We start from the raw sequence: 57,284 nt of genomic DNA on the forward strand, positions 1-57,284 counted from the left end.
GCAACTGCAAATTATCCAAAGCCCGATTCACCGCCAGCTCCCCGAGCATGATCAACTGCGAAATCCCCAACAACGCCCGCCGCTGCGACGCCGGCAACAGACTGGCGACGTTCTGCGCAAGGGTCTGGGCCGAAGCGAGCGTTTCACTGGCATCGATCAGCAGTTCTTCGTTTTTGTTGTCCGCAGTCACGGCATACATCCCACGGTGTTTACGCGGCGGCGGCGTGGAACCGGGCTGACAGAGGTAATGGTCGAGCGCACGGTCGGCGGCTTCGTGGAGTTTTTTGGAGTTGCTGGATTCGTAGGGGGATGTGGGGTTGGATTCGGGTGGGTTGGGGGTTGGTTTGATCATGATGAAGCTCCATTTTTATACCTGGTGGAACCACCAAAACCTGTCGCTAAACAGATAAGGGTGGCAGCTGTACGCGGGTTAGCGAACCGAGAGGTATAAGACCCGGCAGACCCGAAGGTCTCCCACGCACAGCCGCCATATCGTCATCGCAAATGTCTGCGACAACTGGAGCGTCGTTGAACTTATACCTGGTCGGGTCGCTAAACCCGGTCGCTGGGTTGGCAGCGACACGTAGACGATATAGACCAGGTGAAAAGCCCACAAGCCGGCGGATTCTGGCGTAGCTGTAGGCAAAGGCGCAAGGAGGTGTAGCCTGGGAGAGTGTTTGGAGATGTCTTTTTAAACATTGGTGTTTATCGAGATCTCATAACGTTTTTCGCCTCAGACGGATTCGTCCCTCATCCCGTTTGTTAAGCTGTTTTCTTAGCGGCGAAGCATGGCCGCTTTCGGCCAAAAGCGGTCGTCGTATCCCGCGGTTATGGCAGGCATTGCACCAACCGCCTGTTTTTGCAGCTGTTGTGGCGATATCGGAGGGATTAGAGTGAGAGGCGTCGAAGCCACTGCTGAGATAACTCACTGATGGAGCGATTATTTCGCAGCCTGAAACCTGAGTTGATTCCATCAACGGGGTACACGACAAGTCATGAAGCTCAGCAAGGCCTTAGGTAATATTTGATGCATCGCTGCAACTTGATCAGACTGCATCAGCTTAACCATGACCTGCCGCTGACAGTGGCCGAAGAAAACTTAACCCACTGCCTGGGATGCGTTGACCTATAAATGCAGAACCTAGCCAACCAGAATACGTCGAGCCAAAGCTTATGATGATTTCGTTTGCCTCCCCCGAATTCTACTTGAATAAAATTGAAGACACACTGCTCAATCCACATGACTTGCAAAAGGCGGGGGTAGCAATTTTCAGCTTCTTTAGCGGAAGTGATTACATCACAGGCCAGCAAGTAACCGTGGACTCTCGGCATTTTGAAATAATATTTAGAGACAAAATGCTAAGCGCTTGGTGCCAAAGAAACCCTAGGGCTACCTTAAAGTGGATTGAGATCATGTACTCTTACTTCAGAAGTATGTCTGCAATTCCCGATATAGCCTCATGCGTATGGCCTTGGGCACGAAGTATTGTCGATATTTATAGGGAATTTGAGTTGGAAGCCTTTATGGCTTCATGTCAGTTAGCATCATGGGATTTTTTCTACGGCAAGGAGCATCACCCCTCTTATTTGGAGTACATGAAAAGCCTTCCACTGAAAAATAAGCATGCGAAGCGATGCAGGCATTTATTCAACACGACCGCTATAAATCTTGGGCATCAAGACTATCTGGAAAATGCTAAACAGGCATTTAAGGATAGAAAGAATTTTGCCGGGGCAAATACAGCAATGGCGATAATAAATTACTATTGCCACGTAGAGCCACGAGATGATGTTCTTGACGAATTGATAGCATTCTTGGCGGGCCGCCAGATGCGTGACTACGTATCTAATGGAAATCTCGACTTCTTAAAACCTCTGATCGGCCAGCTGCACAAAAATAACAAATACGAGTCCTTGTTGAAACTGCTCAGAAGCCTCAAGAAAAATAGCAGTGCATCACCACCGCAATATTCGCATGGCTTTATAATTAGCAATAGCAAGAAGTTATCTATACTGTCTACATCGGGAAAGGATGAATTTGAAAACGAAGACAATTATGAAAGCTACAAGAAACTCATAAGAGTTAGCAACAGATCTACGAATACCGCAATAAGCTTGCTGGGTGAACTCGACGAGGATATTACATATTATGATGAAAAGCGTAGAGGCGCCCCACCTATAGATGACGACCTTAAGTGTCTTGAGCTGACCGTCATTGAACACTTTCGACTACACGACTCATTGTATGGCGAGCTAAACACTATAACCTTAGTCCCCTCCCATAACTTCCCAATACAATCTGCGCTATTTAGTCTTGGAAAAACAGCCCCTATCATCTCAGCAAGTCTTGAAGATATAATTGACGATCCAGATGTGAAGAGTTTCATTTTCTTCCTATCCAGCAGCACCTCAACGTGCAATATTGAGCGAGAGTTCATTGCAAGGGAATTTGGCGAAGATCAAGAAGTGATAATAGACCCCAGCCCTGAACTATTTTTCCAGAAGCTTGGATCTAATAGGCATGACGTTATCTATATTTCCGCGCATGGGGAATATAATCATTGGGGCGAGAGTAATGCGGATGAAATTTATTTCAGCGAGACATCAAGGATAAATGTCGAACTGCTAAAGACCTGTAAGCCGCAAATTGGTCACAAGCGAAATGTCATATTAAACATCTGCGACGGCGCCACCGTAACCATTAGCTGTAATCCATACAGCAGAGGTATGGCCGCTGCCTTGGCGAAAGGCAATCAAACAACAATTTCCCACTTATGGCCGGTTAGCCCTGTTTACGCGTGTGCATTCGGAGCCTTAATCCTCCACTTCATAAAGTCGCATACCGCAATTGAAGCGGCGCGATTAACATTCAACACATTGAACAGTGACCTTGATCAGGTTATCAAAGACATGATCGCGATCTCTCAGTCTTTTAGCGCTTTGGAAGATTATCTTAATGGAAAAAACTTTAATATTCGCGAATTTAAAAACATTGGAAGCGTTGCGGTTTACTCCTAAAGCAGACTAGATATACCCGAGCCTCGAGCCGGAACAAAAGTGACAGCTAAATTTTCCGCAGAGTGTGCGTTTTCTATCAGACAGATCACGAGCAGCAGCGGCCGGTTGATAGAGCTTACGCTGGACATCGAGTTCCCAGATAAGGCAGCGTGCGCTCAGTCGCAGTATTGTCGCTGCAATTTGAAGCTGACCACTCGCGCCTTTCATATCGATGACTAACAAGGTGGTATATATAATGGCCTAACTGTCCGTTTCTGGTCGTTTTCTGACTCTCGCAAAGGGCAGTCATCGGCCAAAACCGGACTAGCGCGGCTAGTAATGAGCGGCCTGACTTTTTGACTCCGTGAACTCTAGGAAACTAGGGGCAATGCATTATGCCCTCACTAAAATTCGCTGCAGGGGATGGTTGATCGCAATCAACGCCTCGATAACACCCTTGAAAACCACATCCAGTGCCAAACCGTGCCCTTGACTTAGGGACGCCGTGTCGAATCCTTGATCTTGTAGCCTGACCATGACTTCAGCTCCCGAACTATCGTGGGCGTAGGCATTCCGGAGGTCGCTAGCTACGAATAGCATTGCAATTCTAGAGTTTCTATTATTCCACCCTTCGGGCTCATCTTCGTTTGAAAACGCATCCAGAGGATCTTCTTGGGCATCCAATAGAGTCAGGACATTCACAAGGGCTTCCAGCAGTTTGAGGCTCTTCAACTTCACCAGTTTATCTCTCGGCACTCCCGCCGCTTGGAGAAGCTTTCGGAGAAAGTCGTCGGGTATCCTTTGGTACACCTCGTGGATGGACTTACAGCGAGAAAGGAACTCTCGCTGGGTCATTTCAAGAGGGGCGACGTGTGCCAGTCTCGCTAAGTACGGGTAGCTCCACCACCCTTCATTCTTGACTTGGTCATCTGAAAGACCAACGATATCTTGAGCGGCTTTGACGATGCCAACACTTCCAGCCAGCACCGACAAGTTTCTACCCAACGCTAACAACTGGTGAGCAAATCGGTCGGTCAGGGAGACGACATGCTCCTCAGCTTTGTCGAAGGTCTCGGCAACCTCAGGTAAAACAGCGTTGGAATGCGCATGGAGTAATTCACGCGTGGGCACACCGGAATAAAGCTCTCGTATTGGAACTCTGATGAGATTTCTGCCCACTCTCAAGCAGCCAGAAAATGCCCATTGTCCGGAGTATGACGGGTTGTTGTACCAAACCTTCGCTTGCCCCGCGGGCGTGCTGTCATAAAGAGTGTTTTGCTCGTACTTCTCCAGAAATCGATCACTTAGGTAAACAGCTTCCCCGAACATGTCATTTCGAACCGTATGAGCCGTGACTGGTTTTTCAATACCTGGCCAAGAAAGATTTTCCGCACTAGGTGTGCGGCACAATTGACAAGAAACTGCTTCAACAGTTGCCCAGATTTGAAGGAGATATCCGTTCCCCTCCTCGTCCTTTCGAAGATCACCGTTGAACCATTTATCTTCGTCGCCAAGAATAAGAACCTTTTGATCCCCAACCAGACCTTTCAGGAATGCCGAGTCAGGTAGCATTGCCTGGTAGTAAAACTGCCTGACTCCACGAGCACCTCTTAACCAAAGGTACTTTCGTAAATACTCGTTGGACATCGTCCACCGGACGTTTCGTGATGCTTTGAAGTAGAACTGGCTGGATATTTCGCCTTCTGCAACAGCAAACTCAGGCAGCTTTGGGTCATCGTAAATAATGCGCTGCTGTTCATTACCGATACAACGCGGGGTCAGTCCCAACGCCATCCAAACCTTTTCTGCAAGGTTATAGGTGTAAAAAAGCCCGCTTCCCCAAGATGCGACGATGTAGTCATAGCCGTTGATGCCGGGAGTGAAAATCTTGCGGGTACCTTTTTCACCGAGCTCAGGCACCGAGTAAGCGACCAGACCTTGCTCGGTGTAGAGCACTGGAGAAGGAGCGACATCATCGGGCACCACCGCCATTGCCATAAGGACAATTTCGCTGGCTGGGCCGTACAGATCGTGCTCGGTGAAGCTGCCTACGTCGACCTTGAGGGATGGTTGAATGCCAATTGGCTCAAGAAGCGCCCTCAAGCGGGCAGGCAGAAATTCGGCTGAAATTGGGAAATCTTTTAGGTAGTCCAGCATTCTTGGTCTCCGTTGCGGCCGTGGAACGTAATGTACGTCATCCATGCACCTCTCCTCGTTTCGAGCAGGGAGACTACCTCGGAAAAATATCAAGCTGCCACTATAGATATCTAGATCAGATATGGTGTTGCGTTAAGTGCTCTCCTCCGCCTGGTTGGTGCCGGTCGGCGCCGGCCGCCTCTGGGTGACCGCTTTCGGCCCATGCTGCAGTTCGTGCGGGGAAAAATCAATTAGTGGACTTTCAATAGGTCTAAGGCTTAGGGAATAGAAAGAGATGGCAGGTACCGGACAGTCTGCCGTTGGGGATATCTTTGGACTCCAGCGATGCTGAAGTAAAGATGTTCATCCATTCAGAAATTTCTCAAGGAACACTTACTTTCTTTAATTGCACACGTGATAGAGTGTTTTTCCAAAAACATTTCCAGTCCTTTCCGTGCGAGCGACATATTGATGTTTGGGCCGATGGTGATTTCCTTGATCCATGAGTGTTGGATAGGGTATTCAAAATAGGGGATTATTACGCCTGCTCTAGTTCGAAAGCTTATATCATGGTTCTTTTCTAAATTTGATTGAATGACCAGCCTAGTTTCTTGTTCGTCGTAAAATTCTTTAGGCTTCACAGCGCAACCATGAAAAAATAGCTCATTAGCTAGTTGTGTCATGGCTCTTTCGATGGTGACAACTTCAGCATCGGGAGAGTTGAAAATTCTTTCATGTAGCAGGATTTTATTTATTTTTGTTTCGTGATAGTCCACCTCCTCCAGCCGGCACACTATTTTCTTATCACGCTCAATATTTCCGTCCACCAGTACTTTTTGCGAGTCAAATTCTATAGAGTAGCCTGCGTTTTTAGGGCAGTAGGACATCCACTGGCGTAAATTATCGCCAGCTTTTGAGAATGAAATTATATATGTATTTCTTTTTGTTAAATTATCTTGAACGAACTCTGGAATCCTACCATAGAGTTCCCTGATTGCGCTCTGGAGTGGCTCATTAGAAATTTCGAAAGTGCTTATCTGTGCGCATTTTCTTCGAATTAGCTCGATTCCTGCCAGCATCTCTTGAGAATCGTTCAAAAAGCCTATGTCGGTAGCCCATAGCGCTTGCCTCTGTATTATACCGGTTAGGCCGTTAACGTCTGTGTAATGGTGAAGATCCATTTATGCCTTTGTCTCGCAAGCGTAGCGATTATTGGGTCAGGCATAATGCCATCATGCAGGACTATTTTCTATAGCAAAGCCGAAACTGCATAGGAGGTTTGTTTAATACAGTGGCTGTTCCACCTGGATGGCCGTTGCGCCGGGATTTGATGAGTCAATTTTTTGCGACTTTTCCATTTTTACTGATCGGCAGCTTTTGGCCGTTTGCTGTCAGTCACGACAGGCAGCAGTCGGCCAAAAGCCGTCATCGAGTGTCTGCAAACTCAGAGCCGATTTACCCCATCTGAAAAGGTGAAACTCTCAACCTGCGCGTTATATCTGCAATTACCTGTGGCAAGCCCTCTGTGAGACTCATGTTCTCCATCGCCCTTTGATGCAAGTGCTGCAATAGAAGAGTATTGCGTTGGGCTCGCTGAAGTTCGAGTCTCACTTCATCCATGTCGGGCACTACGCTGCCATAACGAGCCTGTCGTGCAATGATGTGCCGCCAATGGTCAGCCGATTCATCTTTGACCCCTGAAAACACGTACACGGCCGCAGCGGCGACGGCGTCCGCAATCTGAATGCCGTGTGCTTCATGTGATGCAGCAAATTCTATTGGGCCGGACAGGTTGAACGTGATCGGATGTTGCTCTCCCCCCATTTCAGAGAAACTCTTTGTCGTATTGCCCACCATTGAGGTGAACATCTCCTGGTTGTGTTGGAGAGGTTTAGAGTGATCGCAGACTGCTGTGATTATCTCATGCTCGACTCCCCAATTAGCCAAGAGGGTATATAAAGCGGAGTTGGTCAGATCAAGCACCCATTTGCCCGTCTCACCGTTCGCTAATGATGCCAATTCACTTCGAATATCTTGGTGACGCTTTTGGGCAAACTCACGGATCAACCTGATAGTCTCGGAGTGCTCCGCAACCGCTGACGACGAGAAAATAGTTTCGAGATTTTGCCCGCTGCCGTCCCTCATCAGCGCTTCAAACTCAGCGAAGAGCTCATCCGCACCCGCACCGCGGGTGATGAACTCCATATACAGCACGTTCGCTATGAAGCGATGGAAACCAATCCCATAGAAAAGAGAGTTGATATCGGAATAACAAGGCTCAAAAATGTACTCGTGAAATTTTGCGGCCAAGGCAAACTTTTTGTCGGAAACTGAGACTTTAATTCGACCATCGAAAGCATCAAGCACCTCCGTGATTGCTTTCCTGCCTTTCGCAAACTTCACAAGATTGGCACCTTTTAGCTCGCCCCCTTGGATGTTGTATTTCTTAATAATCCTCTCCACAGTCGTTTTCGCCTCATCATCATCTGTAGCAACCGAGGCGTAGGCGAAGTAATTCTGTCTTGGGTGCAGCAGATTGTTACCTGTAAATCCGGACTCATCGAAATATATTTTTTGTGACATCCCACATTCCTTGTAGTGATATAAATTGGCGTTCGGCACATTAATGCCCCTATTGGGTTAAGAGGACGCTGGTGGACGCCTAATTCTGATCTGAATATCGCAACAAAGGCGGAGAAAAGCCACCAATTTGCCATCGGATATTCCGCCGACTGCTTTTGGCCGTTTGCTGCCGATTGCACTCTTCGCTTCCGACCAATCGCGCACACCTAATCCAGATTTTGAGATTCTCCTGATGCCGCTGCCAGTATCGCGACATATGTGCCTTCCTCTGGGACATAGGAAACAAATTTTTCACTGTTTTGTTTTTGCACCCAAAGGCGTCCACAGTTCTGGCACTCGTAGGCAGTCGACATTCGTTGAATGTAGAGGCTGAATATCCGGTCTTGCAATTTGTCAGCAGCGCTCAACGAGGGTGAAAACTGGCCCAATGCATCGGCGATCGCAGCTTTGTCTCCGGACTCCGCCGACTCGACCAGAGGCTTGAGTTCACGGTGCACCTCATCCCAAAATTCATTTTCTACCTCGTCGCGAAGCAGGCTCGCCTTGTAGGGCAAGCTGTCGGTCTGATCGGTAATCACATGGCCACACCTGCAACCCAGTTTGCTCATTTTCGGTCATCAACCTGATGTTTGATCGCTCATTAAATGGCGGACAGCTCTTCGTAACAACTCCTAATTGATCGTCCGCTCCTGGCCGAAAGCAGCCGTTAACGACCATGCGGTTTTGACAATAGGTCATCTCGACAACTCTCGTCTTTTCCAGATCATTTCGTTGAAATGCGCTTGAATCGCCGCCCCATCCAAACTGCAAACGACAGCTTCAATCTCAAAAATCACGGCCTCACCAACCTAGGCAACACCACCCCATCCCCCAACCTCTCCACCCCCAACCGCACCCTCTCCCCCCCCTGCTCAACCACAACCCCATCCCCCTCAACCGCCACCAACTTCACCCCAACCCCAACCCGCTCCCCCGCCAAAAAGCTCCTCGGCGGTCCATCATTCAAACTCAATATCGCCACCGCCCCGCGACTCCCCGCCATCACCCCGCTCACCTTGATATCCACCGGCGCGGTCTGGTTGGAGAACCACTGCAACGCCGGGCTATCACTCCTTGCTGCCAGCAACTGCGGGGCCGCTGCCGGTGTGTGCGATTCGGCGGTGGTCAGCAACAGCGACGACCATGTCGCGACGCCGACCAGTGCGGCGAGCAGCGCGAGTGCCTGGACCATTTGCGGTGGGGAAAAGCGTGTGGTGAGTCTCATGGGGTGAATCTCCTTTTTGTCCCTGTTGCCAGCCTACGCGGCAATTCTCTCCGTTTTATTTCACACGCCTTACATGTTGGCGGTGCATCTTGGCTGTTCGGGACATGGCGGGACGCGAAGGAGCGTGCGATCGATGGACGCGGGCAAGCAACGGGGTTTTACGCTGATCGAGTTGATGGTGGTGCTGGTGATCATCGGCATTGCCAGTGCGGCGATCAGTTTGAGTATCAAGCCTGATCCTGCGCAGTTGCTGCGCAAGGATGCCGAGCGCGTGGCGCAGTTGCTGCAGGTCGCGCAGGCGGAGGCGCGTGCGGATGGGCGGCCGATTGTTTGGGTGAGTGATGCCAAGGGGTTTCGGTTTAGTCGGCGTAGCGACAGTGGTCGGGGGTTTGAGCATTTCAAGGATGACGCGCAGTTGCGCCCGCGTGCCTGGCAGAGTCCGAAGGTCGAGGTGCGTGTGGAGCCGAAGCAGCGGGTTGTGCTGAATGCTGAGTGGATCAATCCGCCGTTGCAGGTGACGCTGTCCGATGGCTTGAGTCGGTTGAGTGTGCTGCGTGATGGCTCGGGTCGGATCAGTCTGCAATGAGGGCTCAACAGGGGTTTACGCTGATCGAGGTGATGGTCGCGATTTTGTTGATGGCGGTGGTCAGTCTGATTGCCTGGCGTGGGCTGGACAGTGTGACGCGGGCGGATCGGCATTTGCAGGCCAGCAGTGAGCAGAGCGACGGGTTGTTGCGGGTGTTGAATCAGTTGCAGCGCGATGTGGATATGCGCGCGGGGGTTGAGTTGACTGAGCCGCGCAAGGTTGGTGTGGATGATGAGCCGCCTGCTGCCCCGCCTGCGATTACCGTGCGCAGCAGTGACAACAAGGGGTTTCGGTTGGATGTGATTCGCACGGCGGCGGATCAGCCGGGGGCGTTGCAGCGGGTGCGCTGGTGGTTGAAGGGCGACACGCTGTATCGGGCGGTGGCTGAGGCGCGCAGTCGGTATCCGTTGCCGGCGCCTGGGGCTGGGGTGGCGGTGTTGCAGGATGTGCGGGATTTGCAGGTGCGGGTTTGGGAAGTGGATAAGGGTTGGCGGCAGTTGAGTGGGAATCGGCGGGAGGATCCGTTGGGGTTGGAGATTCGATTGAGCCGGGGAACGCCGCAGGGGGTGGAGGTTTATCGGCAGGTGATTGGGCCGTTGCAGTGATGCTTTTTTGTAGGAATGAGCCTGTTCGCGATTGCGGTGGGTCAGTTGTTGGAGAGGTTGGATGGTGTGGCGCTATCGCGAGCAGGCTCACTCCTACAATTGGATTGGGTTGGGTCAGTTTGGGATTGGTTGGATGTGCGGGCGCTATCGCTGGCGAGCCAGCTCCCACAGGGATTGGGGTTGGGCCGTGGGAGATGGGTTGGTTGGTGGATAGCTATCGCGAGCAGGCTCACTCCTACAATTGGATTGGGTTGGGTCAGTTTGGGGTTGGTTGGCTTTGAGGGCGCTATCGCTGGCGAGCCAGCTCCCACAGGGATTGGGTTGGGCAGTGGGGAGATGGGTTGGATGTGCGGGCGTTATCGCTGGCTGGCCAGCTCCCAAAGGGATTGGGGTTGGGCAGTGGGAGATGGGTTGGTTGGTCGGTAGCTATCGCGAGCAGGCTTACTCCTACAATTGGATTGGGTTGGGTCAGTTTGGGATTGGTTGGATGTGCGGGCGGTATCGCTGGCAAGCCAGCTCCCACAGGGATTGGGTTTGGGCAGTGGGAGATGGGTTGGCTGGTGGATGGCTATCGCGAGCAGGCTCACTCCTACAATTGGATTGGGTTGGGTCAGTTTGGGATTGGTTGGATGTGCGGGCGTTATCGCTGGCGAGCCAGCTCCCACAGGGATTGGGGTGTGGGTGGGGATGGTTAGCTGAGGACGACGACGCCGCCTGGGAGTTCGGTGCATTTGATGCCGTAGGCGTCGCGGATCAGCAGGGCGACGCCGGCGAGTTGGTTGAGGTTGAAGCGGGCCTGGACGCGGCGTTGGCCGAGGTCGCGGTTGAGCAGCAGGAGCATGCCGGGGCGGTAGCGGTTGATTTCGTCGATCATCTGGCTGAGGGTGGCGCCGTTGAAGACCAGGACTTGTTGGCGCCAGTTCATCACGGCGGCGGTGTCGACGGTTTGGACGCTGCCGATTTGGCGGGCGTCGTAGGTGACTTGCTGGCCGGGTTCGAGGCGCAGGCTGCGGCCGTCTACGTCGACTTCGACCGCGCCGTCGAGGCAGGTCACGCAGACTTGTTGATCGGTGTTGCGCAGGTTGAAGCGGGCCTGACTTGCGCGTAACCACCCGCCTCCGGCCTGCATCGCCAGCGGCAATCGGGCGGTTTGTACTTCGACTTCGCCGCTGACCAGTTCGAAACCCTGCACGCCTTCGGCAACAGTGCGCTGGTTGATGCGGGTCTGGGTGTTGAGTTCCAGGCTCACGCCTTGCGCCGGTTCGACGCGGCGTTGCTGGCCGACTTCGGTGATGTAGTCGGCGCCGAGCCCTTCGAAGCCGCCGGGGATGGTGCCACGCACCAGCAGGAAGGCGGCTGATGCGGCGATGGCGCCGCCGAGGAAGGCGCGTCGACCGAACCCGCGCGGTGCCTGCACGCCTTGCGCGGCGGGTTGCAGGTTGTGCCACAACACTTTGGCCTGCTCGAACGCCTGAGCATGTTCGGCGCTCAGTGCACACCATTCGCGCAGGGCGCGGGCGTCGGCGACGGTGGCACGGCCGGAGGTCAGCAGGATCAGCCAGTCGTGGGCTTCGCTGTGCAGATTGTCGGCCGCCGAGGGTTCGGCAGGGGTCAGTCGAAAGATGTTCAAACGCGCAGATTCTCAACCAATTGATCGGGCTCTATTCAGAAGACGGTTTTCCGGCCCCGCGACCGAACCGTTGAAACACTTTTCTTTCCAGTTTCGCTGCGCAGTAGCCCAACGCGGCTTTGATTTCCTTCTCGACCATGCGCGTGGAGATGCCGAAACGCTCGGAGATTTCCAGGTGCGGCGCCTCTTCCAGGCGTGCGGCGATGAAGATCCGTCGGCGTCGCGCGGGCAATTCGTAAAGGGCGCTGAGCAGTGACTGGATTTCCTTTTGCCCGCCGACCACCCGCGACGGATCGAGCGATTCGTCGCCGATCTGCAGCAGCTCTTCGACTTCCTCGCCGGTGAGCAGGCGCGCGTCGGCCTGACGCCGGTCGGCGGCGATGTTCAGAGCCATGCGATAGAGGTAGGCATTGGGCCGCAGGACGTTCGGCGGCGTCTCCATGCGGTCGACGCGCAGCCAGGTTTCGTGCAGCACGTCGTTGGCCAGGTCCTCCGAGCCGAGACGTCGGCGCAGACGTCCGCGAAAGTCCTCATAGGACGTCAGAAACAGCTGCGCCAGCGACCCTTGTCCGGTGTCTTTCATCCCCCGGAAACTCCTTCCCATGTGGTGCATTCCATGCGTTTCCCTGAAGACTCCGGTAACAACAGCAACGTGACCGGCTGACGCAAGGCACTGGGCGTCGGCCGGTCGATCCTGAATTGGCGAAAGCTTTCCACCAGCGCGTTGTCGCGCCGTACATCGCCGGTCGAAGTGACCAACCGGTTGTGTTGCACCACGCCGTCGCGCCCGACCCAGACCTGCAACAGCGCGCGGTAACTGCCCGGCCGGGTCAGCGGCGAGCGACACAGATTGCGCTCGACCGCGGCCTGCACCGCCGTGGCGTAACTGCGGCTGACGGCGATGCTTTCCGCCGACTGCTTTGGCGGCGGCTCCGGCACGTCTTCGACCTGCGCCACTTGCAGGGTAAACGCGTCGGCGCGGGCATACCGCGCCATCAAGCCACTGCCGCCGAGCAGTCGACGCAAGGCATCGGCGGCGGTGTATTCACCGTCCACCGCCAACGAGCGGCGGCCGCGACTCAACTGACTGTCGACCAGCACCGCGACGCCGGTGGCGTGGCTGTACTGGTCCAAGGCATGCGCGAGGTCCTGCGCCGGAATGTGCAGCGTCATGCGCACGTCCGCCGGCGTCGGTTGCGCGCCGACCGGGCTCGCCGCGCAGCCAAGCAACCACCCCAGACAGATCCGGCGCACAATAATCGTTGAACGCTGAAAACCGCCTCGGGAAGTGCCTCGCTGCACGGCTGACGAATCCTTGAAAATCGTCATCCTGAGGGCTGTTTATGAATCTGGTGTGACGGCCGGTGCAAAAAAACCATCACGGGAATTACGCAAGGCTTGCACTAGACTCAAGGCATCGCGCGGCCGCATTGGCCGGCCAGGAGGCGAGCATGAAAACACTGTGGCGAATTACTCTCGGCGGGCTGTTGCTGACCGCCGTGTCTGGCGCTTATGCAGAGGAACCGCTGGGTTGCGTGGAGGTGTCGGTCGGCGGCTATAATGCGCCGAACTACGATTGCCTGAGCCAGCAAATGGGCAACAATCCCGAAGGCGCAGCGGCGGCGCAGAAGAATCTGGAAGCGCTGAATGTGCCGGTGCACAAACGAGCGCCGAATCAGGTCGGCCTGGCGACACCAGCCGCGACCAGCACGCGAATGGGCAATACCTTCGGCACATCGGTGAAACCGCAACGCCCACCGCAATAACCCCACCCGCTCACTGATCGTTCCCACGCTCCGCGTGGGAATGCAGCCCGGGACGCTCCGCGTCCCCTCCAGAGCCGAACGCGGAGCGTCCGTGGCGGCGTTCCCACGCAGAGCGTGGAAACGATCAGCGGTGCCTTAGTCGCTCGGCACCTGGCGAAAACTCACCGCCAAGCGATTCCAACTGTTGATCGTGGTCACCGCCATGGTCAGGTCAACCAGCTCTCCTTCGCTGAACTGCTCACGCGCCTGCTGATAAACGTCATCCGGCACGCGACTGTCCGCCAGCAGCGTCACCGCTTCCGCCCACGCCAGCGCAGCTCGCTCGCGCGGGTTAAAGAAGTTGCTGTCGCGCCACACCGCAATCGCATACAGCCGTCGATCACTCTCCCCGGCCCGCCGCGCGTCCACCGAATGCATGTCGGTGCAGAATGCGCAGCCGTTGAGCTGCGAGGCGCGGATCCGGATCAATTGCAGCAGCGGCGGCTCGATACTCAGGTTGGCGGTCAGCGCCTCCATGGCAATCATCGCTTTCATCGCCTTGGGCGAAGCGTTGTAGTAATCCAGGCGCGGGGACATGGGCAGGTCTCGGTGGACGGAATGATGAGTGCACCGTAAGCGTTGGCGGGCGCGGGTTACAGCCCCAATATTTCGATTTATGGCTACACCATTAATCTCGGAATCACGCGATCCCCTGTAGGAGTGAGCCTGCTCGCGATAGCGGTGTGTCGGTTGGTTAATTGGTGCCTGACACACCGCTATCGCGAGCAGGCTCACTCCTACAGGGGTTGTAGGCCAATTCCGGGTATTTGCGGTAGGCAACTATTGCCAATCGGCCAATAGCAGTAATCTGCCCGACACTTCACTCATCGCCCCCGGAGCCCTGTCGGTATGGAACTTCATGTCGTGATCAACGGCCGCAAGGACCTGGCCGGTCAGTTGTATCGACAACTGCGCGGGGCGATCGAATCCGGGCGGCTGGCGGCGGGCACGCAATTGCCGCCCAGCCGTTTGCTCGCCGAGCAATTGGGCATCTCACGAAAGACCATCTCCGACACCTATGCGCAGCTGACCTACGAAAACTTCCTCACCGGGGTCATCGGCAAAGGCACCTACGTCAACGCCCGCCCGGCGCAAATCCAGCGCAAGCAGAGCCACAGTGAACTGGCCAGCGCCGAGGTGATCGAGAGCTGGTGCAATCTGCCGGTATTCTTGCGCCATCCGACGCTGGAAGGTTCGCTGCGCTACGACTTCATCGGCGGCGCTACCAGCAAGGGCCAGTTCCCCCACGATGACTGGCGCCGCTGCGTGTCCCACGCCATGCGCCAGATGGCCCAGTCCAAGGGCTTCTACAGCCTGCCCGAAGGCCTGCCGGCGCTGCGCAACGCGATTGCCCGACACATCGCCTTTTCCCGCGGGGTCAATTGCCAGGACGAGGACATTGTCGTGTGCAACGGCGCGCAACAGGCGCTGGACCTGATCAGCCGCGTGCTCACTCGCCCCGGCAGCATCGTGGCGATGGAAGATCCCGGTTATCCGCCGGCTCGCCTGCTGTTTGGCACCCATGGCGCCGAAGTCATCGGCGTTCCGGTCGATGCCGAAGGCATGCAGGTCGAGCACATTCCCGATGGCACGCGCCTCATCTATGTCACGCCATCGCACCAGTTCCCGCTGGGCATGCGGATGAGCCACGCGCGCCGCGAAGCCCTGCTGGCCCGCGCCTATGAGCTGGGCGCAATCGTCATCGAGGACGATTACGACAGCGAATTCCGCTACGAAGGCCGGCCGACCGATTCGCTGTTCAGCCTCGACCAGCGCGGCATCGTTGCCTACGTCGGCACCTTTTCGAAGACCCTGCTGCCGGAGCTGCGTCTGGGTTACGCGATTCTGCCGCCGGCGATCCTCGAAGCGGTGATCCGCGCCAAGCAGCTTACCGACTTGCACGCCTCGACCCTGCCGCAATGGGCGCTGGCCAAGTTCATTGCCGAGGGCTGCCTGCTCAAGCATATTCGCCGCTGTCACACCATTTACGCTCAGCGCCGCGAGCGCATTCTGGCGCGCATGGCGGACGATCTGTCGCCGTGGCTGGAAGCGGTGCCACCGAGTGCCGGTTTCCACATGACGGTGTGGTGCAAGGTGCCGATCGACTTGCCGCTGGTGATCGAGCTGGCGAAAAAGGTCGAGGTTGGCCTGTACGCGATCAACGGTTTCTATTACCAGCAACCGGCGAAAAACGGTCTGTATTTCGGCTTCGGCGCGATCGAAACCCTGGACATCGACACCGCGCTGGATCGCCTGCGCGACATCCTCGAACAGCTCACCTGAGCCATTGGCCTGAGGATTTAACCGCCGATTGGTTATTGGTCTTCGAGGGTTGCAGGCCTATTCTGCACAGGCGTTATCCCTCAATGAGCAGGATTCGTCCGGCCTGATTCAGGAGTGTGAGCAATGTCCAACGAAGTGATCAACACCGTGCAGGTGCAGGCTGTCGCCGGCCGTTCGGAGGAGCTGGGCAAGCAGTTGCAGAGAATCGTCGACACCCTGCGCGAAACCCCGGGCTGCGATTCCTACCTGGTCGACCGCTGCCCAGAGGACAGCCACCGCTGGACTGCCAGCGCGCGCTGGCAGTCGGAAGCGGCGATGCAGGCGCATTTCAACCGGCCCGAGGCGCAGGGGTTTATCGACCTGATCGATAGCCGCTTGGCCAATAGTGTGGATTTCAACAGCTTTCCCATCGTCTGAACCGGCCCCTTCGCGAGCAGGCTCGCTCCCACAAGGTTACGTGTTGCTGACGAGACAGGTGAGCAACCTCGAACCCTATGGGAGCGAGCCTGCTCGCGAAGGCGTCAGCCTGGTCAACATTGGTATTGTCTGACCCACCGCTATCGCGAGCAGGCTCACTCCTGCATGGGTATTTGCCAAGCCACAAATCTCACCCAATCCCCGAATCCCTGTGGGAGCGAGCCTGCTCGCGAAGGCGTATTGCGCCGCGCCGCAAATCCCTCTGACACCGCCAATTGGTCACCCCATCTTCCCGAACATTGGCCGTTTGAATGCTCCAGACTGCGGACTACTGTGATCAGCAACACCCATCATCACAGGTAACCTGCCATGAAAGCCCTGCCCCTGCTCGCCGCCGCCCTCGCCTTCAGCCTTTCGAACGCTGCCCTGGCCCACGACCCCTCGGAAAAAGTCACCGTGCTGCAAGAGCAACTCCTCAAAAACGCCCCCGGCAAAAAAGCCATGATGATCGAGGTCGACTACCCGCCTGGCCAGTCGTCCATCGCCCACAAACACGACGGCACAGCGATGGCGTATGTGCTGGAAGGCGAAGTAATTTCCCAGGTCAAAGGTGAACAACCCATCACGTACAAGAAGGGTCAGTTCTGGTACGAACCGGCCGGCTCCGAGCATCTGGTGTCGAAAAACGCCAGCCAGAGCAAGCCTGCCAGGTTGTTGGTGTTCATGGTCCTGGCCCCCGATGAACCCGTGCTGATCCCGCTGAAAGACTAATGGCTGCCGGATCAGCAATAGCAGAAAACGCTTATCGAAGGATCAGGGCTTGTATCGATAACAAAGGATCTTTCGCTAGCAGGCTCGCTCCCACATTTTAGAATGGTTTCCAGGTGTGGGAGTTGCACTGGCGAAGTTTTGTCGCCCGTACATATCCCCACACGTAATCCTTTTGGACTTCGTCAGTAGCACCCATTAATGTCCATACGCGAATGCTAAACAGACATTCACACTGTTGATAATCGCCAAGGAATGGACGAGAACATTATGAGCGCTAACGTAGAGAAATCCTTCATAGCCAGAGTTACATGCAGCGCGACGCGCATGACGTACTTCGATCAACACCCTGATGCCGATGAGTTGAAGGGGTCGGGGCATCTTCTTACTACCGCTCATGCCTATTCGCGACTAAACATAATGGCGCCCTATTACGAAAACGGCATCAACCCTGTCCACATAGTGGCTTACTTCCGTTGTTACGATGATTACTACAATATTCAGATTCGTAGCAGTCACTATTTTGGTAATTTTTTCAGCAAGAATGATGATCGTATTCTTGGCGCATTCCCGGCAGCGGGTGGTGATACTACGTCGTTCAATCTTTATAATTCCAATAGCGAACTTGTAACCCTGGACAGCCTTGAAGGCAGTCACGCAACGGTTTATCTGCGAGCTCGAAACGCGGGTTTCATCAATAGACAATTACGCGAAGACGTATACGTCTACACGTATGGCGACGCACCGGGTGACCCGGTGACGTTCAATCTGGAGATTCTTGAGCGGAATGTCGATTATCCGACTTCCAATGTGCCCTACGCTCAAGCGTAATCAGCTCATTCAATAAATAACCGACAATAAAAAGCCCCGACATCTCACGATACCGGGGCTTTCTCATTCAACCACTACTTACGCCAATTCAAGCTCGGCATTCGCAGCAGCCACAGGCACGATGGTCTGCCCGCTCAACGCCAGATCCAGCAGCTCGCGGTTGGCCACCGCGTACATGGCGTAGTCCGTGCCGCTCGCGGCGCGGATTTCCACCAGCATGGCGCGCCAGCGCGAGATCATGCTTTCGTGCTGTTCCATCCACAGCGCCAGACGTGTTTCCACGTCCTGGGTGCCGTCGCCCTGTTGCAGGACGGAGATGGTGATCGCGCGTTGCTGCCAGTCGACGTCGTCACGGAACGCTTCACGGGCCAGCGCCTGCCAGTTGTTTTCAACCGGCAGTGCGCTGATCTGTTGCAGGTACCAGGTGATGTCCAGCGCCGAACCCACGGCGAAGTAGGCCTTGGCCACCTCGGCCGGGTTCTGCCCGGTAACGTCCGAGGCTTCGATGATCGGCAGCAGCGTGTACAGGTGCGAAGTGCCCGCAACCATACGCGCCAGCAATTCCGGCACACCGGCGGCGACGTAAGCCTGATAACGCGCCTGCCAGTTTTCGCGGATTTCGCCGCTCAGCAGCTCGTCGAGTTTCAGACCCAGCTCTTTCAGGTGCGGACCGAAATGCGCGACGTCACGGGCAGCGTTCTGCTCGTTGCGACGGGCACGCAGGAACCAGCGCGTGGCACGGCGACCCAGACGCATCAGCTCGTCCATCAGCTCCAGCTGCACGTCAGCGGAGACCTGATAGTCCAGCGCTTCGATCTGACGGAACCAGTGCGGAAGATGGAAAATGTCACGCACGATCACATAAGCACCGGCCACATTCGCCGGGCTCATGCCGGTCGACTCTTTGAGTCGTTGAACGAAGGTGATGCCCATGTGGTTGACCAGGTCGTTGGCGATCTGGGTGCTGACGATCTCGCGCTTCAGACGGTGACGACGCATGGCTTCGGAGAACTTGCTGACCAGGGTCGGCGGGAACGCCGTTTCCATGTCGCGGGTCAGGTAATCGTCGTCCGGTACCTGCGAGCCCAGCAGTTGCTCCTTGAGGTCGATCTTGCTGTAGGAAATCAGCACCGACAGCTCTGGACGCGTCAGACCGTGGCCTTCAGCGATACGCTCGGCCAGTTGCTCTTCGGTCGGCAGGAACTCGATGGCGCGGTCCAGCTTGCCGCGGCCTTCAAGATCGCTCATCAGACGCTTGTACTCAGCGATGCGCGCATAGGCACGACGCGCCGCCAGGGACAGGGCCTGAGTCTGCTTGTAGTTGTTGCCCAGCACCAGATTGCCGACTTCGTCGGTCATGCTCGCCAGCAACTGGTTGCGTTGCTTGTCGGTCATGTCGCCGGCCTGAACCACTTCGTTCAGCAGGATCTTGATGTTCACTTCGTGGTCGGAGCAGTCCACACCACCGGCGTTGTCGATGAAGTCGGTGTTGGAACCGCCGCCATTGAGACCGAACTCCACGCGACCCAGTTGGGTCATGCCGAGGTTACCGCCCTCGCCCACGACTTTGCAGCGCAGCTCGTTGCCGTTCACGCGCAATGCATCGTTGGCCTTGTCGCCGACATCGGCGTGGCTTTCGGTGCTGGCCTTGACGTACGTGCCGATACCGCCGTTCCACAGCAGATCCACCGGGGCCTTGAGCAAGGCATTGAGCAGTTCGGTCGGGGTCAGCTTGTCGGCCTTGATGTCGAAGCGTTCTTTCATCTGCGGGCTGATCGCGATGCTCTTCGCACTGCGCGAGAAGATCCCGCCACCTTCGGACATGATGCTGGTGTCGTAGTCGGTCCAGGCCGAACGCGGCAGGTCGAACAGACGCTGACGCTCGACGAAGCTGGTCGCCGGGTTCGGATTCGGGTCGATGAAGATGTGCATATGGTTGAAGGCCGCGACCAGTTGCAGCTTGTCGGACATCAACAGGCCGTTACCGAACACGTCACCGGCCATGTCGCCGACGCCCACCACAGTGATGCTGTCTTCCTGAACATTGATGCCGCGCTCGCGGAAGTGGCGCTGTACGCCGACCCACGCGCCTTTGGCAGTGATGCCCATTTTCTTGTGGTCGTAACCGGCCGAACCACCGGAAGCAAACGCGTCACCCAGCCAGAAGCCGTAGTCGATGGCGATGCCGTTGGCGATGTCGGAGAAGGTCGCAGTGCCTTTATCCGCTGCCACCACCAGATACGGGTCATCGTTGTCATGGCGCACAACGTTGGCCGGCGGTACCAGCGCGCCGTCCTTCAGGTTGTCGGTGATGTCCAGCAGACCGGAAATGAAGATGCGGTAGCAGGCGATGCCCTCGGCCGCGATCTCGTCACGGCTGCCGCCCAGTGGCAGACGACGCGGCAGGAAGCCGCCCTTCGCGCCCACCGGCACGATGACCGAGTTCTTCACTTGCTGGGCTTTCACCAGACCGAGAACTTCAGTACGGAAGTCTTCTTCACGGTCGGACCAGCGCAGGCCACCACGTGCGACGTTACCGAAGCGCAGGTGCACGCCTTCAACGCGTGGCGAGTAGACGAAGATTTCGAACTTCGGTACCGGCTTCGGCAGTTCAGGGATCGCGTGCGGGTTGAACTTGAAGCTGAAGTACGACTTGTTCTGGCCCTTGGCGTCGGTCTGATAGAAGTTGGTGCGCAGCGTGGCTTTGATCAGGTCTAGGTAACGACGCAGGATGCGGTCTTCGTTGAGCACCTGAACATCGTCCAGTGCAGTCAGAATCGCTTGTTCCAGACGCAATTGCTTGTCTTCGAGATCATCGTCGCTGAGCTTGCGCGCCAGGTAGAAGCGAGTCTTGAACAACCGGGTCAGTTCGCGAGCGATGTCGGTGTGGTTGTTCAGGGTGCTGGCGATATAACCCAGATCGAAGCCCAGACGAATCTGCTTCAGGTAACGGGCGTAAGCACGCAGCAGCGCAACGTCGCGCCATGGCAGGCCGGCGGTCAGTACCAGACGGTTGAACGCATCGTTTTCGGCATCGCCGCTTACGATGTGGACGAAGGCGTCCTGCAGGGTGTCGTTGAGTTGCTGGATGTCGAGGTCCAGGCCTTCAGCGGCGGTGAACGCAAAGTCGTGAATCCAGAACTCGCGGCCATTGGTATGACGCAGACGGTACGGAAATTCACCCAGCACGCGCAGGCCAAGGTTTTCCAGGATCGGCAATACGTCGGACAGCGCCAGCGGCGTGTCGGCGTGATACAGCTTGCAATGCAGCTCGCGCTGGCCGGAAACCTGCCCCAACGGCTGATAGAAGCTCATCACCAGCGGATTCTTTTCGTTGAGGCTCAGCAGGTGCTGCATGTCGACCACGGCCGAATGCGCAGCGAAACGCTCGCGGTAGCCAGCCGGGAAACCTTTCGGGAAATCCGCCAGCACGTTGGTGCCGTGGGCTTCGCCGAAGCTTTCGACGGTCAGTGCAGCGTAGTCGTCCTGCCAGCTGCGGCAGGCCTGAACCACTTCTTTTTCCAGCAGCACCGGGTCGATGTCGAGACGGTTTTTCGGGTCGACGCGCAGAATCAACTGCACGCGCGCCAGTACCGACTCGGAGAAGAACGTCCAGAATTCGCAATCGGAGGCCTTCAGGCGCTCCATCAGCACTTGCTGGATCTTCTGGCGAACCTCGGTGGAATAGATGTCGCGCGGCACGTAGGCCAGGCAGTAGCAGAAACGCCCGTACGGGTCTTTGCGCAGGAACACGCGGATCTTGTTGCGTTCCTGGATCTGCACGATCGACATCACCGTGGTGAACAGTTCGTCGACCGGGGTCTGGAACAGGTCGTCACGCGGCAGCACTTCGAGCACCTGCGCCAGTTCCTTGCCCAGGTGAGCCTTGGACTGGAAGCCGGAGCGACGCTCGATTTCTTCGACCTTGCGACGAATGAACGGAATGACCCGCACGCTTTCGCCATACACCGAGGAGGTGTACAGGCCCATAAAGCGGTGTTCCTTGATGACCTTGCCGTCGGCGTCGATCTCGCGGATCGACACGTAGTCAGGGTAAGCCGGACGGTGAACACGGCTCGGATGCGCGGCCTTGGCGAACGACAGCGGGGTCGGTTCACGCAAGTAGGCTACGGCATAGTCTTCGATGCGCAGGTCTTCGTAGGTCAGGCCGGTGCGCAGCAGTTTGGTCAGGCCGAGGAAGGAGTTCTGGTCATACTCGATGTGGCCGCCGTCGGCCTGATCGGTAACCACGAATTCTTCGTAGCCGAGGAAGGTGAAATGGTTGCCCACCAGCCATTCCAGGAAGCTTTTGATTTCGTTCTTTTCATCGGCGTCGATGGCGAATGCACTGCCGTCGAGCTTGCCGAGGATTTCCTGGACCTTGGCCTTCATCGGCTCGAAATCGGCGACCGCGACGCGGACTTCACCGAGAACCTGTTCCAGCTCTTTGCTCAGCACGTTCAGCTCGGCCGCGTTGGCGCAGCGGTCGATTTCCAGGTACATCAGCGATTCGTGCAGCACATCTTCGCCGGTGCTGCCTTTTGGCAGGATTTCCAGCAGCTCGCCCTTGCTGCCACGGCGTACGCTAAGCACGGTGGTTTGCAGGGTGTGGATGCTGTAGCCGCGGCGGTTCAGCTCGGTGCGGACCGAGTCGACCAGAAATGGCAGGTCGTGGTGCAGGACTTCGACCGCGGTGTGGGTCGACTGCCAGCCGTGGCGTTCGTAATCAGGGTTGTAGACGCGCACTTGCGGTTGCGCGTGATCGAAGCGCTCAAGCAGGCGCCACGCGGAAAGAGTACAGCCAGCGAGGTCGGAGAGACGACGTTGAGTCAGCTCGTCCAGAGAAATGATGCCGAAGAATTGTTCAGCGAACAGCGCCACTTGTGGCAGTGCCTGTTCACTGATGTGCTGCGCCAGTGCCGCTTGCAGTTGGTGCTGGAAGTCGGCTTTGCTGGCTGCGGTGAAGAACGCCATCTGTGGTACTCCGCTTAAGCTTGTTATTGATGGAAAGCGTCGCGTGCAACACCCCTTTCGGGGCCTGTGTCGCCCTGTTCCTGATTCTCGGGCAGAGGAAACAGGGTGACAGGTGGGTGAAGCTGGACGAGACCCTCAGGTCACATTCACCTTCCATTGGATGGGCAGCTGCAAAAGCGACTGTCCTGACTGCGGACAATGCCTTTACGGGTGCCCATCCGATGCGCAGCTTAAAGGGTGCGACAATGTGTCTGCTTGCGGTGCTGCGACATATTCGGTCATCGGCACGTAAATGCTGGGTTTAGCCTGCTTCAACACTAGCAGGCGAGAGGCAGAACGCAGGTTCGAAAGCCCGGATTTGCAGGACTTCCGTGCCAGCCTCCCCCTTTTGGACCTTACATATCCGGAAACGAAAACCCTTACGGCCTTTTTACGGACCCTGATCGCCGCATCCGGTTCAGCGCAGGCGGTTGACGCGGATCGGTTTGCAGGCGCAGTGACTATTCGAAAACAGCGTTACCGCGAGCACTGACCACACCATCCAGTATTGCCGAACTTATCAATACTCACTTAAACAAATCACTTAAAAACAATCAGTTAAAAACGCTTCATCTTTTCTTACAAACCGCATCGAAATGCCCCACACGATTATCAGAACACTTTAGGACATAGCGACCTGTTCGAATTTGCATAGAGCGCTAACAATATGAAACACCTGACGCCCGACGGATCGGGCTTCAAAAGCGCAAGGACCTTGCAAATGCCTCAACTTGAATTACCAGGAATAATCACTTACGGCGATGGCTCGTGGGAAATCATCAATCTGAACCCAAACAAGATTCGCGGCGACATCCGCAAGAACTATCCTTTGGGTAATCCAATGCATGGATTCACCCTCGCCATCCAGAATGACTTTCATGCACGTAAACAAAATCTCGAAACCACTCTGCAGTCTGAATTAAACCAGACCGACAATACGCACCCTCCCCTTGCAAACGTGACACCCGACGCATGGCTTTCACGCACCTTGAACATAGTCAACGAATTATTATTCAGGAAAAATAACGAACTTCAAGAGCAACTGAAGATTGTTAAAAATGCGAAGCTATATGCAAAACTGGAGGCCACTTACAACGCAATGATCCTCAACGATCAAATCGCAAGCCTTCAGAACAGACAAACGAAGTTGTATGCAGAAGTGGAACGTCGCCAGGCTGAGGCTATTGCCGTGCAACAAGCTGCTGATGCAGCTCGCCAGATCGAGCAAGCGCGCCAACAGGCGCAAGAGCAGGCACGTCTGGCTGCCATTGCCGAGGCCACACGCATCGCTGACGAGAAAGCGAGAATTGAAGAAGAGGAGCAATCCAGACAAATCGATGAGCACAAGCGTGCAGTAGCTTTTGTCGCAGACGCGAACCAATACATCTTCGAGAAATACGGCGCCAATCTGCACCAAGTGGTCATGGATCTGCAAAAGGACATTACCGGGAAGAAGATCAGAAACTACAACGAGGCGATGCAAACTTTTGAAAAGGTGCGGTCCAACCCTCATGCGAAGCTTAGCCCACAAGACACTCGAGCAGTTGTGGAAGCACTCAACGCGCTGGACAAGGCTACCTACATGGACCATGTGAATCGGCTTGCGAAAGGATTTGGTGTTGCAGGCAAAATGGTTCAGGCACATTCGGTGGTCGACAAGACCGTCACTGGCTTCAAGGACGGCAATTGGAAACCTCTGATGCTTGAACTGGAAAGCATTGCAGTCGGCATGGGCGCAGGGGCGGCGCTGGCGGCACTGGTTCCGATGATCAATCCCGGCGTTGCCGCTAGCGCGATAGGTATCATCGCCGTTGGCTTGATCATAGCCTTGATCGCGTCCCTCTTGGATGCCAAAAATGTCGAAAAAATAAACGACTTGATCCTTGACCAATTCGCTAAATGGACCGACCAACGATAAGAATGTAGCAGGGGTCGTTTTTTTAAATTCCGCCCCCTCGCTATGAAGACGATGAAACTTCCTCGCGCCCGGGTGCAGCTTATGACACAAACAATACTCAAAGAGTCTTTGCCATTGCTTGCACTCGGAGTTTATACCGCTCCTATTTTCCTCATAAATTTAGTGCTTCCCGCCGTGCCGCAATCAAGCCTGGATGTGACGATTGATAATTTTCTTGACGAACAACTGTTTGGGCTGATTGGTTTTTGGTCGTCATTTTTCCCTTTTAGCTCAAAAGCGACTGCAAACTACATTGCCGTTTTCGGGCCATTACTTGCTATCGTCTCAATGCGCCATGCATTCATTGAAAAGTTTGATTCGCGACAGTTCGACCAGATGACACTCAAGCGATATCTATGTGTGCTTTTGAGCGGCCTGATTCTCTCAGCCCTGTTCATCTGGTTTTTTTATTTAACCTCAACCGATCTCGGAACAGCCGAAGGCAAGTACGGAAATTTATTTGGGCTAAATATCGTTTTCTTCTCCACACACAACGCAGCGCTATCTTTTTTCCTTTTTCTTCTGGTGCCTATTCTTATACACCGCTGCCTTTACTACATCCCTTGCCAAAACATAAAAAAATGGATAGCACTTAGAAAAGAATCACGCGAAAGCAGAAAAAATTTCCCTTGGGTGGCAAACTTGTATTTTTTCTCGCGCCTCATCAGGAATCCTCCCATGCAAATGACCACCGCCCTCCTCATCGTCAACCCGTGCGATGACGAAGAAGACAACATGGCCATGCTCTGCTGCCACAGCGACAAGGGCGAGATGTTCCTGATGAGCCGCTACCCGGACGAGGATGAGCTGGAGATCACGCTGGATGGCGAGCCTTCTACTCTCGACGGGGTCAAGGTTACCTTGAGTGCGAGTCTGTTGAAGATTGAGATTGCTGCGGCAGATGCCGATGCGTTGAACGGGGATGATGTGCTGGAGATCAGCTTCAATCCGGATATGGTGGATAGGGATGAGGTTGTCGAGACCCTCAAGAACATCCTTGATGGGACGGGTACCTTCATTAGCGAAGTTTAATACCGTTTGGGTTGGCCCCATCGCTGGCAAGCCAGCTCCCACAGTGATCGATGTGTTGCACAGATAGCACGCACAACGCAGGAACCTGTGGGAGCTGGCTTGCCAGCGATGGGGCCGGAACTGCCACCCCAGCACGCCCCCGCTACAAAATCCCGACAAATCCCCCAGGCATTTCCCGCACTTTGCGCAAAATGCCGTTAGTCGCCACCCCCCGCGATGGATTAAAGTAACGCCCCCAGCCACAGCGTTAGCGAACGCCTGTGGCCACCCCTTTGCAGGAACCGTCACCGATGGAACATCGTGAAGCGCTGCTGGCGCTGCGAACCTTTCTTTCAACGCAGATTCTCGGCCAGGAAAAGCTCATCGAGCGTTTGCTCATCGCCCTGCTCGCCGACGGCCACATGCTGGTCGAGGGCGCTCCGGGGCTGGCCAAGACCAAAGCGATCAAAGAACTCGCCGAGGGCATCGAAGCCCAGTTCCATCGCATCCAGTTCACCCCTGACCTGTTGCCAGCCGACATCACCGGCACCGAGATCTATCGCCCGGAAACCGGCAGCTTCGTGTTCCAGCAAGGGCCGATTTTCCACAACCTGGTGCTGGCGGACGAAATCAACCGTGCCCCGGCCAAGGTGCAATCGGCGTTGCTCGAAGCAATGGCCGAGCGTCAGGTCAGCGTCGGACGCAGCACCTACGAACTGTCGCCGCTGTTTCTGGTGATGGCCACGCAGAATCCGATCGAGCAGGAAGGCACCTATCCGCTGCCGGAAGCGCAGCTCGACCGTTTCCTCATGCACGTCAAGATCGGCTTCCCCGACGCTGCCGTCGAGCGGCGCATTCTGCAGCAGGCCCGGGGCGAAGCGCTGAACGGCGAAACCAAACCCGAGCGCCGCGTCAGCCAGCAGGCGATTTTCGCCGCGCGCAAGGAAATTCTTGGCTTGTACATGGCCGACGCCGTGGAGGAATACCTGGTGCAACTGGTCATGGCCACGCGCAACCCGGCCAAGTTCGATCCGGAGATGGCCGAGTGGATTGCCTACGGCGCCAGCCCACGCGGTTCGATTGCGCTGGACCGTTGCGCCCGCGCTCACGCCTGGCTGGCCGGTCGTGATTTCGTCAGCCCGGAAGACATTCAGGCGGTGCTGTTCGACGTGTTGCGCCACCGCATCATTCTGTCGTTTGAAGCCGAAGCCGCAGGCATCGATCAGGACCGCGTGGTGCAGCGGATTCTCGACGTCGTCGCCGTCGCTTGATCCCCATGAACGCCGCCCTGCCCGCCGAGCCCGGTATCCGCATCAACCTCACAGAGTTGATCGAGATGCGTCACCGCGTACGCGAGGTGCAGCTGTTTTCCACGCCGAGTCAGCGCAGCCCGCTGATCGGCCTGCATCACTCGAAATTCCGTGGACGCGGCGTCGACTTCGATCAGGTGCGGGTCTATCAGGCCGGCGACGATGTGCGCACCATCGACTGGCGCGTGACGGCGCGCACCCAGGAGCCGCACACCAAGCTGTTCCACGAAGAGCGCGAACGACCGATTTTCATCATGGTCGAGCAAAGCACGCGGCTGTTTTTTGGCTCCGGGCTGATGTTCAAGTCGGTGCTGGCGGCACAAGTGGCCGCGCTGATCGGCTGGGCCGCACTGGGCCATAACGACCGCGTCGGCGGGCTGGTGTTTGGAGACAACGAGCATTACGAAATCAAGCCGCGGCGCAGCAAACAGAGCCTGCTGCAATTGCTCAACCGGCTGGTCAAGGTCAATCAGTCGCTGCACAGCGAGCGTGAGCCGGATCGTGACGCCTTGGGCGTAGCCCTGCGACGTGCGCGCGAAGTGCTGCGCCCGGGCAGTCTGGTGATCGTGATCTGCGATGAGCGTGCGTTATCCGACAGTGCCGAGCAGCAACTGAGCCTGCTGTCGCGACATTGCGACCTGTTGCTGCTGCCGCTGTCCGACCCGCTCGATCACGCCCTGCCCGCCGCCGGGCTTTTGCGTTTTGCCCAGAAAGGCGCGCAACTGGAACTCGATACCTTGAACTTCGACCTGCGCCAGACCTACCGCGCCCAGGCTGAGGCGCGCATCGCTCGTTGGGAATTGCTCGCGCAGAAACTGCGGGTGCTGCTGATGCCCTTGAGCACGCAGCACGAAATGGTCGAGCAGATGCGCGAATTCCTCAATCCGCAGCGGCCGGGGACCGGTCGATGAACGGCCTTGAACAACTGCAGCCGCTGATTTCTCCGCCGCCGATCGGCTTCTGGCCACCGGCGCCGGGCTGGTGGCTGTTATTGCTGCTGTTGCCGCTGCTGGGTTTCGCCGTGTGGAAGCTGCGCCGTTTCATTCCGGTCAGAAAACGCCCGGTGGTGCGCGCCGAACAGCCGCTCGACCCCGTGCGCATCGCCGCCCTCGCCGAACTCGCGCAAATGCCCAAACCCTATGACGGCGCGCCGGCCGGCGCCTGGCTGCAGCAGCTCAACGGCCTGCTCAAACGGCTGTGTCGCAACCACTATCCCTACAGCCAGAGCCACACCCTCAACGGGCGTAAATGGCTGGCGTTCCTCGACAACCGCTGCCCGGCGGCGGGCCTGACACGCTGGATGGTACTGGTCGAAGGCGCTTACAAGCCGGAGTGCAAACTCGACGACAAAGCCATCGCCGGCCTGACCCAGGCGGTCGACACGTGGATTCGCAAACATGTTTGAATTCGCCTGGCCGTGGATTTTCGTGCTGTTGCCGCTGCCGTGGCTGATGCGTCTGGTGCTGCCGGTCGCCGACAGTGGCGAGCCAGCACTCAAGGTCAGTTTTCTCGCGGATCTGGAAGGCCTCGCCCGCCGCCGCGCGCGGGCCAATTTGCCGGCGTGGCGGCAACAGGCGCCGTTCATGCTGTTGTGGTTGTTGTTGCTGGTGGCCGCCGCGCGCCCGCAATGGCTCGGCGAGCCGCTGCCGATTGCCGCCAGTGGTCGCGATCTGCTGGTGGCGGTGGACGTATCCGGTTCGATGGACTTTCCTGACATGCAATGGCAGGACGAAGAAGTCAGCCGCCTGTCGCTGGTCCAGCATTTGCTCGGCGATTTCCTCGAAAGCCGCGAGGGCGACCGGGTCGGCCTGATCCTGTTCGGCAGCCAGGCGTATCTGCAAGCGCCGCTGACCTTTGACCGGCGCACGGTGCGCATCTGGCTCGACGAGGCGCGGATCGGCATCGCCGGCAAGAACACCGCGATTGGCGATGCGATCGGTCTGGCGCTGAAACGCCTGCGCCTGCGTCCGGCACAAAGCCGCGTATTGATTCTGGTGACCGACGGTGCCAACAACGGCGGCGAAATCGATCCGCTGACGGCCGCCCGACTCGCTGCCAGCGAAGGCGTGAAAATCTACCCGATCGGTATCGGCGCCAACCCCGAAGACAGCGGCTCCACCGGCCTGCTCGGCGTCAATCCGAGCCTGGACCTCGACGAGCCGGCGCTCAAAGCCATCGCCGACGTCACCGGCGGGCAATACTTCCGCGCCCACGATGGCCTCGAGCTGCAAACCATCAAGGACACCCTCGACCAGCTCGAACCGGTGACCCAGCAACCGACCCAGGCGCGCCCGGCCCAGGCCTTGTATCACTGGCCGCTGGCCTTGGCGCTGTGGTTGAGCCTGTTATTGGTCGCCCGCGAACTGTGGCCGGACAATCCGCTGCAACGCCTGCTCAACAAGGAACTGAATCTGCAAAGTCCGCTGCCTGACTGGCGCGAGCGCCTCAAGCGCCTGCGCTTGCGGAGGCGTCGATGATCGCGCTCTGGCCGCACTGGTTCCGTCCCTGGTGGCTGTTGTTGTTGCCACTGCTGGGCTGGATGATCTGGCAGCTCTGGCACCGGCAGAAACGCGCCGGGCGCTGGCAGATGATTTTGCCGCCAGCCTTTCACGCCACCCTGCTCAGCGGCGGCAATGGCCGCGACAGCAAACTGCCGTGGGTCGCCCTCGGCATGGCGTGGCTGCTGACAATTCTGGCCCTGCTCGGGCCGAGCTGGCAGCGCGTCGAACAGACCAGCCAGAAACCGGCCGACCCGTTAGTGGTGGTGCTGGAACTGACCGCAGAAATGCTCGCCACCGACTCGCCACCGACGCGTCTGGAACAGGCGCGGCGCAAGCTCTTTGACCTGTTGCAGGCGCGCAGCGATGCGCAGACCGCCATTGTCGTCTACGCCGGCAGCGCCCACACGCTGGTGCCGCTGTCGGATGACCTGGCGACCAGCCGCAACCTGCTCGATGCGCTGAAACCGTCGCTGATGCCGCAAAGCGGTCATCGCGCCGATCTGGCAGTCAGCAAAGCCCTGGCTTTGCTGGAACAGGGTGCGCTCGGCCAGGGACGGATTATGCTGATCGGCTCGTCACTCGATGAGCAAGAGCGCGACGGTATTCGTCGGGCGCTGCGCGGGCAGTCGGCGCAACTGCTGATGCTCGGCATAGGCACCGCCGAAGGTGCGCCGATCGCCCAGGAGGACGGCAGTTTCCTCAAGGACGAACAAGGCGCGATTCGCGTCCCGCAACTCGACAGTCCGGGTCTGGCGGCGTTCCTCGACAGCATTGGCGGTGAATACCACGCTGCACGGCTGGACGAAGGCGACCTCGGCGCGCTCGGCCTGCTCAGCGGTCCGCGCAGCCTGCGCGATGATGGCCAGACCGTGCGCCTCGACACCTGGGCCGATCAGGGCTACTGGCTGCTGCTGCCGCTGTTGTTGCTCGCCGCGTGTGCCGGGCGTCGCGGTTGGCTGTTCTGCCTGCCGCTGCTGCTGTGCCTGCCACAACCGAGCTACGCTTTTGACTTTGAAGACCTGTGGCTGCGCCCGGATCAACAAGGCCTGCACCTGCTCAAACAAAAGCGTCCGGCCGAAGCCGCACAACATTTTGAAGATCACCAATGGCAAGGGGTGGCGTTGTACGAGGCCGGCGACTACAGTGGCGCCGCCCAGCGTTTTGCCGAAGGCAGCGATGCCCGCGCCCACTACAATCGTGGCAATGCCTTGGCGAAAAGCGGCGAGCTGGAAGCGGCGATCGACGCCTATGAACAGGCGCTTGAACTGCAAGCGGATCTGCGTCCGGCGCAAACCAACAAGGCGCTGGTGGAAAATCTGCTCAAGCAGAAAAACGCCCCGCCGCCGGCTGAACCAGAGAGCAAGCCGAGCGAACAGCCCAGCCTGCCCGGCGAGGAATCTTCGCCTGCCAGCGCACCGCCGCCAGCGGTCAGCAGCGAAAGCCCGAGCGAGGCGCAAACGACCGAGTCGCCCGGCGAACCACCACCGACAACGCCGCCGCAGCCCGGTCCCAATGAGGTGCCGGGCAGTAACGAGGCCGAGGAAACGGACACCGTGCCAACCCTGCGCCCGAGCGAGAACAATCTCGAAGGCGAGCAGCGTCAGGCACTGGAACAATGGCTGGGCAAGATCCCGGACGATCCGGGAGAACTGCTGCGGCGCAAATTCTGGTACGAACAGCAACAACATCAGGATCAGGAAAACACTCGATGACCCGCTTCACCGCTCTCTTGCTGCCCCTGCTGCTCTGCACGGCCACCGCCCAGGCGACCGAGCTGACCGCCAGTGTGGATCGCAGTCGCCTGAACTCCGGCGAGACGGTCGAGCTCACCCTCGAAACGGATGACGTCACACAGTTCGGAAAACCCGACCTGACTGCGCTGGAGCCGCTGTTCGAGGTGCGCGGCACACGCCAGGTCAACCAGTTGAATACCCTCAACGGTGCCAACCGCGCGACCACACGCTGGATCATTACTCTGCTGCCGAAAGAAAACGGCAGCGTGGTGATTCCGCCGCTGCAACTGGGCGAGGCGCAGAGCCAGCCGATCACCGTGCAAGTCATTGAAAGCGACACCCGCGAAAGCAAAAACAGCCTCGACCCGGTGTTCATCGAAGCCAGCCTCGATCAGTCCAGCGTCTATGTGCAAGCGCAGGCGATTCTAACGCTGCGTATCTATCACTCGGTGTCGCTGTACGACGACAGCAGCCTTACCCCGCTGCACATCGCCGATGCGCGCATTGAACAACTCGGCGACACGCGCACCTACGAAAAAGACCTCAACGGTGTGCGCCACGGCGTGATCGAGATGCGCTATGCAATTTATCCGCAGCACAGCGGCTTGCTGACCATTGCGCCGCAGACTTTCAGCGCCACACTGGTCGACACGCAGCCGTCTCAGGACGCAAATGCTCAGGGGCCGAAGCCGGGCAAAATGATGCGCGTGAGCTCCGCGGAAATCCCGCTGACCGTTAAACCAAAGCCACTGACCTACCCGGTCGACGCGCCCTGGCTACCCGCGCGCAGCCTGAGCCTGAGCGAAAGCTGGAACCCCGAGCCCGAACACACTCAGGTCGGTGACTCACTGACCCGCAGCCTGACCCTGAAAGTCGAAGGCCTCGCCAGCTCGCAACTCCCCGCCCTGCCCGCCACCGACGTCGCCGGCCTGCGCCGCTATCCCGACCAACCGGTGCTGAGCAACCAGAGCAGCGAGCGCGGCCTCATCGGCAGTCGCGAAGAACGCGAAGCGCTGGTACCCAATCGCAGCGGCGCGATCGATCTGCCAACCGTCGACGTGGTGTGGTGGAACACCTTCGAAGACCACCTGGAACACAGCAGCCTGCCCGCGCGCACCCTGCAAGTGGCCAACAACCCGAGCCTGCAAATCGACACCCCGGCCGGCACCCTGCAACCGAGCTCAGTCGACAACGACGTGCTGTGGTGGTGGAAGCTCAGCACGCTGATCCTCGCCTGCACCACCCTCCTCGGCTTCGGCCTGTGGTGGCGCGCCCGCTGGCAACCGGCAATCCACCGCGCCGCCCAGACAGGCCCGAGCCCGCGCACGCTAATGGACGACATCAAACGCGCCAGCCAGGCCAATGATCCGCAAGCCACGCGTCAGGCACTGGATGCGTGGGCGCGGCAGCAGCCGGAAACACTGGCAGACATGGCGGCGCGGTTTGTGCCGCTGTCGGATGCGCTGGATGGTTTGAATGGCGCGCTGTACAGCGAGACGGGACAGCATTGGCAGGGTGAGGATTTGTGGCGGGCGATCCGCACGATACCGCCGGCGGAGCGGGTGCAGGATCCGGTGGGTGACAGTGGGTTGCCGCCGCTTTATCCGAAGTGACCGCGCTCACTGTACCTCGTGGCGATTGTGGCGAGGCCGCACGACTGCGCCTCACGCAGTTGCTTCAGCATTGATCGCCACGACAGCCCTGGCCCGACAATAATCTGTAAACTTCCCTTATTTTGCCGCCGTCATATTCAAGCGGCCTTCACCTGATTTTTAGCGGAGTCCACCTTGCGTCTGTTTCACACCTCCGACTGGCACCTTGGGCAAAACCTGCACGGCCAGGAGCGCGATTTCGAGCATGCGTGCTTTCTCGAATGGCTGCTGCGCCAATTGCAACTGGCGCAGCCGGATGTGCTGCTGATTGCCGGGGACATCTTCGACACGGTCAACCCGCCGGTCAAAGCCCAGGAACGCCTCTACGATTTCATCGTCAGCGCCCACGAACAGCAGCCGTTGCTGACCATCGTGATGATCGCCGGCAACCATGATTCCGGCTCGCGGATCGAGCTGCCCGCTCCGTTGATGCGGCGTTTGCGCACTCATGCGCTGGGTCGAGTGTTGTGGCTGGATGACGGGCAACTGGATGCCGACCGGCTGCTGCTGCCGTTGCCGGATAAAACCGGTGAAATCGCCGCATGGTGCCTGGCGCTGCCGTTCCTGCGTCCCGCTGAAGTGACCGGTGCGCATCTGGGCGACAACTATTTGCGCGGTATCGGTCAGGTGCATGAATGGCTGATCGAGGCGGCCAACGCCAAGCGCCAACCGGGTCAGGCGCTGATCGCCATCAGCCACGCGCACATGGCCGGCGGTTCGGTGTCAGAGGATTCCGAGCGCAGCCTGATCATCGGCAACGCCGAAGCCCTGCCCGCCAGCCTGTTCGGCGCGAGCATCAGCTACGTCGCCCTCGGCCATCTGCACAAGCCGCAGAAGGTCAACGGCGAGGAGCGCATTCGCTACAGCGGCTCGCCGATTCCGTTGTCGTTCTCGGAAATCGGTTATCAGCACCAGATTCTCGATGTCGTCCTCGACGGTGAAACGTTGGTTAGCGTTGAGCCGAAGCTGATCCCGCGCTCGGTCAATCTGCAACGCATCGGCCCGGCGCCACTGGCCGAGCTTCTGCTGCAACTGGCCGATGTGCCGAACATCGACCTGCTCGCCGAAACCCAGCGCCAGCCATGGCTGGAAGTGCGCGTGCGCCTCGACGAGCCGCAGCCGGATCTGCGTCATCAGGTGGAAACCGCACTGCAAGGCAAAGCCGTGCGCCTGGTGCGCATCGCCGCTGAATACGCTGGCAACCGTGGCGCTGACGGCGCCGAAGATGGCAGCGCGCTGATCGAACTCGACCAGCTCACCCCGCAGGAATTGTTCAGCCGCGCCTGGCTCGACAACTATGGCAGCGAGGTCGACGAACAGACCCTCAAGGACTTTGCCGAACTGCTGCAAGACGTACAGATGGAGGGCGAGCAGCCATGAAGATTCTCGCCATTCGCTTGAAGAACCTGGCCTCGCTGGCCGGTCCGTTCGAAATCGATTTCACCGCCGAACCGCTGGCCAGCGCTGGCTTGTTTGCGATCACCGGCCCGACCGGCGCCGGCAAAAGCACCCTGCTCGATGCCTTGTGCCTGGCGCTGTTTGGCGCGGTGCCGCGCCTCAACAACACCGGCCGCGACGCCAAAGTCCCCGACGCCGACGGCGAAATCGCCACCGGCGATCCGCGTACTCTGTTGCGTCGCGGTACCGGTGAAGGCTATGCCGAAGTGGATTTTGTCGGTGTCGACGGTCGACGTTATCGCGCGCGCTGGGAAGCCAACCGTGCCCGCGAGAAGGCCGGCGGCAAGTTGCAGGCCAGTCGGCAGAGCCTGCGCGATATCGATCAGGATCAGTTGCTCGCCAGCCAGAAAGGCGAATACAAAACCCAGCTCGAAGCCGCGCTGGGCCTGAACTTTGAGCAGTTCACCCGCGCCGTGTTGCTGGCGCAAAGTGAGTTCAGCGCGTTCCTCAAAGCCGACGACAACGATCGCAGCGAGCTGCTGGAAAAACTCACCGACACCGCGCTGTACACGCGCCTCGGTCGCCGCGCTTTTGACAAGACCAAAGAGGCCCGCGAAGCACACAAGCTGTTGCAGGATCAGGCCAGCGGCGTCACCCCGCTCGCCCCTGAAGCCCGCGCCGAACTGGACGAGCGCTGCAACGCCGCGCAGCAGCAAATGAAGCTGCAACAGGCACAGCTCAAACAACTCGAACAACAGCACGGCTGGCTCAAGGATTTGCGCCTGTTGCAGGATTCGCAGCAAGCCGCCACCGAGCAATTGCACAGCGCGCAGCAGCAATGGCAAGCGCTTGCCGGTGAGCGCGTCAAGCTGAGCCAACTGGAGCAACTGGCGCCGCAACGGCACCAGTTCGCCCGCAAGACCGAACTCGATGCACTGCTCACACCGTTGGCCGCGCAGATCGCCGCGCACACGCAACAACACGTCGAATTGAGCGAGCGCCAGACGCAGCTGGAGCAAACCCTTGAGGCCGCGAAAGTTGCCCTGAGCCAGGCGCAACAACAGCAAAGCGAGAACGCGCCGCTGTTGCGTCAGGCTTTCGAAGAACACAGCACCCTCGCCCGTCTGGTCAAGGAGGTCGCGCAAAGTACCGAGGCCAAACTCGCGGCGCAGCAGGCCTGCACCGACGGCCAGCAGGCCATTCAGGCCTTGCAGGAAAAGCAGGCCGAGGCCGCCGAGCGCCTGCAGCGCATCGTCAGCGAACTGGAGCAAAGCGCCCATCTGGCACCGCTGAGCGATGCCTGGAATGCCTACCGCGATCGCCTGCAACAACTGATGCTGATCGGCAACCGCTTGAACCAGGGCCAGGCAGAACTGGCGAGCCTCGAAGACAGCGCCGCTCGCAGCGCTGAAGCTTTGACGGCACAGAAACAGCAACTGGAAGTGTTGTTCAAGGAGGCTGGCGCCGAGCCTGATGCCGTCGCCGAACAGATCGGTCTGCTCGGTACGTTGCTGCAGGACAACCGCAAACAGTTGCGCGCCTTCGAAGATCTGTCGCGCCTGTGGGCCAGCCAACAGGATCTCGACAAGCGCGCCAACGAACTGCAACAACGCCTGCTCAGCGCCCAGCAACAACGCGAGCATCTGACCCAGGACGGGGTGAAAAACAAAGCCGAGCTGACCATCGCCGAGCAAACCCTCAACGTCACCCGCGAGTTGCTCGAGCGCCAGCGTCTGGCGCGCAGTGCCAGTGTCGAAGAGTTGCGCGCGCAATTGCAGGATGACCAGCCCTGCCCGGTCTGTGGCAGCAACGAGCATCCGTATCACCAGCCTGAAGCACTGCTGCAAAGCCTCGGTCGTCACGACGAAAGCGAGCAGGCCAATGCGCAGCAGGTGGTCGATCAGCTCAAGGAAAAACTCGCCGAATTGCGCGCCGAAGTCGGTGGCGTGATCGCGCAGCAGAAAGAACTGCTGCAGCAGCAGGAGCAACTGGCCGCGCAGCAACAAGCCTTGGCGCCAAGCCTCGAGGCGCATCCGCTGGCAGCGCAACTGCTTAATCAGGACGCGGCCAAGCGCGACGCCTGGCTGACCCGGCAAAACGAGCAACTGAACCAGAGCATCAGCCAGGACGAGCAGCGCCAGAGCGCTCTGCTCACCCTGCAACAGGACGCCGCGCGCCTCACTCAGCAACTGCGTCAGGCCGAAACCGCGCATCAGCAAGCCGCGCAGCAATTGAGCAACCAGCAGCGCGAACTGAGCAGCGACCGTCAGCGTCTCGACGAAGAACTCGCCGCGTTCGCCAGTCTGCTACCCGCTGATACCCTCGAAGCCTTGCGCCAGGAGCCGGCCGCGACGTTCATGCAGCTCGACCGGCAGATCGCTGAGCGTCTGGCTCAGCTCGATCAGCACAAGGAAGAACAGGCCGAACAACTGCAGCGCCAGCAAACGCTGGAGAAAGAACAGGACCGTCAGCAGACCCGCGCCCAGCAGTTGCACAGCGCCGAAGCGCAACTCAACGGTTTGACCGAGCAGCAGCAGGCTTGCCAGCAGAAACTCGCGCAACTGCTCGGCGAATACAGCAGCGCCGAGCAATGGCAGCAGCAGCTCGAACAGGCGGTTGAACAGGCGCGCAGCGGCGAAGCCATTACCGCGCAGGAGCTGCAGAACGTACGCACGCAACTCGTGCAGATCGCCGCTGAACTCAAGGCGCAGCAGGAACGCTTGCAAGCGCTGCAAAGCGAAGATCAAGACCTGCGCGGCAAGATCGCCGATTGGCGGGGCCGTCATCCGGAACTGGATGACCAAGGTCTCGAAGCCCTGTTGCAGATCGACGACACGCAACTCAGCAAATTGCGCCAGCGTTTGCAGCACAACGAAAAAGCCATCGAACAGGCGCAGGTGTTGTTGCAGGAGCGCGACCAGCGTCTGCTCGATCATCAGGCACAACACAACGGCAACCTCGATGCCGAACAACTGGCGAGCGCCCTCGCCGACCTGCAAAACCAGTTCGCCGTCAGTGAGCAGCAATGCGCCGAACTGCGCGCCGAGCAGGTGGAAGACCAGCGCCGGCAGAACGCCAATCAGGCACTGGCGCAGCTGATCGCCGGCGCTTATGCCGAATATCAGCGCTGGGCGCGCCTCAGTGCGTTGATCGGCTCGGCCACCGGCGACACTTTCCGCAAGATCGCCCAGGCCTATAACCTGGATCTGCTGGTGCATCACGCCAACGTGCAACTGCGCCAACTGGTCAAACGCTATCGCCTCAAACGTGGCGGCAGCATGCTCGGCCTGCTGGTGCTGGACACGGAAATGGGCGATGAATTGCGCTCGGTGCATTCGCTGTCCGGCGGCGAGACGTTCCTGGTGTCGCTGGCGCTGGCACTCGGGCTGGCGTCGATGGCCTCGAGCACGCTTAAAATCGAATCGCTGTTTATCGACGAAGGCTTTGGCAGCCTCGATCCGGAATCTCTGCAATTGGCAATGGATGCCCTCGACGGCTTGCAGGCGCAGGGCCGCAAGGTCGCGGTGATCTCTCACGTGCAGGAAATGCACGAGCGCATCCCGGTGCAGATTCAGGTGCAGCGCCAAGGCAATGGTTTGAGCACACTGGAGGTGAAATGAACACGTTGTATTCCTTCCGCCGCTGCCCGTATGCGATGCGTGCGCGGATGGCCTTGCACTACTCAGGCGTGCCGGTGGAGATCGTTGAGGTCAGCCTCAAGGACAAACCGGCCGAGATGCTCGCACTGTCGCCGAAAGGCACGGTGCCGGTACTCAATGCCAATGGCCAGGTGATCGATGAAAGCCTGGCGATCATGCACTGGGCCCTGGAGCAGCATGATCCGGACGACTGGCGCCTGAAGAACGATCCCGGCGCGGAGCTCGTTACGAACATGCTGATCGAGACCAACGACACGCAGTTCAAGACCTCACTGAATCACTACAAGTACGCCGAGCGCTACCCGGAAAAACCGATGGAGGTCTATCGCATGGAATGCGAAATGATCGCCCACTCGCTGGACTTGATGCTGGCGGATCAGGACTACTTGCTCGGCGATCAGCTCAGCCTCGCCGACATCGCCCTGCTGCCGTTCATTCGCCAGTTCGCCCATGTCGATCGCGAATGGTTTGCGCAGACGCCGTATGTGGCGTTGCAGGGATGGTTGCAACGGTTGCTCGAGTCCGAACTGTTTACCTCGATCATGAAGAAGTAGCTCGACGTTAGATCGGACGCCGAGTGTCCGGGGCTGCATTCCTTTGCTGCGCGTGGGAACGATCATCACGCTCAGCGCGGCTCGATCAGGCCAGCACCTGGCACATGCCCAGCGCCATGCAATCGACTTCGAACGGGCCGAGGAAGTCCACTGCGACCTTGGCCGGAGGATTTCCGGCCATCAGCCCCAGCGTATTGGCGCGTTCAATGTTGTGGGCGATGCTGTGATTGACTTCGATGGCCCGGGCCAGCGCGCCGACCGAGCCTTGGCCGATACCCAATAACGAAGTGCCGTTGGTGAAGAACGCCAGACCGGCGATCACCCAGAGTCTGTAGCCTTTCATGCGCCGCCGACTCCTGCGAGTTCGGCCCGATCGACCATCACGCTCTGCGAGCGCACTTCGAACTGGACACCGGGATGAGCGACGTCGATGGGCGCGTCGAAGTTGTGCTCCATCTGCGAGGCGATGCTGACGAACAGCACCACGGCCAGGTACACACCAATGGCCAGGTAGGCGCCGCGTTTGGCGGAGTGAAGGATTGCGCTGGCCATGGTGTTCTCCCGTAGGCAGGTTTCGATGCCCACAGAATCAATCAAAAAAGCCGTAGCAACCACTCAGGGTTTGCCATAGTAAATATCAGCTTCGTTGATTATTTAGCCAAGCTATCCGGACGTTTGAAGAAAGCTATGGTTGATCGTACCGATCGTTCCCACGCTCTGCGTGGGAATGCAGCCGGGGACGCTCTGCGTCCCATTGGAACGCGGAGCGTCCCTAGAGGCATTCCCACGCAGAGCGTGGGAACGATCAGTGGTGTTGCGCGCACAAAAAAGGGCCGTCGAAGGCTGAGATCTTTTGATGTTGAAGATCAAAGATCGCAGCCTTCGACAGCCCCTTCAGGGTGACGGGAATTTCAGGCTTGGGTTTTGTGATCCAGCGCGGCGTAGAAGTTGGCGCTCTGTTGCAGGTATTTCTGGGTGTAGCTCTGGGTGTGGGATTTTTTCTCGGCGATTTCGACGTTGGCACCGGCAGGCAGTACCACGGTGGCGGAAATGGCGGAGGCGGCGATAACGGAGAAGAGATTGAAGTTCATGGCGGTAACCCTCGTGTTCGTTTGCTTGGTTTGCCCGGTCGGGCTGTGAAACAAACGTAACGCTACAGGGTTGCCGCTTGAAATCTTTTGTAGCATTAGCCGTTATCAGCGTAATTAATACAAAGACGCAGGCCCCGCAGAACGGGGCCTGTGGCTTATTGTCGCACCAGAAACTTGAGGTCGCTGGGCGCGTCGATCGGCAGTTTTTGCACGGTTTTGCCGAGCAGACCGGTCTTGCCATCGCGTTCGACGACAACAATCTCGTTGCTCTTCTGGTTGGCAATCAGCACGAACTTCCCGCTCGGATCGAGGGCGAATTCACGCGGATGGTCGCCTTCTACCGAACGCTTTTGCAGCTCTTTCAACTGACCGCTGGCCGGATCAATGGCAAACACCACCAGTTGATTGGCGGTGCCCCGGTTGCTGACGTAGAGAAACTTGCCGTCTGCCGAGGCATGCAACGCGGCGCCGGCCTTGTCCGAGGTCGGCTGACCGGCGGCCAAGTCGACCAATTGCGTCTGGGTCAGCACACCATCCTTGTAGTCGAACACCGCGACCTGCGCGCTCATTTCCATGGTCAGCCAGGCATGTTTGCCGTCGGCGCTGAACAGCAGATGACGCGGGCCGCTGCCGGCTGGCAACGCCACCGACGGCGTTTTGGCAGGTGTCAGCGGCAGGTGCGGATTGGCTTTCGGGTCGAATTGATAGATGAAGATCTTGTCCGCGCCCAGGTCGTTGGAGAACACGTAGCGGCCATCCGGCGAGGACACCGTCGAGTGCACGTGGTTGGACGCCTGACGTTCAGGATTGACCCCGCTGGCCGGGTGCGCGCTCATCTGCACCACCGGCTGGAGCTTGCCGTCGGCGCCGACCGGCAACACCGCCAGGGTGCCGCCCGGATCTTCCACCACCGAATAGTTGCTGACGAACAAATGGCTGGCGTCAGCGCTGAGGCTCGAATGGGTCGGCTCGTTGCCCAGGCTCTGCACCTGATTGATCAGACTCAGGGCGTGGGTTTTCGGATCGATGGCGAAACTGCTGACACGGCCGACCGGGTCCTGCTGACCCGGACCGTTTTCGTTGACCACGAACAGGTGCTTCTGGTCCTTGGACAGGGTCAGCCACGACGGGTTTTCGGTCTTGACCACTTGCAGCGGCTTGGCGGCGATCTGCCCGGTGGCGCTGTCGAAGCTCATCCGGTAAATGCCTTCGCTGCTGCCGGCGGTGTACGAGCCGACCAGCAATTGGAAGTTTTCTGCGTAGGCGCTGGAAAAGCCCATCGCACCGACGCTGCCGGCCATCAGCAGCGGCCAGAAATTACGCATTTTCATTATTGTTCATCCTCATCGTCGCTGCTGCTGACTACATCGCCGAGGCAGACCAGGCGGTGTTCGCCCGTGGTTTTGGTGTGGCTGGCGTAACCGATGATCAGCCAGTTCTTCAGCTTTTCATCAAAGGTGGCAGCCTCGACTTGTGCCGGGGTGAATTCCCAATGTTTGGCCGCTCGACCATCGATACATTCGATGTGCAGGTTATCGTCCTCGTCGAGGGCGAATTCGAAGGCGTGCAGGCCGTCGATTTCGACCATACCGCAGTGTTCGAGGGCGTTGAGAAGGGTTTGGGCAGTCATGGCAAACAGTCTTTCTTGGGGGGGAAAGGGCCAATGATAGCTTAATGTCGCGCCGTCCCCTTGCAGGAGTGAGCCTGCTCGCGATTGCGTCGTATCAGCCGACATCTTGATTGACTGACTCACCGCTATCGCGAGCAGGCTCACTCCTACATGGGGATCATGGGTGGGTTTTAGATCGCGTCACGCGATGGCTTGCCATCCACCAGACGCTGAATGCGCAACGGGTTGGCGTTCTTCAGCGGCTCGGGCAGCAAGCTGTCCGGGTAGTTCTGGAAGCACACCGGGCGCAGGAAACGGTCGATCGCCAGCGTGCCCACCGAGGTGCCGCGCGCATCGGACGTCGCCGGATAAGGCCCGCCGTGGACCATCGAATCACACACCTCAACACCGGTCGGGTAGCCGTTGAGCAGGATGCGCCCGACTTTCTGTTCGAGCAGCGGCGTCAGTTCGGCGAACTGTTCGAAGTCCGCCGGCTCGCCGATGATCGTCGCGGTCAATTGGCCGTGCAGGCCGTGCAGCGCAGCGCTGAGTTGCGCCTGATCGGCCACTTCAACGACTACCGTGGTCGGGCCGAACACTTCTTCCTGCAGCACTTCATCGCCGTTGATCAACAGGCTGACATCCGCCTTGAACAGCTGCGGTTGCGCCTGATTGCCCTGCTGTGAATTACCGGCCAGATGCTCGATGCCGCTATGTGCCAGTAGCTTTTCCAGGCCTTTGCCATAGCTGCCGAGGGTGCCGGCGTTGAGCATGGTTTGCGCCGGCTGATCGCCGATCGCTGCAGCGACCTGCTGCACAAAGGCGCTGAACTGCGGCGAGCGGATGCCGATGACCAGACCCGGGTTGGTGCAGAACTGTCCGCAGCCCTGCACCACCGAAGCCGTGAGATCGCGGGCGACGGTTTCCGAACGCGTCGCCAGCGCTTGCGGCAGCACGATCACCGGGTTGATGCTCGACATTTCGGCGAACACCGGAATCGGCTGCGGACGCGCCGCAGCCATATCGCACAGCGCGCGGCCGCCCTTGAGCGAACCGGTGAAACCGACGGCCTGAATCGCCGGGTGCTTGACCAGCCACTCGCCGACGCCACCGCCGTAGATCATGTTGAACACGCCGGCAGGCATGCCGGTTTTTTCCGCTGCGCGAATGATCGCGTCGGCGACCAGCTCAGCGGTGGCCATGTGGCCGCTGTGGGCCTTGAATACCACCGGGCAACCGGCGGCCAGCGCCGCTGCGGTGTCGCCGCCGGCAGTGGAGAACGCCAGCGGGAAGTTGCTCGCGCCGAATACGGCGACCGGGCCGAGGCCGATGCGATATTGACGCAGGTCCGGGCGTGGCAATGGCTGCCGATCGGGCAACGCCTGATCGATGCGTGCGCCATAAAAGTCGCCGCGACGCAGGACCTTGGCAAACAGACGCATCTGCCCACTGGTGCGACCGCGTTCGCCCTGAATGCGCCCGGCCGGCAGTGCGGTTTCGCGACAGACCACGGCGACGAAGTCATCGCCGAGGGCGTCCAGCTCATCGGCAATCGCGTCGAGAAACTGTGCGCGGCGTTCAGCGCTGAGGCTGCGATAGGCCGGGTGTGCGGCGGCGGCTGCCTTGGCGGCGGCGTCGACCTCTTCAGCGGTGGCCTGGATGAAGTTGTGCGGCAGTGCTTCGCCGGTGCTGGCGTCGACCGATTGCAGTTTGACGCTGCCAGCGGCACTGCGCTGACCGCCAATGTAGTTGTGACCGAGAATCTGAGTCATGGGATCTCCTTAAAGGGTGCCGATGCTGTCGGGGGCAAACACTGCGTCGATCGGCACGATACCATTGACCAGCGGTGCGCCGAACTCAGCCTGACTGATTTCAAACACGTCGCCCGGTTGGGTGCGAATGCCGTCGGCGAACGACAGCGTCGCGGTGCCGAAGAAATGAATGTGCACGTCGCCCGGACGCAGGAACTGCCGGTATTTGAAGTGGTGGTATTCGAGATTCGCAAGGCTGTGGCACATGTTGGCCTCGCCGCTGAGGAATTCGTTCTGCCACAGCACTTCGCCGTCACGCAGGATGCGACTGGCACCTGCAAGGTGTTGAGGCAATTCACCGGTGCGAAGTTCCGGACCATAACTGCAACTGCGCAATTTCGAATGCGCCAGGTACAGATAATTCTTGCGCTCCATGACGTGATCGGAGAACTCGTTGCCCACCGCAAAGCCGAGGCGATAGGGCTTGCCGTCGTGACCGATGACGTAAAGGCCGGCCATTTCCGGCTCCTCGCCGGCGTCTTCAGCGAATGGTGGCAGCGGGAATGGCTGGCCCGGGCGCACGACGATGCTGCCGTCACCTTTGTAGAACCACTCCGGTTGCACACCGGCCTGCCCCGCCGCCGGTTTGCCGCCCTCCAGACCCCATTTGAAAATGCGCATGGTGTCGGTCATGGCCGCTTCGTCACCGGCCTGCTGGTGCATTTTGTCCCGCGCCGAGGCGCTGCCCAGATGAGTCAGGCCGGTGCCGCTGACCAGCATGTGCGCCGGGTCCGGGTGATCGAGTGGCGGCAGGATGCGCAGTTCGGCGAGCAGTTCGGGGTAATCGTGATCGGCGCCGAAGCCCAGGGTTTGTACGTGCTGCTCCAGCGTGTTGCGCGCCTCGATGGCAGCCAGCGCCAGATCGCGCACGCTGCGCGCGCCCTGCACTTCACGGACCTGACCGTTGTCGACCACGCCGACGCGGCGCTCGCCGTTGGTTAATTCGAATTGCACCAGATGCATACGTTCTCTCCTTTAGTCAAAATTCCGCAACACTGCAAATCCCGGTGGGAGCTGGCTCGCCAGCGATAGCGATCTGTCAGACACATCAATGTCGGATAGGCCGACGTCATCGCTGGCAAGCCAGCTCCCACAGGGTCGGTGGTAAATCATCGTCCGGGGTCAGGTACGGGTCGCACCGCGGGCACTGGCAGCAAACTGCTCAACCGGCAGCACATGCTTACGCTCCAGCACGCGATAAACGATGCCGGTCAGAATCAGCCCGAACACCATCACCCCAGAAAGGAAGTACAGCCCCGAAGCCAGATTGCCGGTGTATTCCTTCAGCGCGCCGATCACGAACGGCCCGATGTACCCGCCCAGGTTGCCCACCGAGTTGATCAGCGCGATCCCCGCCGCTGCGCTCGCGCCGGCAAAGAAACGCCCCGGCAAGGTCCAGAACACCGCCGTGCAGGAAAACAACGCAAACGCCACCAGACACAGCGCCGCCAGTTGTGCCACAGGCATCGATAGCCACGCACTCATGAACAAACCGATAGCGCCCAGCACATACAAAACAGCGAGGTGCCCGTAGCGATCATTCAAGCGGTCGGAACTGCGCGGAATGATCAGCAGGCCGATGATCCCGAAGATGTACGGCACGGAGGACACGAAACCGGTGACCAGGTCGCTGCCGCCAAACTGCTTGATCAGCGTCGGCAGCCACAGGCCGAGGCCGTAAATGCTCAGCGTCACTGGCAGGTAGAACAGCGCCAGCAGCAACACGCGTTTGTCCTTCAGCGCATGCAGCGGATTGCCGTGACGGGTCTGGCCGTATTCCTGCAGATCCTTTTTCAGTTCGCCGGTCAGCCAGTCTTTTTCCGCCTGATCCATCCATTTCACTTGCTGCGGGCCGTCAGGCAGCCAGCGCAGTACCGGCCAGGTCAGCAGGATCGCCGGAGTACCGATGACGATGAACAGCCACTGCCAGCCGTGCAGACCGAGGATGCCGTCCATGCCTAGCAAACCGCCGGACACGGGACCGGTGATCATCATCGCGATCGGTTGCGAGAGGATGAACAGGCCGAGGATCTTGCCGCGATGGCGCACCGGGAACCATTGGGTGATGTAGTACAGCACGCCAGGAAAGAAGCCTGCTTCGGCCGCGCCGAGCAGAAAGCGCATCACATAGAAGCTGTGCGGGCCCTGAACGAAGGCCATGCCGATGGTGATGGCGCCCCAGGTGATCATGATCCGCGCAAACCAGCGCCGCGCGCCAAAGCGTTCGAGCATCAGGTTGCTGGGGATTTCAAGCAGGAAGTAACCAATGAAGAACAGCCCGGCGCCCAGGCCATAGGCCGCGTCGCCAATGCCGATGTCGGCGCCCATGTGCAGCTTGGCGAAGCCGACGGCGGAGCGATCCACATAGGCGATCAGGTACAGCAGGATCAGGAAGGGAATCAGTTTCAGTGTGATGCGCCGGATAAGCCGCAATTCCTGGCTCATGAGATCGGTCTCCGATTGTTGTTTTTATAGAACCTCGGGGGACGCCTCTCGCTGCACAGCCGCCAGGGCCATCCCTCCGTCGAAAACGACTATATAGTAATACTAATTACGCAACAACACTTCCAAAGCGGCGAATTTGCGCTTATGTTAGGCCATCGCTGGAACACTATAGTCATACAATAAGAGAATCGATCATGGCTGATAAGAAACCCACCCTGCGCTCCGCCCAATGGTTTGGCACGGCCGACAAGAACGGCTTCATGTACCGCAGTTGGATGAAGAATCAGGGCATCGCCGACCATCAGTTTCACGGCAAGCCGATCATCGGCATCTGCAACACCTGGTCGGAGCTGACGCCGTGCAACGCGCATTTCCGCCAGATCGCCGAGCACGTCAAACGCGGCGTGATCGAAGCCGGTGGTTTTCCAGTGGAATTTCCAGTGTTCTCCAACGGCGAATCGAACCTGCGCCCGACCGCCATGCTCACCCGCAACCTGGCGAGCATGGACGTTGAGGAAGCGATTCGTGGCAACCCGATCGACGGCGTGGTGCTGCTGACCGGCTGCGACAAGACCACCCCGGCGCTGCTGATGGGCGCGGCCAGTTGCGACGTGCCGGCGATCGTTGTCACCGGCGGGCCGATGCTCAACGGCAAGCACAAGGGCAAGGACATCGGCTCGGGCACGGTGGTCTGGCAGCTCAGCGAACAGGTCAAGGCCGGCACCATCACCATCGACGATTTCCTCGCGGCCGAAGGCGGCATGTCGCGCTCGGCGGGCACCTGCAACACCATGGGCACCGCCTCGACCATGGCCTGCATGGCCGAAGCACTGGGCACTTCCCTACCCCATAACGCAGCGATCCCGGCGGTGGATGCGCGCCGTTACGTGCTGGCGCACATGTCCGGCATGCGTGCGGTGGAAATGGTGCGCGAAGACCTGAAACTGTCGAAGATCCTCACCAAGGAAGCCTTCGAAAACGCCATTCGCGTCAACGCCGCCATCGGTGGTTCGACCAACGCTGTAATTCACTTGAAAGCCATTGCCGGGCGCATCGGCGTCGAACTTGATCTGGACGACTGGACGCGCATCGGTCGCGGCATGCCGACCATCGTCGACCTGCAGCCTTCCGGCCGCTTCCTGATGGAAGAGTTCTACTACGCCGGCGGCTTGCCAGCGGTGCTGCGTCGCCTCGGCGAAGCCAATCTGATCCCGAATCCGAACGCGCTGACCGTCAACGGCAAATCGATCGGCGAGAACACCAAAGACGCGCCGATTTATGGCGAAGACGAAGTGATCCGCACGCTGGACAATCCGATCCGCGCCGACGGCGGTATCTGCGTACTGCGCGGCAACCTCGCGCCACTGGGTGCGGTGCTCAAGCCGTCCGCCGCCACCGCTGAACTGATGCAGCATCGCGGCCGCGCCGTGGTCTTCGAGAACTTCGACATGTACAAAGCGCGGATCAACGATCCGGAGCTGGACGTCGACAAGGATTCGATTCTGGTCATGAAGAACTGCGGGCCGAAGGGTTATCCGGGCATGGCCGAAGTCGGCAACATGGGCTTGCCGGCCAAACTGCTGGCGCAGGGTGTGACCGACATGGTGCGCATTTCTGATGCGCGGATGAGCGGCACCGCTTACGGCACGGTGGTCTTGCACGTCGCGCCGGAAGCGGCGGCCGGCGGGCCTCTGGCGACGGTGAAGGAAGGCGACTGGATCGAACTCGACTGCGCCAGCGGGCGTCTGCACCTGGACATTTCCGATGCCGAACTGGCCGCGCGCATGGCCGACCTGCAGCCACCACAGCAATTGCTGGTGGGCGGTTATCGTCAGCTGTACATCGACCATGTGCTGCAAGCGGATCAGGGTTGCGACTTCGACTTCCTGGTCGGCTGTCGTGGCGCCGAAGTACCGCGCCACTCGCACTAACAGCCCCACCGATCGTTCCCACGCTCCGCGTGGGAATGCCTCAAGGGACGCTCCGCGTTCCAGCTCGGAAATGGGACGTAGAGCGTCCCGGGCTGCATTCCCACGCGGAGCGTGGGAACGATCATTGCCCGACTCAAGATTGCGCCGTGCCTGCTATGATGCGCGGCATCTCCATCGCTCAGGATCGCGCCACTCCCCATGGATTACCGCAAACCCTCCGACCGTAAAAGCATGCACTCGCGCATCGTCCAGGAACTGGGCATGCAGATCGTCTCCGGACGCTTTTTGCCCGACGACAAACTGCCCGCCGAAGCCCTGCTCTGCGAGGAGTACGCGGTCAGCCGGCCGGTATTGCGCGAAGCCACGCGAGTGCTGGTGGCCAAGGGGCTGGTGTACTCCAAACCGCGCGTCGGAACGGTGGTCAAGGCGCGCCGCGAATGGCACATGCTCGACCCGGACGTGCTGCACTGGCTGATGCAAAGCAGCCCGCAGAATGAATTCTTCAACGTCCTGACCAGCGTGCGCAGCATCATCGAACCCGCCGCTGCCGCCCTCGCCGCCCAGCACGCCACGGATGCCGACATCGCCGCCATCAATGAAGCGTATCAACGCATGGAAGCGGCGCCGACGCCGGAAGCCTTGTTGCAGCCAGACCTGGATTTCCACAGCCGGATCGCCGATGCCACGCACAATGATTTGCTGGCGAATCTGTGCAACATGCTCGCGGTGGCGATTGCCGAGGCGTTGAAGCATTCCAATCAGCGGCCGAATCTGCATGAGTTAGCGTTGCCTCGGCACAAAGCAATTCTCACAGCGATTGAAAATCGCGACGCCCTCGGCGCCCGGCATGCGACGCTGGTGCAGCTGGATGATGCGCGGAGTGCGTTGAGTGTTGTGCTCGGCACCGAACTCTCCTGACACACCATAAATCCCCTGTAGGAGTGAGCCTGCTCGCGATAGCGGTGTATCAGTTGACCATTTACCGCCTGACACACCGCTATCGCGAGCAGGCTCACTCCTACATTTGATCTGCGTGGAATCCGGGACATAAAAAAGCCGCAACCCCTAAAGGTTGCGGCTTAGTCATTTCAGCCACTCAGATCAATGGGCAAACAACGAATTCCCCTTCTGCCCCGCCAGCTTCTCCGGCTTGATCAGGAACTTCGCCAGCGCCGGCAGCAGCCACAGCGCACCAAACATGTTCCACAACAACATGAAGGTCAGCATCAGGCCCATGTCGGCCTGGAACTTGATCGCCGAGAAGATCCAGGTGCACACGCCAATCGCCAGGCACAGGCCGGTGAACAGCACCGCTTTACCGGTCGACTTCAGGGTCTGGTAATAGGCTTCCTGCAACGGCAGGCCGGCACGCAGGAAACTTTCCAAACGGCTGTAGATGTAGATGCCGTAGTCGACACCAATCCCCACGCCCAGCGCCACCACTGGCAACGTCGCGACTTTGACGCCGATGCCCATGAACGCCATCAGCGCGTTGCCAAGGACCGAGGTCAGCACCAGCGGCAGGACGATGCACAGGGTTGCCGCCCACGAGCGGAAGGTGATCATGCACATCACCGCCACGCAGATGTACACCAGAATCAGGATCGTCAGCTCGGCCTGTTTGATGACTTCGTTGGTGGCCGCTTCGATCCCGGCGTTACCGGCGGCGAGGATGAATTCGAGGCCGTCCTTGTTGTTTTCCTTGGCGAATTCCTGCACCGCGTTCACCGCACGATCGAGGGTTTCAGCCTTGTGATCGTTGAGGAACACCAGCACCGGCGCCAGTGAGCAACTGTTGTTGTAGAGGCCGTCGGCGCGGGCGATCGAGTTGTTCAGCACGTCCGGGTTGCGCGACAGGGTTTCCCATTTCAGGTTGCCCTCGTTCATGCCCTTGATCATCTGCTTGGACACGGTCACCAGCGAAATCGCCGACTGCACGCCCTCGGTGTTCTGCATCTTCCACATCAACTGATCGATCGGCGCCATGGCTTCGTAGCGCGAGCAGCCTTCGGCCTTGGTCTTGACCATCACCACCAGCACGTCGGAACTGGTCGAGTAGTTGCTGATGATGAAGTTGTTGTCCTTGTTGTAGCGCGAGTCCGGGCGCAGTTCCGGCGCACCCTGGTCGAGGTCGCCGATCTTCAGGTTCTGGCTGTACCAGAGGCCGCCGCCGAAAGCGATCAGCGCCAGCACCACCGAGATGCGCGCAACTTTCGGATTGGCGAAGTTCGACAGCAGGCGCCAGAACGGGTGTTCGCGGTTCGCGTCTTTCTTGCTCTTGGCGATTGCACGCTTGCTGATGCCGACATAGGAAATCGCCACCGGCAGCAGGATCAGGTTGGTGAAGACAATCACTGCCACGCCGATGGACGCACCGATCGCCAGTTCACGGATCACGCCGATGTCGATGATCAGCAAGGTAATGAAACCCACCGCGTCGGCGAGAATCGCGATCATCCCCGGCAGGAACAACTGCCGGAACGTGCGCCGTGCGGCAGTCAGCGCGTTGTCGGCCTCGCTGGATTGCAGGGCGATACCGTTGATCTTCTGTACGCCGTGAGAAATGCCGATGGCGAAGATCAGGAACGGCACCAGCATCGAATACGGATCGAGGCCGAAGCCGAAGAAGTGCATCAAGCCAAGCTGCCAGACCACCGCTACCAGCGTCGTGCTCAGCACTGCGATGGTGCTGCGCACGCAGTTGGTGAACCACAGCAGCAGGATCAAGGTGATGACGAAGGCGACGCCGAAGAACAGCACCACCATCACCAGGCCATCGATCAGGTCGCCGACCTTCTTGGCGAAACCGACGATGTGGATCTTGACGTTGGGGTTCTGTGCTTCGAACTTGTTGCGGATCTTGTCTTCGAGTTCATGGGAAAACTGGCGGTAGTCCAGCGCCAGCAACTTGCCCTGGTCCTGCGGGTCGGGATACGACTCGAGCAGCGGGATGTCGACGATGCTCGACTTGAAATCGTTGGCCACCAGGCGCCCGACCTGGCCGGACTTGAGCACGTTGTTGCGCAGCAGATCGAGGCTGTCCTGCGAGCCGTTGTAGCTCTGCGGGATCACTTCACCACCGGCGAAGCCCTCTTCGGTCACTTCGGTCCAGCGCACGCTCGGGCTCCACAGCGACTTCAACCCGGAGCGGTCGACGCCGGAGATGTAGAACACCTCGTCGTTGATCTGCCGCAGGGTCTCCATGTACTCCTTGGAGAAGATGTCACCGTCAGTCGCTTCCACCGAAATACGCACGGTGTTGCCGAGGTTCGCCAGATCGTTGCGGTGCTCCATCATCTTCTCGATGAAGGGATGCTGCAGCGGGATCATCTTTTCGAAACTGGTCGACGGCCGGATCAGCGTGGCCTGCCAGAACAGGAAAATGCTCACCACCAGACAGATCAGAATCACGGCCGGGCGGTTATTGAAAATCAGGCGCTCGAGAACCGTCGCCTTTTCCTGCTGGGGAGTGATCAAGGAAGTCATAGGCCCGCCTTCTTGTTATTGGTCTCGGCACCGTTTGGCTGGGTGAGGTGCACCCCGCCCTGCCCGCTCAGTATCAGATTGCCGTCGCTGGTCGCGGCGACCGACGACAGCGAAATGCGATCCGGGCGGTTGAACACGCTGAAGGTCTCGCCGTTATCGCTGCTGCTGATCACCGAACCGCCGTTGCCGACGATGACGATCGAGCCGTCTTCAAGCAGCGTGCCGCCGGACAGGCCGAACTCCAGCGCACCGCGCGCGGCTTTCAGCTCGACCTGCTCCCAGTTGCTGCCGAAATCGGTGGAGCGGTAGAGGTTGCCGCGCAAGCCGTAGGCCAGCAAGGTCTGCGCTTGTGCCGTGCCGATCACGCCAAACAGCGAACCTTCGTACGGGCCTTCGAGTTTCTCCCAGGTCTGGCCGTCATCGGCGGAGCGGAACATGCTGCCCGACTCGCCGACGATAAACAGCCCGGCGTCCTTTACGGCGGCGATGGCGTTGAGGTGGAACTGGTCTTCGTTGTCGAGGCGGTCGCTGACGTCTTGCCAGTCCTTGCCGCCGTCGGTGGTTTCCAGCAGCGTGCCGTACGCGCCCACGGCAAAGCCGCTGTTGGCGTCCTTGAACCAGACGTCGAGCAGCGGCGATTCACGTTTGAGGTCTTCGAATTGCCTGGTCCAGGTCAGACCGCCGTCTGCACTGGCGAGGATCTGCGCGTCATGGCCGACCGCCCAGCCGTGCTTGTCGTCGACAAAATACACTGCGGTGAGCAGTTGCCGGGTCGGCACTTTGGCCTGGGTCCAGGTCTTGCCCTGGTCATCGGAATAGAGAATGTGCCCACGGTCACCGACCGCGACCAGGCGCGTGCCGGCATGGACCACATCGAGAATCAGGCTTTTCGCGGCCTTCGCCGATTCGGTGGCATACACCCCATCGGCAGGTGCCTCGGCGGCGATGACTGGCGCCGACAGTGTGGCAAAACCCAGCAGAGAGAGTGCTGTGACCAGCAACGCGGTGTTGCGCAACGCCGGCGGGCGGCAACGACTCATAGACCTTCCCCTATTTATTATTGTTGGGCCATCAGGCCTTCAAGGGCGCCGCAAGGGTGCTGCGATGATGGCCGATCAGAAGCATCGTCCTGAAACACGCCATCCAGAGCCCCTTCGGAAGCTGGCTCATCCTATCGGGCTTTCGAAACGTCTGACAATCGGCGCCACGTTATCTTTTGTTAACCGCATCGCCGACGCATTCCCCCCTGTAGGAGTGAGCCTGCTCGCGATGGCGGTGTGTCAGTTAGCAAATCACTGGCTGACACTGCTATCGCGAGCAGGCTCACTCCTACAGGGGCCGGTGGTGGTTTAGGGATTTGAATACATGACCATTCGCCGGGGTGATGCGGCAAAAGTGCGCGAGGGGACTTGCACGATTGGTATTATGGTATACCATCAGACGCACAGACACTCTCAATCCCCCTACGGAGCAGCTCATGAGTTTCGAAATCCGCAAGATCGTCAGCTATGTCGAAGAAACCTTTATCGAAGGCGGCAAAGCCACCGACAAGCCTGTAACCATGGTTGGCCTCGCCGTGGTGATGAAGAACCCTTGGGTGGGCAACGGTTTCGTTGAAGACCTCAAGCCGCAGATCCGCGCCAACTGCTCCGATCTCGGCGCGCTGATGGTCGAGCGTCTGGTCGGCATCATCGGCGGTGCGGAGAAGATCGAGGCTTACGGCAAAGCCGCAGTAGTCGGTGCTGACGGCGAGATCGAACACGCCTCCGCGGTGATCCACACCCTGCGCTTCGGCAACCACTACCGCGAAGCGGTCAACGCCAAGAGCTACCTGAGCTTCACCAACAAGCGCGGTGGCCCGGGCACCTCGATCCAGATCCCGATGATGCACAAGGACGACGAAGGTCAGCGTTCGCACTACATCACCCTGGAAATGCAGATCGAAGACGCCCCGCGTGCTGACGAAATCGTCGTGGTGCTGGGTTGTGCCGACGGTGGTCGCCTGCATCCGCGCATCGGCAACCGCTACATCGATCTGGAAGAACTGGCCGCCGAAAAAGCCCAGTAATCACAATAAAAAGGCATTGCAGGAGCGCTCCATGATTCGGCTCACCGCTGAACTCACCCCGGCTGGCACCAGTTACCTGGCGACCGGCCAAGGCCAGCCCGTGGTTTTGATCCACGGCGTGGGCCTGAACAAAGAAATGTGGGGCGGCCAGATCGTTGGCCTGTCCAGCGACTATCAGGTGATCGCCTACGACATGCTCGGCCACGGCGCCAGTCCGCGACCGGCCAGCGGCACCGACCTGCTCGGTTACGCCGATCAGTTGCTCGAGTTGCTCGATCACCTGAACCTGCCGCAGGCCGCGGTGATCGGCTTCTCCATGGGTGGCCTGGTCGCGCGGGCGTTTGCCCTGCACTATCCGCAGCGCCTGCAAAGCCTGGTGGTGCTCAACAGCGTGTTCAACCGCAGCGAAGAGCAGCGTGCCGGCGTCATCGCGCGTACCGCGCAGGCCGCTGAACACGGTCCGGACGCCAACGCCGAAGCGGCGCTGTCACGCTGGTTCAGCCGTGAATATCAGGCGGCCAACCCGGCGCAGATCGCCGCGCTGCGCCAGACTCTGGCCAACAACGACCCGCAGGGTTACCTGACCACCTACGAACTGTTCGCCACCCAGGACATGTACCGCGCCGACGACCTCGGCACGATCACCGCACCGACCTTGATCGCCACTGGCGAACTTGATCCGGGTTCGACCCCGGAAATGGCCGAGCAACTGGCCCGGCGCATCCCCGGTGCGAAGGTTGCCGTGCTCCCCGAGCAACGGCATATGATGCCGGTAGAGTCGCCGCGCCTGGTCAACCAGACCTTGCTGCAGTTTCTCCAATTCGCACACTCCCGACAAAACCATATAAAGGGGATCGTTGCATGACACTCGCACGCTTCCAGATGTGCATCGGCGGAGAATGGGTCGACGCCCTCTCCGGCAAGACTTTCGAAAGCCTCAACCCGGCGTCGGCGCAAGCCTGGGCCCAACTGCCCGATGCCGATGAAGCCGACGTCGAACGCGCCGTGCAAGCCGCGCAAACCGCGTTCGACAGCCCGGCCTGGCGTGGCCTGACCGCCACCGCACGGGGCAAGCTGTTGCGCCGTCTCGGCGACCTGATCGCCGAAAACAAGGAGCAACTGGCGCAGCTGGAAAGCCGCGACAACGGCAAGCTGATCCGCGAAACCCGTGGTCAGGTTGGCTATCTGCCGGAGTTCTTCCACTACACCGCAGGCCTGGCCGACAAGCTTGAAGGCGGCACGCTGCCGCTGGACAAGCCCGACCTGTTTGCCTACACCGTGCACGAAGCCATGGGCGTAGTCGCGGCGATCATTCCCTGGAACAGCCCGCTCTACCTGACCGCAATCAAACTGGCCCCGGCCCTCGCCGCCGGCAACACCATTGTGATCAAGCCGTCCGAGCATGCCTCGGCAACGATCCTGGAGCTGGCGCGGCTGGCCCTCGAAGCCGGGATTCCGCCGGGCGTGGTCAACGTCGTCACCGGTTACGGCCCGAGCACCGGCGCCGCCCTCACCCGCCATCCGCTGATCCGCAAGATCGCCTTCACCGGCGGCGCGGCGACGGCACGGCATGTGGTGCGCAGCAGCGCCGAGAACTTCGCCAGGCTGTCGCTGGAACTGGGCGGCAAGTCGCCAAACATCATCTTCGCCGACGCCGATCTGGACAGCGCGATCAACGGCGCGATTGCCGGGATCTACGCCGCATCCGGGCAGAGTTGCGTATCCGGTTCGCGCTTGCTGGTGCAGGACGAAATCTACGACGAGTTCGTCAATCGCCTGGTCGAGCGTGCCCAGAGCATTCGCATCGGCAACCCGCAGGAAGACCACAGCGAGATGGGCCCGATGGCCACCGCGCAGCAACTGGCAGTGGTCGAAGGCCTGGTCGCTGATGCCATCGCCGAAGGCGCGCGGTTGCGCACTGGCGGCAAGCGTCCGACGGATGTAGGCGAAGGCTGGTTCTACGAGCCGACGCTGTTCGAGTGCGACCGCAACTCGATGAAGATCATGCAGGAAGAAGTCTTTGGCCCGGTCGCTTCGGTAATCCGCTTCAAGGATGAAGCCGAAGCGCTGGCGATCGCCAACGACTCGCAGTTCGGCCTTGCCGCCGGCATCTGGACCCGCGATCTGGGCCGCGCCCATCGTCTGGCGCGCGATGTGCGCTCGGGCATCATCTGGGTCAACACCTACCGCGCGGTGTCGGCGATGGCGCCGATCGGCGGCTTCAAGAACAGTGGCTATGGACGCGAAAGCGGCATCGATTCGGTGCTGGCCTACACCGAACTGAAAACGGTGTGGATCAACCTTTCTCAGGCGCCAATGCCTGATCCGTTTGTGATGCGCTAGGAGTCCTGCGAAATGATCGAACCCGGCATTTACAAAGACGTCATGAGCTCGTTCCCGTCCGGCGTCACGGTGGTCACGACGCTGGACCCGGACGGCGGCATCGTCGGCATCACCGCCAGCGCGTTCAGTGCACTGTCGATCGACCCGGCACTGGTGCTGTTCTGCCCCAACTACGCCTCCGACACCTATCCGGTGCTGCGCGACAGCAAGAAGTTCGCCATTCACTTGCTCTCTGCCGAACAAACCGCCGAAGCCTATGCGTTCGCCGGCAAGGGCAAGGACAAGGCCAAAGACATTGAGTGGCACCTGAGCGATCTGGGCAATCCGATCCTCGCCAGGGCCACGGCGATCATCGAGTGCGAGTTGTGGCGGGAATACGATGGCGGTGACCACGCAATCATCGTCGGCGCAGTGAAGCACCTGATCCTGCCCGAGCAACCGGTGACGCCGATGATTTACCACAAGGGCAAGCTCGGCCCCCTGCCGACCCTGGTTTGAGCTAACAACGCAAAACCCTGTGGGAGCTGGCTTGCCAGCGATGGCGTCAGGTCAGTCAATATTGATTTCGACTGTGACGCCGTCATCGCTGGCAAGCCAGCTCCGACAGGGATTGAGGTGAGGCAAAGAATATGAGTAACGAAAAGTACCAAAAAGGCCTGCAAATCCGCACCCAGGTATTGGGCGAAGCCTACGTGCAGCGCTCGATCGACAACGCCGATGACTTCACCCGGCCGCTGCAGGAAATGGTCACCGAATACTGCTGGGGCCATGTCTGGGGACGTGAGGGGTTGTCGCTCAAGGAGCGCAGCATGATCAACCTGGCGATGATCTCGGCGCTCAACCGCCCGCACGAACTCAAGCTGCATGTGCGTGGCGCCTTGCGTAACGGCCTGAGTCGTGAGCAAATACGCGAAATTCTGCTTCAGGTCGGCATTTATTGCGGCGTTCCGGCGGCCGTGGACAGTTTCCGGCTGGCCCGTGAAGCCTTTGCCGAAGCCGACGCCGAGGCCTCCAGTTAACCCCTCGGCTGTTTAGATGCCCGTCTGGCATGGACAGCCAAGCTCAAGAGCGGACCCCATGAAACGCCAGCCACTCGACGACAGCTTCAAGGTCAATCGCAACCCCGTTACCCTGCGCGAAATCGTGCTGGACAAACTGCGTAGCGCGATCATGAATTTCCAGCTCATGCCGGGCGATCGTCTGGTCGAACGCGACCTGTGTGATCGCCTCGGCGTCAGCCGCACATCGGTGCGCGAAGCGCTGCGGCATCTCGAATCCGAAGGTCTGGTCGAATTCGCCGACGCCAAGGGCCCGCGCGTGGCGATCATCACGCTCGCCGATGCCGTCGATATCTACGAACTGCGCTGCGTGCTCGAAGGCCTGATCGTTCAGCTGTTCACCCTGCGCGCCAAGGCCAAGGACATCAAAGCCCTGGAAAAAGCCCTCGACGACAACCGCAAGGCGTTGAAGGACGGCGAGCTGCAACAGGTGATCGACTCGGTACAGGGCTTCTACGACGTGCTGCTCGAAGGCTCGGGCAACCACGTCGCCGCCACCCAATTGCGCCAGTTGCAGGCGCGCATCAGCTACTTGCGCGCGACCTCGGTGTCGCAGGAAAACCGTCGCGGCGCAAGTAACCACGAGATGGAAAAAATGGTCGCGGCGATCAAGAGCGGCGATCCGCTGGCGGCGCATCAGGCCTGTGTCGATCACGTCCGCGCGGCGGCTGCCGTGGCCCTCGACTACCTCAAGCGCAAGCAGGAAGAGACTGGCGCGACGCCGGCGATCACCTTGCCGATCGCGCTGA

48 protein-coding genes (1 of these 48 running past the window's edge) are annotated in these 57,284 nt (G+C 59.1%); 27 read left to right on the top strand and 21 right to left on the bottom strand.

Annotated features, from left to right (window positions below):
- On the bottom strand, positions 1 to 352 hold a 352-nt coding region (locus tag ACYYKW_RS11995), incomplete at its 3' end, for a DUF6124 family protein (protein WP_464990206.1).
- 821 nt (positions 353 to 1,173) lie between these two features.
- Between ACYYKW_RS11995 and ACYYKW_RS12000 the strand changes: the two genes are divergently transcribed.
- Positions 1,174 to 3,018 carry a hypothetical protein gene (locus ACYYKW_RS12000; RefSeq protein WP_464990207.1) on the top strand — a complete coding sequence of 615 codons (1,845 nt, stop codon included), beginning with the start codon at positions 1,174 to 1,176 and terminating at the stop codon, positions 3,016 to 3,018.
- Positions 3,019 to 3,390: 372 nt separating this feature from the next.
- Here the strand turns inward: ACYYKW_RS12000 and ACYYKW_RS12005 are convergent, their stop codons facing one another.
- From ACYYKW_RS12005 to ACYYKW_RS12025, 5 genes are all read right to left on the bottom strand, one after another.
- The gene (locus ACYYKW_RS12005) at positions 3,391 to 5,154 is read right to left on the bottom strand and encodes a hypothetical protein (RefSeq protein WP_464990208.1); all 1,764 of its coding nucleotides are present in this window, start codon (positions 5,152 to 5,154) and stop codon (positions 3,391 to 3,393) included.
- Between the two features lie 350 nt (positions 5,155 to 5,504).
- A complete protein-coding gene (locus ACYYKW_RS12010; RefSeq protein WP_464990209.1) occupies positions 5,505 to 6,314 on the bottom strand; it encodes a DUF2971 domain-containing protein in 810 nt (269 codons plus the stop codon).
- Between the two features lie 274 nt (positions 6,315 to 6,588).
- Positions 6,589 to 7,755, bottom strand: coding sequence for a DUF3800 domain-containing protein (locus ACYYKW_RS12015; protein ID WP_464990210.1), 1,167 nt, complete (start codon positions 7,753 to 7,755; stop codon positions 6,589 to 6,591).
- A 167-nt stretch (positions 7,756 to 7,922) separates the two neighbouring features.
- On the bottom strand, positions 7,923 to 8,294 hold the full coding sequence (locus tag ACYYKW_RS12020) for a hypothetical protein (RefSeq protein WP_464990211.1): 372 nt from the start codon (positions 8,292 to 8,294) through the stop codon (positions 7,923 to 7,925).
- Between the two features lie 254 nt (positions 8,295 to 8,548).
- Positions 8,549 to 8,980, bottom strand: coding sequence for a type II secretion system protein N (locus tag ACYYKW_RS12025; RefSeq protein ID WP_464990212.1), 432 nt, complete (start codon positions 8,978 to 8,980; stop codon positions 8,549 to 8,551).
- 133 nt (positions 8,981 to 9,113) lie between these two features.
- Between ACYYKW_RS12025 and gspH the strand changes: the two genes are divergently transcribed.
- Together gspH and ACYYKW_RS12035 are read left to right on the top strand one after the other, a co-directional pair.
- The gene (gspH, locus tag ACYYKW_RS12030) at positions 9,114 to 9,566 is read left to right on the top strand and encodes a type II secretion system minor pseudopilin GspH (RefSeq protein WP_464990213.1); all 453 of its coding nucleotides are present in this window, start codon (positions 9,114 to 9,116) and stop codon (positions 9,564 to 9,566) included.
- The gene (locus ACYYKW_RS12035) at positions 9,563 to 10,171 is read left to right on the top strand and encodes a PulJ/GspJ family protein (protein ID WP_464990214.1); all 609 of its coding nucleotides are present in this window, start codon (positions 9,563 to 9,565) and stop codon (positions 10,169 to 10,171) included. The genes gspH and ACYYKW_RS12035 overlap by 4 nt, the downstream gene beginning before the upstream one ends.
- Before the next feature lie 691 nt (positions 10,172 to 10,862).
- Here ACYYKW_RS12035 and ACYYKW_RS12040 read toward each other — a convergent pair.
- From ACYYKW_RS12040 to ACYYKW_RS12050, 3 genes are read right to left on the bottom strand one after another with little or no spacing between them, the layout of a single operon-like run.
- Entirely contained in the window at positions 10,863 to 11,801 is a 939-nt protein-coding gene (locus tag ACYYKW_RS12040; protein WP_464990215.1) for a FecR family protein, read from the bottom strand.
- A 31-nt stretch (positions 11,802 to 11,832) separates the two neighbouring features.
- The gene (locus tag ACYYKW_RS12045) at positions 11,833 to 12,384 is read right to left on the bottom strand and encodes an RNA polymerase sigma factor (protein WP_464990216.1); all 552 of its coding nucleotides are present in this window, start codon (positions 12,382 to 12,384) and stop codon (positions 11,833 to 11,835) included.
- Positions 12,381 to 13,130, bottom strand: a complete 750-nt coding sequence (locus tag ACYYKW_RS12050; protein ID WP_418951605.1) for a secretin and TonB N-terminal domain-containing protein — start codon at positions 13,128 to 13,130, stop codon at positions 12,381 to 12,383. Before ACYYKW_RS12050 ends, ACYYKW_RS12045 begins: the two co-directional genes overlap by 4 nt.
- 122 nt (positions 13,131 to 13,252) lie before the next feature.
- Between ACYYKW_RS12050 and ACYYKW_RS12055 the strand changes: the two genes are divergently transcribed.
- Complete coding sequence (locus tag ACYYKW_RS12055) at positions 13,253 to 13,567, top strand: hypothetical protein (protein ID WP_464990217.1); 315 nt, start codon at positions 13,253 to 13,255, stop codon at positions 13,565 to 13,567.
- Between the two features lie 135 nt (positions 13,568 to 13,702).
- Here ACYYKW_RS12055 and ACYYKW_RS12060 read toward each other — a convergent pair whose 3' ends face one another.
- Positions 13,703 to 14,143 (bottom strand): carboxymuconolactone decarboxylase family protein, encoded by a 441-nt coding sequence (locus ACYYKW_RS12060; RefSeq protein WP_090282959.1) that lies wholly within the window; start codon positions 14,141 to 14,143, stop codon positions 13,703 to 13,705.
- A 312-nt stretch (positions 14,144 to 14,455) separates the two neighbouring features.
- On the opposite strand from ACYYKW_RS12060, the gene pdxR reads away from it, so the two are divergent.
- From pdxR to ACYYKW_RS12080, 4 genes are all read left to right on the top strand, one after another.
- A complete protein-coding gene (gene pdxR, locus ACYYKW_RS12065) occupies positions 14,456 to 15,889 on the top strand; it encodes a MocR-like pyridoxine biosynthesis transcription factor PdxR (RefSeq protein WP_464990218.1) in 1,434 nt (477 codons plus the stop codon).
- Positions 15,890 to 16,012: 123 nt separating this feature from the next.
- Complete coding sequence (locus ACYYKW_RS12070; protein ID WP_464990219.1) at positions 16,013 to 16,306, top strand: antibiotic biosynthesis monooxygenase family protein; 294 nt, start codon at positions 16,013 to 16,015, stop codon at positions 16,304 to 16,306.
- 369 nt (positions 16,307 to 16,675) lie between these two features.
- Complete coding sequence (locus ACYYKW_RS12075) at positions 16,676 to 17,077, top strand: cupin domain-containing protein (protein ID WP_464990220.1); 402 nt, start codon at positions 16,676 to 16,678, stop codon at positions 17,075 to 17,077.
- Between the two features lie 267 nt (positions 17,078 to 17,344).
- On the top strand, positions 17,345 to 17,905 hold the full coding sequence (locus tag ACYYKW_RS12080) for a hypothetical protein (protein ID WP_464990221.1): 561 nt from the start codon (positions 17,345 to 17,347) through the stop codon (positions 17,903 to 17,905).
- 78 nt (positions 17,906 to 17,983) lie between these two features.
- Here the strand turns inward: ACYYKW_RS12080 and ACYYKW_RS12085 are convergent, their stop codons facing one another.
- A complete protein-coding gene (locus ACYYKW_RS12085; RefSeq protein ID WP_093102158.1) occupies positions 17,984 to 22,879 on the bottom strand; it encodes an NAD-glutamate dehydrogenase in 4,896 nt (1,631 codons plus the stop codon).
- Positions 22,880 to 23,639: 760 nt separating this feature from the next.
- Between ACYYKW_RS12085 and ACYYKW_RS12090 the strand changes: the two genes are divergently transcribed.
- The 11 genes from ACYYKW_RS12090 (at position 23,640) to ACYYKW_RS12140 (ending at position 38,693) form a co-directional block, all read left to right on the top strand.
- Positions 23,640 to 24,836, top strand: a complete 1,197-nt coding sequence (locus ACYYKW_RS12090) for a colicin-like pore-forming protein (protein ID WP_464990222.1) — start codon at positions 23,640 to 23,642, stop codon at positions 24,834 to 24,836.
- Positions 24,837 to 25,553: 717 nt separating this feature from the next.
- Entirely contained in the window at positions 25,554 to 25,907 is a 354-nt protein-coding gene (locus tag ACYYKW_RS12095) for a hypothetical protein (protein WP_093106803.1), read from the top strand.
- 290 nt (positions 25,908 to 26,197) lie between these two features.
- Positions 26,198 to 27,157, top strand: a complete 960-nt coding sequence (locus tag ACYYKW_RS12100) for an AAA family ATPase (RefSeq protein WP_007913915.1) — start codon at positions 26,198 to 26,200, stop codon at positions 27,155 to 27,157.
- 5 nt (positions 27,158 to 27,162) lie between these two features.
- Complete coding sequence (locus tag ACYYKW_RS12105) at positions 27,163 to 28,107, top strand: DUF58 domain-containing protein (protein ID WP_464990223.1); 945 nt, start codon at positions 27,163 to 27,165, stop codon at positions 28,105 to 28,107.
- Positions 28,104 to 28,601, top strand: a complete 498-nt coding sequence (locus ACYYKW_RS12110) for a DUF4381 domain-containing protein (RefSeq protein WP_093102163.1) — start codon at positions 28,104 to 28,106, stop codon at positions 28,599 to 28,601. The genes ACYYKW_RS12105 and ACYYKW_RS12110 overlap by 4 nt, the downstream gene beginning before the upstream one ends.
- Entirely contained in the window at positions 28,594 to 29,673 is a 1,080-nt protein-coding gene (locus ACYYKW_RS12115; RefSeq protein ID WP_090282949.1) for a vWA domain-containing protein, read from the top strand. Before ACYYKW_RS12110 ends, ACYYKW_RS12115 begins: the two co-directional genes overlap by 8 nt.
- Positions 29,670 to 31,409 carry a tetratricopeptide repeat protein gene (locus ACYYKW_RS12120; protein ID WP_464990224.1) on the top strand — a complete coding sequence of 580 codons (1,740 nt, stop codon included), beginning with the start codon at positions 29,670 to 29,672 and terminating at the stop codon, positions 31,407 to 31,409. The genes ACYYKW_RS12115 and ACYYKW_RS12120 overlap by 4 nt, the downstream gene beginning before the upstream one ends.
- Positions 31,406 to 33,043, top strand: a complete 1,638-nt coding sequence (locus ACYYKW_RS12125) for a BatD family protein (RefSeq protein WP_464990225.1) — start codon at positions 31,406 to 31,408, stop codon at positions 33,041 to 33,043. The genes ACYYKW_RS12120 and ACYYKW_RS12125 overlap by 4 nt, the downstream gene beginning before the upstream one ends.
- A gap of 174 nt (positions 33,044 to 33,217) precedes the next feature.
- Positions 33,218 to 34,462, top strand: a complete 1,245-nt coding sequence (locus tag ACYYKW_RS12130) for an exonuclease SbcCD subunit D C-terminal domain-containing protein (RefSeq protein ID WP_464990226.1) — start codon at positions 33,218 to 33,220, stop codon at positions 34,460 to 34,462.
- Complete coding sequence (locus ACYYKW_RS12135) at positions 34,459 to 38,100, top strand: AAA family ATPase (protein WP_464990227.1); 3,642 nt, start codon at positions 34,459 to 34,461, stop codon at positions 38,098 to 38,100. Before ACYYKW_RS12130 ends, ACYYKW_RS12135 begins: the two co-directional genes overlap by 4 nt.
- Positions 38,097 to 38,693 carry a glutathione S-transferase gene (locus ACYYKW_RS12140; RefSeq protein WP_090282944.1) on the top strand — a complete coding sequence of 199 codons (597 nt, stop codon included), beginning with the start codon at positions 38,097 to 38,099 and terminating at the stop codon, positions 38,691 to 38,693. Before ACYYKW_RS12135 ends, ACYYKW_RS12140 begins: the two co-directional genes overlap by 4 nt.
- 85 nt (positions 38,694 to 38,778) lie before the next feature.
- Here the strand turns inward: ACYYKW_RS12140 and ACYYKW_RS12145 are convergent, their stop codons facing one another.
- From ACYYKW_RS12145 to ACYYKW_RS12180, 8 genes are all read right to left on the bottom strand, one after another.
- The gene (locus tag ACYYKW_RS12145) at positions 38,779 to 39,036 is read right to left on the bottom strand and encodes a hypothetical protein (protein WP_090282943.1); all 258 of its coding nucleotides are present in this window, start codon (positions 39,034 to 39,036) and stop codon (positions 38,779 to 38,781) included.
- A complete protein-coding gene (locus tag ACYYKW_RS12150; RefSeq protein WP_093102180.1) occupies positions 39,033 to 39,245 on the bottom strand; it encodes a hypothetical protein in 213 nt (70 codons plus the stop codon). The genes ACYYKW_RS12145 and ACYYKW_RS12150 overlap by 4 nt, the downstream gene beginning before the upstream one ends.
- Positions 39,246 to 39,604: 359 nt before the next feature.
- Entirely contained in the window at positions 39,605 to 39,784 is a 180-nt protein-coding gene (locus ACYYKW_RS12155) for a hypothetical protein (RefSeq protein WP_090282941.1), read from the bottom strand.
- 155 nt (positions 39,785 to 39,939) lie between these two features.
- Entirely contained in the window at positions 39,940 to 41,115 is a 1,176-nt protein-coding gene (locus tag ACYYKW_RS12160) for a lactonase family protein (protein WP_464990228.1), read from the bottom strand.
- Positions 41,115 to 41,414 carry a DUF5629 family protein gene (locus tag ACYYKW_RS12165; RefSeq protein ID WP_336354603.1) on the bottom strand — a complete coding sequence of 100 codons (300 nt, stop codon included), beginning with the start codon at positions 41,412 to 41,414 and terminating at the stop codon, positions 41,115 to 41,117. The genes ACYYKW_RS12160 and ACYYKW_RS12165 overlap by 1 nt, the downstream gene beginning before the upstream one ends.
- Positions 41,415 to 41,584: 170 nt before the next feature.
- The gene (locus ACYYKW_RS12170; protein WP_464990229.1) at positions 41,585 to 43,165 is read right to left on the bottom strand and encodes an aldehyde dehydrogenase (NADP(+)); all 1,581 of its coding nucleotides are present in this window, start codon (positions 43,163 to 43,165) and stop codon (positions 41,585 to 41,587) included.
- A 9-nt stretch (positions 43,166 to 43,174) separates the two neighbouring features.
- The gene (gene araD1, locus ACYYKW_RS12175; RefSeq protein WP_090282937.1) at positions 43,175 to 44,167 is read right to left on the bottom strand and encodes an AraD1 family protein; all 993 of its coding nucleotides are present in this window, start codon (positions 44,165 to 44,167) and stop codon (positions 43,175 to 43,177) included.
- A 159-nt stretch (positions 44,168 to 44,326) separates the two neighbouring features.
- The gene (locus ACYYKW_RS12180; protein ID WP_093102195.1) at positions 44,327 to 45,649 is read right to left on the bottom strand and encodes an MFS transporter; all 1,323 of its coding nucleotides are present in this window, start codon (positions 45,647 to 45,649) and stop codon (positions 44,327 to 44,329) included.
- A 194-nt stretch (positions 45,650 to 45,843) separates the two neighbouring features.
- On the opposite strand from ACYYKW_RS12180, the gene ACYYKW_RS12185 reads away from it, so the two are divergent.
- Together ACYYKW_RS12185 and ACYYKW_RS12190 are read left to right on the top strand one after the other, a co-directional pair.
- A complete protein-coding gene (locus ACYYKW_RS12185; RefSeq protein WP_090282935.1) occupies positions 45,844 to 47,580 on the top strand; it encodes an IlvD/Edd family dehydratase in 1,737 nt (578 codons plus the stop codon).
- Between the two features lie 198 nt (positions 47,581 to 47,778).
- Positions 47,779 to 48,498, top strand: a complete 720-nt coding sequence (locus tag ACYYKW_RS12190; RefSeq protein ID WP_336354600.1) for a FadR/GntR family transcriptional regulator — start codon at positions 47,779 to 47,781, stop codon at positions 48,496 to 48,498.
- 183 nt (positions 48,499 to 48,681) lie between these two features.
- On the opposite strand, the gene ACYYKW_RS12195 is transcribed toward ACYYKW_RS12190, so the two are convergent.
- Positions 48,682 to 51,066: an efflux RND transporter permease subunit gene (locus ACYYKW_RS12195; protein ID WP_464990230.1), complete on the bottom strand. Its 2,385-nt coding sequence runs from the start codon at positions 51,064 to 51,066 to the stop codon at positions 48,682 to 48,684.
- Positions 51,063 to 52,106, bottom strand: coding sequence for a WD40/YVTN/BNR-like repeat-containing protein (locus ACYYKW_RS12200; protein WP_464990231.1), 1,044 nt, complete (start codon positions 52,104 to 52,106; stop codon positions 51,063 to 51,065). The genes ACYYKW_RS12195 and ACYYKW_RS12200 overlap by 4 nt, the downstream gene beginning before the upstream one ends.
- Before the next feature lie 437 nt (positions 52,107 to 52,543).
- On the opposite strand from ACYYKW_RS12200, the gene ACYYKW_RS12205 reads away from it, so the two are divergent.
- The 6 genes from ACYYKW_RS12205 to ACYYKW_RS12230 form a co-directional block, all read left to right on the top strand.
- Positions 52,544 to 53,134: an amino acid synthesis family protein gene (locus ACYYKW_RS12205; RefSeq protein WP_007917992.1), complete on the top strand. Its 591-nt coding sequence runs from the start codon at positions 52,544 to 52,546 to the stop codon at positions 53,132 to 53,134.
- Positions 53,135 to 53,165: 31 nt separating this feature from the next.
- On the top strand, positions 53,166 to 53,999 hold the full coding sequence (locus ACYYKW_RS12210; RefSeq protein WP_093102207.1) for an alpha/beta fold hydrolase: 834 nt from the start codon (positions 53,166 to 53,168) through the stop codon (positions 53,997 to 53,999).
- Entirely contained in the window at positions 53,996 to 55,477 is a 1,482-nt protein-coding gene (locus tag ACYYKW_RS12215; RefSeq protein ID WP_464990232.1) for an aldehyde dehydrogenase, read from the top strand. The genes ACYYKW_RS12210 and ACYYKW_RS12215 overlap by 4 nt, the downstream gene beginning before the upstream one ends.
- Positions 55,478 to 55,489: 12 nt before the next feature.
- On the top strand, positions 55,490 to 55,975 hold the full coding sequence (locus tag ACYYKW_RS12220) for a flavin reductase family protein (RefSeq protein WP_336354596.1): 486 nt from the start codon (positions 55,490 to 55,492) through the stop codon (positions 55,973 to 55,975).
- Positions 55,976 to 56,106: 131 nt separating this feature from the next.
- Positions 56,107 to 56,496, top strand: a complete 390-nt coding sequence (locus tag ACYYKW_RS12225; protein ID WP_090282929.1) for a carboxymuconolactone decarboxylase family protein — start codon at positions 56,107 to 56,109, stop codon at positions 56,494 to 56,496.
- Between the two features lie 58 nt (positions 56,497 to 56,554).
- A protein-coding gene (locus tag ACYYKW_RS12230) for a GntR family transcriptional regulator (RefSeq protein ID WP_090282928.1) crosses the window boundary here: on the top strand, positions 56,555 to 57,284 show its 5' portion. 23 nt of this gene lie beyond the right edge of the window; only the first 730 of its 753 coding nucleotides appear in the window; it begins with the start codon at positions 56,555 to 56,557; its stop codon lies off the right edge, out of view.

The organism is Pseudomonas sp. 15C, assembly GCF_055484735.1.

What these genes read in the sequence shown, in the direction of transcription:
- ACYYKW_RS12120 (WP_464990224.1), top strand. Translation starts at nt 29,670, where the DNA reads ATGATCGCGCTCTGGCCGCACTGGTTCCGTCCCTGGTGGCTGTTGTTG.
- ACYYKW_RS12055 (WP_464990217.1), top strand. Translation starts at nt 13,253, where the DNA reads ATGAAAACACTGTGGCGAATTACTCTCGGCGGGCTGTTGCTGACCGCC.
- ACYYKW_RS12060 (WP_090282959.1), bottom strand. Translation starts at nt 14,143, where the DNA reads ATGTCCCCGCGCCTGGATTACTACAACGCTTCGCCCAAGGCGATGAAA.
- ACYYKW_RS12225 (WP_090282929.1), top strand. Translation starts at nt 56,107, where the DNA reads ATGAGTAACGAAAAGTACCAAAAAGGCCTGCAAATCCGCACCCAGGTA.
- ACYYKW_RS12090 (WP_464990222.1), top strand. Translation starts at nt 23,640, where the DNA reads ATGCCTCAACTTGAATTACCAGGAATAATCACTTACGGCGATGGCTCG.
- ACYYKW_RS12215 (WP_464990232.1), top strand. Translation starts at nt 53,996, where the DNA reads ATGACACTCGCACGCTTCCAGATGTGCATCGGCGGAGAATGGGTCGAC.
- ACYYKW_RS12220 (WP_336354596.1), top strand. Translation starts at nt 55,490, where the DNA reads ATGATCGAACCCGGCATTTACAAAGACGTCATGAGCTCGTTCCCGTCC.
- ACYYKW_RS12155 (WP_090282941.1), bottom strand. Translation starts at nt 39,784, where the DNA reads ATGAACTTCAATCTCTTCTCCGTTATCGCCGCCTCCGCCATTTCCGCC.
- ACYYKW_RS12110 (WP_093102163.1), top strand. Translation starts at nt 28,104, where the DNA reads ATGAACGGCCTTGAACAACTGCAGCCGCTGATTTCTCCGCCGCCGATC.
- ACYYKW_RS12085 (WP_093102158.1), bottom strand. Translation starts at nt 22,879, where the DNA reads ATGGCGTTCTTCACCGCAGCCAGCAAAGCCGACTTCCAGCACCAACTG.
- ACYYKW_RS12140 (WP_090282944.1), top strand. Translation starts at nt 38,097, where the DNA reads ATGAACACGTTGTATTCCTTCCGCCGCTGCCCGTATGCGATGCGTGCG.
- ACYYKW_RS12145 (WP_090282943.1), bottom strand. Translation starts at nt 39,036, where the DNA reads ATGAAAGGCTACAGACTCTGGGTGATCGCCGGTCTGGCGTTCTTCACC.
- ACYYKW_RS12045 (WP_464990216.1), bottom strand. Translation starts at nt 12,384, where the DNA reads ATGAAAGACACCGGACAAGGGTCGCTGGCGCAGCTGTTTCTGACGTCC.
- ACYYKW_RS12150 (WP_093102180.1), bottom strand. Translation starts at nt 39,245, where the DNA reads ATGGCCAGCGCAATCCTTCACTCCGCCAAACGCGGCGCCTACCTGGCC.
- ACYYKW_RS12005 (WP_464990208.1), bottom strand. Translation starts at nt 5,154, where the DNA reads ATGCTGGACTACCTAAAAGATTTCCCAATTTCAGCCGAATTTCTGCCT.
- ACYYKW_RS12000 (WP_464990207.1), top strand. Translation starts at nt 1,174, where the DNA reads ATGATGATTTCGTTTGCCTCCCCCGAATTCTACTTGAATAAAATTGAA.
- ACYYKW_RS12135 (WP_464990227.1), top strand. Translation starts at nt 34,459, where the DNA reads ATGAAGATTCTCGCCATTCGCTTGAAGAACCTGGCCTCGCTGGCCGGT.
- gspH (WP_464990213.1), top strand. Translation starts at nt 9,114, where the DNA reads ATGGACGCGGGCAAGCAACGGGGTTTTACGCTGATCGAGTTGATGGTG.
- ACYYKW_RS12080 (WP_464990221.1), top strand. Translation starts at nt 17,345, where the DNA reads ATGAGCGCTAACGTAGAGAAATCCTTCATAGCCAGAGTTACATGCAGC.
- ACYYKW_RS12200 (WP_464990231.1), bottom strand. Translation starts at nt 52,106, where the DNA reads ATGAGTCGTTGCCGCCCGCCGGCGTTGCGCAACACCGCGTTGCTGGTC.
- ACYYKW_RS12075 (WP_464990220.1), top strand. Translation starts at nt 16,676, where the DNA reads ATGAAAGCCCTGCCCCTGCTCGCCGCCGCCCTCGCCTTCAGCCTTTCG.
- ACYYKW_RS12070 (WP_464990219.1), top strand. Translation starts at nt 16,013, where the DNA reads ATGTCCAACGAAGTGATCAACACCGTGCAGGTGCAGGCTGTCGCCGGC.
- ACYYKW_RS12195 (WP_464990230.1), bottom strand. Translation starts at nt 51,066, where the DNA reads ATGACTTCCTTGATCACTCCCCAGCAGGAAAAGGCGACGGTTCTCGAG.
- ACYYKW_RS12025 (WP_464990212.1), bottom strand. Translation starts at nt 8,980, where the DNA reads ATGAGACTCACCACACGCTTTTCCCCACCGCAAATGGTCCAGGCACTC.
- ACYYKW_RS12095 (WP_093106803.1), top strand. Translation starts at nt 25,554, where the DNA reads ATGCAAATGACCACCGCCCTCCTCATCGTCAACCCGTGCGATGACGAA.
- ACYYKW_RS12190 (WP_336354600.1), top strand. Translation starts at nt 47,779, where the DNA reads ATGGATTACCGCAAACCCTCCGACCGTAAAAGCATGCACTCGCGCATC.
- ACYYKW_RS12165 (WP_336354603.1), bottom strand. Translation starts at nt 41,414, where the DNA reads ATGACTGCCCAAACCCTTCTCAACGCCCTCGAACACTGCGGTATGGTC.
- ACYYKW_RS12010 (WP_464990209.1), bottom strand. Translation starts at nt 6,314, where the DNA reads ATGGATCTTCACCATTACACAGACGTTAACGGCCTAACCGGTATAATA.
- ACYYKW_RS12105 (WP_464990223.1), top strand. Translation starts at nt 27,163, where the DNA reads ATGAACGCCGCCCTGCCCGCCGAGCCCGGTATCCGCATCAACCTCACA.
- ACYYKW_RS12210 (WP_093102207.1), top strand. Translation starts at nt 53,166, where the DNA reads ATGATTCGGCTCACCGCTGAACTCACCCCGGCTGGCACCAGTTACCTG.
- ACYYKW_RS12035 (WP_464990214.1), top strand. Translation starts at nt 9,563, where the DNA reads ATGAGGGCTCAACAGGGGTTTACGCTGATCGAGGTGATGGTCGCGATT.
- ACYYKW_RS12170 (WP_464990229.1), bottom strand. Translation starts at nt 43,165, where the DNA reads ATGACTCAGATTCTCGGTCACAACTACATTGGCGGTCAGCGCAGTGCC.
- araD1 (WP_090282937.1), bottom strand. Translation starts at nt 44,167, where the DNA reads ATGCATCTGGTGCAATTCGAATTAACCAACGGCGAGCGCCGCGTCGGC.
- ACYYKW_RS12205 (WP_007917992.1), top strand. Translation starts at nt 52,544, where the DNA reads ATGAGTTTCGAAATCCGCAAGATCGTCAGCTATGTCGAAGAAACCTTT.
- pdxR (WP_464990218.1), top strand. Translation starts at nt 14,456, where the DNA reads ATGGAACTTCATGTCGTGATCAACGGCCGCAAGGACCTGGCCGGTCAG.
- ACYYKW_RS12115 (WP_090282949.1), top strand. Translation starts at nt 28,594, where the DNA reads ATGTTTGAATTCGCCTGGCCGTGGATTTTCGTGCTGTTGCCGCTGCCG.
- ACYYKW_RS12100 (WP_007913915.1), top strand. Translation starts at nt 26,198, where the DNA reads ATGGAACATCGTGAAGCGCTGCTGGCGCTGCGAACCTTTCTTTCAACG.
- ACYYKW_RS12050 (WP_418951605.1), bottom strand. Translation starts at nt 13,130, where the DNA reads ATGACGATTTTCAAGGATTCGTCAGCCGTGCAGCGAGGCACTTCCCGA.
- ACYYKW_RS12125 (WP_464990225.1), top strand. Translation starts at nt 31,406, where the DNA reads ATGACCCGCTTCACCGCTCTCTTGCTGCCCCTGCTGCTCTGCACGGCC.
- ACYYKW_RS12180 (WP_093102195.1), bottom strand. Translation starts at nt 45,649, where the DNA reads ATGAGCCAGGAATTGCGGCTTATCCGGCGCATCACACTGAAACTGATT.
- ACYYKW_RS12160 (WP_464990228.1), bottom strand. Translation starts at nt 41,115, where the DNA reads ATGAAAATGCGTAATTTCTGGCCGCTGCTGATGGCCGGCAGCGTCGGT.
- ACYYKW_RS12185 (WP_090282935.1), top strand. Translation starts at nt 45,844, where the DNA reads ATGGCTGATAAGAAACCCACCCTGCGCTCCGCCCAATGGTTTGGCACG.